The sequence below is a fragment of the Streptomyces sp. NPDC057743 genome, from assembly GCF_042798755.1.
GTDB lineage: Bacteria > Actinomycetota > Actinomycetes > Streptomycetales > Streptomycetaceae > Streptomyces.
This window is the reverse complement of record NZ_JBHVJX010000030.1, coordinates 1-54,026: the sequence shown is the minus strand read 5'-3', so window position 1 is coordinate 54,026 and position 54,026 is coordinate 1. Positions and strand designations below refer to the sequence as shown.

58 protein-coding genes (1 of these 58 running past the window's edge) are annotated in these 54,026 nt (G+C 69.8%); 27 read left to right on the top strand and 31 right to left on the bottom strand.

Annotated features, from left to right (window positions below; all coding sequences use genetic code 11):
• From ACFVFQ_RS28960 to ACFVFQ_RS28945, 4 genes are all read left to right on the top strand, one after another.
• Nucleotides 1-1,145: the 3' portion of a sensor histidine kinase gene (locus ACFVFQ_RS28960; RefSeq protein ID WP_383421478.1), read on the top strand. It extends 142 nt beyond the left edge of the window; the window shows 1,145 of its 1,287 coding nt (coding positions 143-1,287); its start codon lies off the left edge, out of view; it ends in the stop codon at nt 1,143-1,145.
• A 5-nt stretch (nt 1,146-1,150) separates the two neighbouring features.
• Nucleotides 1,151-1,816, top strand: a complete 666-nt coding sequence (locus ACFVFQ_RS28955; protein ID WP_383421475.1) for a response regulator — start codon at nt 1,151-1,153, stop codon at nt 1,814-1,816.
• Nucleotides 1,817-1,946: 130 nt separating this feature from the next.
• Nucleotides 1,947-2,336, top strand: coding sequence for a tautomerase family protein (locus ACFVFQ_RS28950; protein ID WP_383421472.1), 390 nt, complete (start codon nt 1,947-1,949; stop codon nt 2,334-2,336).
• Nucleotides 2,337-2,430: 94 nt separating this feature from the next.
• Nucleotides 2,431-3,264, top strand: a complete 834-nt coding sequence (locus ACFVFQ_RS28945) for an oxidoreductase (protein ID WP_383421469.1) — start codon at nt 2,431-2,433, stop codon at nt 3,262-3,264.
• A 142-nt stretch (nt 3,265-3,406) separates the two neighbouring features.
• Here ACFVFQ_RS28945 and ACFVFQ_RS28940 read toward each other — a convergent pair whose 3' ends face one another.
• The 3 genes from ACFVFQ_RS28940 to ACFVFQ_RS28930 form a co-directional block, all read right to left on the bottom strand.
• Complete coding sequence (locus ACFVFQ_RS28940; RefSeq protein WP_383421466.1) at nt 3,407-3,892, bottom strand: nucleoside deaminase; 486 nt, start codon at nt 3,890-3,892, stop codon at nt 3,407-3,409.
• 50 nt (nt 3,893-3,942) lie between these two features.
• A complete protein-coding gene (cynS, locus tag ACFVFQ_RS28935) occupies nt 3,943-4,425 on the bottom strand; it encodes a cyanase (RefSeq protein ID WP_383421463.1) in 483 nt (160 codons plus the stop codon).
• Nucleotides 4,426-4,503: 78 nt separating this feature from the next.
• Nucleotides 4,504-5,088: a carbonic anhydrase gene (locus ACFVFQ_RS28930; protein ID WP_383421460.1), complete on the bottom strand. Its 585-nt coding sequence runs from the start codon at nt 5,086-5,088 to the stop codon at nt 4,504-4,506.
• Nucleotides 5,089-5,229: 141 nt separating this feature from the next.
• On the opposite strand from ACFVFQ_RS28930, the gene cynR reads away from it, so the two are divergent.
• Nucleotides 5,230-6,135, top strand: a complete 906-nt coding sequence (cynR, locus tag ACFVFQ_RS28925) for a transcriptional regulator CynR (protein WP_383421457.1) — start codon at nt 5,230-5,232, stop codon at nt 6,133-6,135.
• A gap of 115 nt (nt 6,136-6,250) precedes the next feature.
• Entirely contained in the window at nt 6,251-6,706 is a 456-nt protein-coding gene (locus ACFVFQ_RS28920) for a GNAT family N-acetyltransferase (protein ID WP_383421454.1), read from the top strand.
• Here ACFVFQ_RS28920 and ACFVFQ_RS28915 read toward each other — a convergent pair.
• Entirely contained in the window at nt 6,661-7,527 is an 867-nt protein-coding gene (locus ACFVFQ_RS28915; RefSeq protein ID WP_383421451.1) for an alpha/beta fold hydrolase, read from the bottom strand. The genes ACFVFQ_RS28920 and ACFVFQ_RS28915 overlap by 46 nt on opposite strands.
• Nucleotides 7,528-7,698: 171 nt before the next feature.
• Entirely contained in the window at nt 7,699-8,715 is a 1,017-nt protein-coding gene (locus ACFVFQ_RS28910) for a GlxA family transcriptional regulator (RefSeq protein ID WP_383421448.1), read from the bottom strand.
• 190 nt (nt 8,716-8,905) lie between these two features.
• On the opposite strand from ACFVFQ_RS28910, the gene ACFVFQ_RS28905 reads away from it, so the two are divergent.
• From ACFVFQ_RS28905 to ACFVFQ_RS28890, 4 genes are all read left to right on the top strand, one after another.
• A complete protein-coding gene (locus tag ACFVFQ_RS28905; RefSeq protein ID WP_383421445.1) occupies nt 8,906-9,583 on the top strand; it encodes a DJ-1/PfpI family protein in 678 nt (225 codons plus the stop codon).
• 195 nt (nt 9,584-9,778) lie between these two features.
• Nucleotides 9,779-10,249 (top strand): hypothetical protein, encoded by a 471-nt coding sequence (locus tag ACFVFQ_RS28900; RefSeq protein ID WP_383421442.1) that lies wholly within the window; start codon nt 9,779-9,781, stop codon nt 10,247-10,249.
• Between the two features lies 1 nt (nt 10,250).
• The gene (locus tag ACFVFQ_RS28895) at nt 10,251-10,538 is read left to right on the top strand and encodes a DUF3817 domain-containing protein (RefSeq protein ID WP_383421439.1); all 288 of its coding nucleotides are present in this window, start codon (nt 10,251-10,253) and stop codon (nt 10,536-10,538) included.
• A 200-nt stretch (nt 10,539-10,738) separates the two neighbouring features.
• Nucleotides 10,739-11,536 carry a DsbA family protein gene (locus tag ACFVFQ_RS28890; RefSeq protein WP_383421436.1) on the top strand — a complete coding sequence of 266 codons (798 nt, stop codon included), beginning with the start codon at nt 10,739-10,741 and terminating at the stop codon, nt 11,534-11,536.
• An 88-nt stretch (nt 11,537-11,624) separates the two neighbouring features.
• Here ACFVFQ_RS28890 and ACFVFQ_RS28885 read toward each other — a convergent pair whose 3' ends face one another.
• The 3 genes from ACFVFQ_RS28885 to ACFVFQ_RS28875 form a co-directional block, all read right to left on the bottom strand.
• Nucleotides 11,625-13,229 carry an ABC-F family ATP-binding cassette domain-containing protein gene (locus tag ACFVFQ_RS28885; RefSeq protein WP_383421433.1) on the bottom strand — a complete coding sequence of 535 codons (1,605 nt, stop codon included), beginning with the start codon at nt 13,227-13,229 and terminating at the stop codon, nt 11,625-11,627.
• Between the two features lie 144 nt (nt 13,230-13,373).
• The gene (locus tag ACFVFQ_RS28880) at nt 13,374-14,297 is read right to left on the bottom strand and encodes an LLM class F420-dependent oxidoreductase (RefSeq protein ID WP_383421430.1); all 924 of its coding nucleotides are present in this window, start codon (nt 14,295-14,297) and stop codon (nt 13,374-13,376) included.
• Nucleotides 14,298-14,696: 399 nt separating this feature from the next.
• Nucleotides 14,697-15,203: a DinB family protein gene (locus ACFVFQ_RS28875; protein ID WP_383421427.1), complete on the bottom strand. Its 507-nt coding sequence runs from the start codon at nt 15,201-15,203 to the stop codon at nt 14,697-14,699.
• 352 nt (nt 15,204-15,555) lie between these two features.
• Here ACFVFQ_RS28875 and ACFVFQ_RS28870 point away from each other — a divergent pair, with 352 nt between their 5' ends.
• Nucleotides 15,556-16,569: a carbohydrate-binding protein gene (locus ACFVFQ_RS28870; RefSeq protein ID WP_383421424.1), complete on the top strand. Its 1,014-nt coding sequence runs from the start codon at nt 15,556-15,558 to the stop codon at nt 16,567-16,569.
• A 287-nt stretch (nt 16,570-16,856) separates the two neighbouring features.
• Here the strand turns inward: ACFVFQ_RS28870 and ACFVFQ_RS28865 are convergent, their stop codons facing one another.
• The 5 genes from ACFVFQ_RS28865 to ACFVFQ_RS28845 all read right to left on the bottom strand — a co-directional run bounded on the left by ACFVFQ_RS28865 (nt 16,857) and on the right by ACFVFQ_RS28845 (nt 18,666).
• Nucleotides 16,857-17,210 (bottom strand): hypothetical protein, encoded by a 354-nt coding sequence (locus ACFVFQ_RS28865; protein WP_383421421.1) that lies wholly within the window; start codon nt 17,208-17,210, stop codon nt 16,857-16,859.
• 100 nt (nt 17,211-17,310) lie between these two features.
• Complete coding sequence (locus tag ACFVFQ_RS28860) at nt 17,311-17,640, bottom strand: putative quinol monooxygenase (RefSeq protein ID WP_383421419.1); 330 nt, start codon at nt 17,638-17,640, stop codon at nt 17,311-17,313.
• 103 nt (nt 17,641-17,743) lie between these two features.
• Nucleotides 17,744-17,956 (bottom strand): DUF2180 family protein, encoded by a 213-nt coding sequence (locus ACFVFQ_RS28855; protein WP_383421416.1) that lies wholly within the window; start codon nt 17,954-17,956, stop codon nt 17,744-17,746.
• Nucleotides 17,956-18,102: a hypothetical protein gene (locus tag ACFVFQ_RS28850; protein ID WP_383421413.1), complete on the bottom strand. Its 147-nt coding sequence runs from the start codon at nt 18,100-18,102 to the stop codon at nt 17,956-17,958. The genes ACFVFQ_RS28855 and ACFVFQ_RS28850 overlap by 1 nt, the downstream gene beginning before the upstream one ends.
• Nucleotides 18,103-18,150: 48 nt before the next feature.
• A complete protein-coding gene (locus ACFVFQ_RS28845) occupies nt 18,151-18,666 on the bottom strand; it encodes an RpiB/LacA/LacB family sugar-phosphate isomerase (protein ID WP_383421410.1) in 516 nt (171 codons plus the stop codon).
• Nucleotides 18,667-18,968: 302 nt separating this feature from the next.
• Between ACFVFQ_RS28845 and ACFVFQ_RS28840 the strand changes: the two genes are divergently transcribed.
• Entirely contained in the window at nt 18,969-19,823 is an 855-nt protein-coding gene (locus ACFVFQ_RS28840) for a helix-turn-helix domain-containing protein (RefSeq protein WP_383421406.1), read from the top strand.
• A gap of 73 nt (nt 19,824-19,896) precedes the next feature.
• On the opposite strand, the gene ACFVFQ_RS28835 is transcribed toward ACFVFQ_RS28840, so the two are convergent.
• Nucleotides 19,897-21,069, bottom strand: coding sequence for an epoxide hydrolase family protein (locus tag ACFVFQ_RS28835; protein WP_383421403.1), 1,173 nt, complete (start codon nt 21,067-21,069; stop codon nt 19,897-19,899).
• 110 nt (nt 21,070-21,179) lie between these two features.
• On the opposite strand from ACFVFQ_RS28835, the gene ACFVFQ_RS28830 reads away from it, so the two are divergent.
• On the top strand, nt 21,180-21,755 hold the full coding sequence (locus tag ACFVFQ_RS28830; RefSeq protein WP_383421400.1) for a CGNR zinc finger domain-containing protein: 576 nt from the start codon (nt 21,180-21,182) through the stop codon (nt 21,753-21,755).
• A gap of 41 nt (nt 21,756-21,796) precedes the next feature.
• Here ACFVFQ_RS28830 and ACFVFQ_RS28825 read toward each other — a convergent pair whose 3' ends face one another.
• The 5 genes from ACFVFQ_RS28825 to ACFVFQ_RS28805 all read right to left on the bottom strand — a co-directional run bounded on the left by ACFVFQ_RS28825 (nt 21,797) and on the right by ACFVFQ_RS28805 (nt 26,563).
• On the bottom strand, nt 21,797-23,026 hold the full coding sequence (locus ACFVFQ_RS28825; protein ID WP_383421397.1) for a cytochrome P450: 1,230 nt from the start codon (nt 23,024-23,026) through the stop codon (nt 21,797-21,799).
• A gap of 116 nt (nt 23,027-23,142) precedes the next feature.
• Nucleotides 23,143-23,715 carry a GNAT family N-acetyltransferase gene (locus tag ACFVFQ_RS28820; RefSeq protein ID WP_383421394.1) on the bottom strand — a complete coding sequence of 191 codons (573 nt, stop codon included), beginning with the start codon at nt 23,713-23,715 and terminating at the stop codon, nt 23,143-23,145.
• A 106-nt stretch (nt 23,716-23,821) separates the two neighbouring features.
• The gene (locus ACFVFQ_RS28815; RefSeq protein WP_383421390.1) at nt 23,822-24,703 is read right to left on the bottom strand and encodes a trypsin-like serine peptidase; all 882 of its coding nucleotides are present in this window, start codon (nt 24,701-24,703) and stop codon (nt 23,822-23,824) included.
• A 115-nt stretch (nt 24,704-24,818) separates the two neighbouring features.
• The gene (locus ACFVFQ_RS28810) at nt 24,819-25,229 is read right to left on the bottom strand and encodes a hypothetical protein (protein WP_383421611.1); all 411 of its coding nucleotides are present in this window, start codon (nt 25,227-25,229) and stop codon (nt 24,819-24,821) included.
• A gap of 5 nt (nt 25,230-25,234) precedes the next feature.
• Nucleotides 25,235-26,563: a PP2C family protein-serine/threonine phosphatase gene (locus ACFVFQ_RS28805; protein WP_383421385.1), complete on the bottom strand. Its 1,329-nt coding sequence runs from the start codon at nt 26,561-26,563 to the stop codon at nt 25,235-25,237.
• A gap of 268 nt (nt 26,564-26,831) precedes the next feature.
• On the opposite strand from ACFVFQ_RS28805, the gene ACFVFQ_RS28800 reads away from it, so the two are divergent.
• Both ACFVFQ_RS28800 and ACFVFQ_RS28795 read left to right on the top strand, forming a co-directional pair.
• Nucleotides 26,832-27,608, top strand: a complete 777-nt coding sequence (locus ACFVFQ_RS28800) for an STAS/SEC14 domain-containing protein (RefSeq protein ID WP_383421382.1) — start codon at nt 26,832-26,834, stop codon at nt 27,606-27,608.
• Nucleotides 27,605-28,051 carry an archease gene (locus tag ACFVFQ_RS28795; RefSeq protein WP_383421379.1) on the top strand — a complete coding sequence of 149 codons (447 nt, stop codon included), beginning with the start codon at nt 27,605-27,607 and terminating at the stop codon, nt 28,049-28,051. The genes ACFVFQ_RS28800 and ACFVFQ_RS28795 overlap by 4 nt, the downstream gene beginning before the upstream one ends.
• Before the next feature lie 69 nt (nt 28,052-28,120).
• On the opposite strand, the gene ACFVFQ_RS28790 is transcribed toward ACFVFQ_RS28795, so the two are convergent.
• Entirely contained in the window at nt 28,121-29,545 is a 1,425-nt protein-coding gene (locus ACFVFQ_RS28790) for an RtcB family protein (RefSeq protein ID WP_383421376.1), read from the bottom strand.
• 329 nt (nt 29,546-29,874) lie between these two features.
• Between ACFVFQ_RS28790 and ACFVFQ_RS28785 the strand changes: the two genes are divergently transcribed.
• Nucleotides 29,875-30,738: an alpha/beta fold hydrolase gene (locus tag ACFVFQ_RS28785; RefSeq protein ID WP_383421373.1), complete on the top strand. Its 864-nt coding sequence runs from the start codon at nt 29,875-29,877 to the stop codon at nt 30,736-30,738.
• Nucleotides 30,739-30,836: 98 nt separating this feature from the next.
• Here ACFVFQ_RS28785 and ACFVFQ_RS28780 read toward each other — a convergent pair whose 3' ends face one another.
• Complete coding sequence (locus tag ACFVFQ_RS28780; protein WP_383421370.1) at nt 30,837-32,018, bottom strand: MFS transporter; 1,182 nt, start codon at nt 32,016-32,018, stop codon at nt 30,837-30,839.
• A gap of 143 nt (nt 32,019-32,161) precedes the next feature.
• Nucleotides 32,162-32,992 carry a class II aldolase/adducin family protein gene (locus tag ACFVFQ_RS28775; RefSeq protein ID WP_383421367.1) on the bottom strand — a complete coding sequence of 277 codons (831 nt, stop codon included), beginning with the start codon at nt 32,990-32,992 and terminating at the stop codon, nt 32,162-32,164.
• Nucleotides 32,993-33,215: 223 nt separating this feature from the next.
• Between ACFVFQ_RS28775 and ACFVFQ_RS28770 the strand changes: the two genes are divergently transcribed.
• Nucleotides 33,216-33,860: a TetR/AcrR family transcriptional regulator gene (locus tag ACFVFQ_RS28770; protein WP_383421364.1), complete on the top strand. Its 645-nt coding sequence runs from the start codon at nt 33,216-33,218 to the stop codon at nt 33,858-33,860.
• 124 nt (nt 33,861-33,984) lie between these two features.
• Here the strand turns inward: ACFVFQ_RS28770 and ACFVFQ_RS28765 are convergent, their stop codons facing one another.
• Together ACFVFQ_RS28765 and ACFVFQ_RS28760 are read right to left on the bottom strand one after the other, a co-directional pair.
• A complete protein-coding gene (locus ACFVFQ_RS28765; protein WP_383421361.1) occupies nt 33,985-34,842 on the bottom strand; it encodes a maleylpyruvate isomerase family mycothiol-dependent enzyme in 858 nt (285 codons plus the stop codon).
• Between the two features lie 81 nt (nt 34,843-34,923).
• Nucleotides 34,924-35,328: an ArsR/SmtB family transcription factor gene (locus ACFVFQ_RS28760; protein WP_383421358.1), complete on the bottom strand. Its 405-nt coding sequence runs from the start codon at nt 35,326-35,328 to the stop codon at nt 34,924-34,926.
• 387 nt (nt 35,329-35,715) lie between these two features.
• On the opposite strand from ACFVFQ_RS28760, the gene ACFVFQ_RS28755 reads away from it, so the two are divergent.
• The 4 genes from ACFVFQ_RS28755 (at nt 35,716) to ACFVFQ_RS28740 (ending at nt 42,264) form a co-directional block, all read left to right on the top strand.
• Nucleotides 35,716-35,895 (top strand): hypothetical protein, encoded by a 180-nt coding sequence (locus tag ACFVFQ_RS28755; protein ID WP_383421355.1) that lies wholly within the window; start codon nt 35,716-35,718, stop codon nt 35,893-35,895.
• Nucleotides 35,896-36,890: 995 nt separating this feature from the next.
• Nucleotides 36,891-38,210, top strand: a complete 1,320-nt coding sequence (locus tag ACFVFQ_RS28750) for a DUF6801 domain-containing protein (protein WP_383421352.1) — start codon at nt 36,891-36,893, stop codon at nt 38,208-38,210.
• A 260-nt stretch (nt 38,211-38,470) separates the two neighbouring features.
• Nucleotides 38,471-41,245, top strand: a complete 2,775-nt coding sequence (locus ACFVFQ_RS28745) for a hypothetical protein (protein ID WP_383421349.1) — start codon at nt 38,471-38,473, stop codon at nt 41,243-41,245.
• 290 nt (nt 41,246-41,535) lie between these two features.
• Nucleotides 41,536-42,264: an esterase/lipase family protein gene (locus ACFVFQ_RS28740; protein WP_383421346.1), complete on the top strand. Its 729-nt coding sequence runs from the start codon at nt 41,536-41,538 to the stop codon at nt 42,262-42,264.
• Here ACFVFQ_RS28740 and ACFVFQ_RS28735 read toward each other — a convergent pair whose 3' ends face one another.
• A complete protein-coding gene (locus tag ACFVFQ_RS28735; protein ID WP_383421343.1) occupies nt 42,265-43,242 on the bottom strand; it encodes an NADP-dependent oxidoreductase in 978 nt (325 codons plus the stop codon).
• 141 nt (nt 43,243-43,383) lie between these two features.
• On the opposite strand from ACFVFQ_RS28735, the gene ACFVFQ_RS28730 reads away from it, so the two are divergent.
• Nucleotides 43,384-44,406 (top strand): GlxA family transcriptional regulator, encoded by a 1,023-nt coding sequence (locus ACFVFQ_RS28730; protein ID WP_383421340.1) that lies wholly within the window; start codon nt 43,384-43,386, stop codon nt 44,404-44,406.
• A gap of 34 nt (nt 44,407-44,440) precedes the next feature.
• On the opposite strand, the gene ACFVFQ_RS28725 is transcribed toward ACFVFQ_RS28730, so the two are convergent.
• The 3 genes from ACFVFQ_RS28725 to ACFVFQ_RS28715 form a co-directional block, all read right to left on the bottom strand.
• Nucleotides 44,441-46,114, bottom strand: coding sequence for an MFS transporter (locus ACFVFQ_RS28725; protein WP_383421337.1), 1,674 nt, complete (start codon nt 46,112-46,114; stop codon nt 44,441-44,443).
• Between the two features lie 137 nt (nt 46,115-46,251).
• On the bottom strand, nt 46,252-46,596 hold the full coding sequence (locus tag ACFVFQ_RS28720) for a VOC family protein (protein WP_383421334.1): 345 nt from the start codon (nt 46,594-46,596) through the stop codon (nt 46,252-46,254).
• A 1-nt stretch (nt 46,597) separates the two neighbouring features.
• Nucleotides 46,598-46,774 (bottom strand): ribbon-helix-helix domain-containing protein, encoded by a 177-nt coding sequence (locus ACFVFQ_RS28715; RefSeq protein WP_383421331.1) that lies wholly within the window; start codon nt 46,772-46,774, stop codon nt 46,598-46,600.
• Nucleotides 46,775-46,835: 61 nt separating this feature from the next.
• On the opposite strand from ACFVFQ_RS28715, the gene ACFVFQ_RS28710 reads away from it, so the two are divergent.
• From ACFVFQ_RS28710 to ACFVFQ_RS28690, 5 genes are all read left to right on the top strand, one after another.
• On the top strand, nt 46,836-47,315 hold the full coding sequence (locus ACFVFQ_RS28710; RefSeq protein WP_383421328.1) for a cupin domain-containing protein: 480 nt from the start codon (nt 46,836-46,838) through the stop codon (nt 47,313-47,315).
• A gap of 426 nt (nt 47,316-47,741) precedes the next feature.
• On the top strand, nt 47,742-47,936 hold the full coding sequence (locus ACFVFQ_RS28705; protein WP_383421325.1) for a hypothetical protein: 195 nt from the start codon (nt 47,742-47,744) through the stop codon (nt 47,934-47,936).
• Nucleotides 47,937-47,952: 16 nt separating this feature from the next.
• On the top strand, nt 47,953-48,324 hold the full coding sequence (locus ACFVFQ_RS28700) for an ArsR/SmtB family transcription factor (protein WP_383421322.1): 372 nt from the start codon (nt 47,953-47,955) through the stop codon (nt 48,322-48,324).
• 26 nt (nt 48,325-48,350) lie between these two features.
• Nucleotides 48,351-48,566, top strand: a complete 216-nt coding sequence (locus tag ACFVFQ_RS28695; RefSeq protein ID WP_383421319.1) for a DUF6126 family protein — start codon at nt 48,351-48,353, stop codon at nt 48,564-48,566.
• Between the two features lie 112 nt (nt 48,567-48,678).
• Entirely contained in the window at nt 48,679-49,359 is a 681-nt protein-coding gene (locus tag ACFVFQ_RS28690) for a hypothetical protein (protein ID WP_383421316.1), read from the top strand.
• 47 nt (nt 49,360-49,406) lie between these two features.
• Here ACFVFQ_RS28690 and ACFVFQ_RS28685 read toward each other — a convergent pair whose 3' ends face one another.
• The 3 genes from ACFVFQ_RS28685 to ACFVFQ_RS28675 all read right to left on the bottom strand — a co-directional run bounded on the left by ACFVFQ_RS28685 (nt 49,407) and on the right by ACFVFQ_RS28675 (nt 53,796).
• Nucleotides 49,407-51,092, bottom strand: a complete 1,686-nt coding sequence (locus tag ACFVFQ_RS28685; RefSeq protein WP_383421314.1) for a hypothetical protein — start codon at nt 51,090-51,092, stop codon at nt 49,407-49,409.
• A complete protein-coding gene (locus ACFVFQ_RS28680; protein ID WP_383421312.1) occupies nt 51,092-52,117 on the bottom strand; it encodes a hypothetical protein in 1,026 nt (341 codons plus the stop codon). The genes ACFVFQ_RS28685 and ACFVFQ_RS28680 overlap by 1 nt, the downstream gene beginning before the upstream one ends.
• A 308-nt stretch (nt 52,118-52,425) precedes the next feature.
• Entirely contained in the window at nt 52,426-53,796 is a 1,371-nt protein-coding gene (locus ACFVFQ_RS28675) for a sugar porter family MFS transporter (RefSeq protein ID WP_383421309.1), read from the bottom strand.
• Nucleotides 53,797-54,026 lie beyond the last annotated feature (230 nt).

Genomic DNA, 54,026 nt, shown 5'->3' with positions numbered 1-54,026 from the left:
CGCGCTTCCTGACCCACCACCCCGGCGCCTCCAACACCTGGTGGGTGATCGGGCTGACCTCGCTGCTCGCGGTGGCCTACGTGGCCCGGCCGGCGGTGGACGGGGAGATCCCGGTGCCGTGGCGGCGTGCCTGGCTCGGCGCGTTCGTGCTGGGGTGGGTGGTCCTCGTGCTCCAGGCACCCAGCTTCGCCTGGAGCGCGGTGGCGATCGTCTACACGGCGCTGCAACTGCTGCCGACCCGGGCCGCGTTCGCGCTGGTCACCGTGTTGACCGTGCTGGTGGTGGTGGCGCAGCTACGCATCAACGGCCCCGATCCGCTGCTGATCGTGGTGCCGCCGGTGGTCGCCGGGTTGGCCGCGACGGTGTTTGTGCACATGCAGCGCCAGTCGGCCCGGCAGCGTTCGCTCATCGGGGACCTGGTCCAGACCCGGCGGGTGCTGGCGTCCAGTCAGCGGCAGGCCGGCATGCTGGCGGAGCGGGAGCGGCTGTCGCGGGAGATCCACGACACCCTCGCCCAGTCGCTGTCGAGCCAGTTGATGCTGCTCCAGGCCGCCGAGCGGCTGTGGGACGCGGATGCGGAGGCGGCCCACCGCCATATGTCCACCGCGGCGGAGATCGCCGAGCGCAATCTCGTCGAGGCGCGGCGGTTCGTCCACGACCTGGCGCCCGCGGACCTGGCAAGTGGCGGGCTGCCGGAGGCGCTACGCGCCCTGGCCCGGCGGGAGTCCGCCGCCGGGTCCGCGGCGGGATCGCCGGCCGGCGGGCCGGTCGTGCGCTTCCGGATCGACGGCGAGCCCGTCCCGTTGCCGCCGGCCGTCGAGGCGGGGCTGCTGCGGGTGGCGCAGGGTGCCGTCGCCAACGTGCGGGAGCACGCGCACGCCAGCGACGCCGTGTTGACCCTCAGCTACCTGGACGAGGACGTGGTCCTCGACATCGCCGACAACGGCCGCGGCTTCCCGCCCGACCAGGACGCGCGGCCGTCGGCGCCGCACCGGGGCCACGGACTGCGCGCCATGCAGGCCCGGTTGCGGCAGCTCGACGGCACGCTGACCGTCGAGTCCCGCCCGGGGGAAGGCACGGTCGTCTCCGCTGCCGTCCCCCTCCGGGCCGGCGCCCCGGCACCCGCCCCGGACGACGAGGAGTGACCCGCATGTCCCCCACCGCCCCCAACTCCCGCGCCGGCGCGCCGGAACGACGCGTTCGGCTGCTGCTCTGCGACGACCACGCCGTGGTCCGCGCCGGCCTGCGCGCCCTGCTCTCCGCCGAGCCGGGCATCGAGGTCGTCGGCGAGGCGGCCACCGGCGAGGAGGCGTTGGCCGTCGCCGCCAAGCAGCGGCCCGACGTGGTGTTGATGGACCTCAGCCTGGGCACCGGCATCGACGGGATCGAGGCCACCCGTCGCCTGGTCACCGAGGTGCCCGGCACCCGCGTCCTCGTGCTCACCACCTACGACACCGACGCCGACGTCACCCGGGCCATCCAGGTCGGCGCCACGGGCTATCTCCTCAAGGCCGAACGCCCCGAGCAGCTCTTCGCCGCGATCAGTGCCGCCGCGGAGGGCCGGGCGGTGCTGTCCGCGCCCGCGGCCGACCGGGTGCTGGAGCACGTCCGCAAGCCCCGTGCCGCGCTCACCGAGCGCCAGTTGGACATCCTCGGCCAGCTCGCCCGGGGCCTGGGCAACCGGGAGATCGCCCAGGCGCTGTTCATCAGCGAGGCGACCGTCAAGACCCATCTGGTCCGCATCTACGCGAAGTTGGGCGTCGAGACGCGCGCCGGCGCGGTGGCGGCGGCCAAGGAGCAGCGCCTGATTCCGTGAGCGGGGCCGCCGGCCGGGGTTGGAGTCTGCCGCCGACCGCGACTGTAACTACTAGTATGTACAGTCCTGGTGCGCACGCCGTCGGCGACGCGCACCAGGCGGACAACGCAAGCAGAAACGGGAGACCACCATGCCCTTCGTTCGCATTGACGCACTGCGGGCCGATCCCGAGCGGCTCGACGCGCTCGGTCGCGCCGTGCACGAGGCCCTGGTCGAGACGATCGGCATCCCGGCCGACGACCACTTCCAGGTCCTGGTCAGCCACGACGGGACCAACAGCACGCTGCGCCACGGGAATTACCTGGGCGTGCAGCGCGACGACGGCATCGCGTACATCGCGATCACGATGCGCGCGGGGCGCACGCCCGAGCAGAAGCAGGCGCTCTACCACCGGATCGCGGAACTGGCCCAGGCATACGCGGGGACCGAGCCGCGCAATGTGTTCGTCACCGTGACCGAGAACGCGTCGGCGGACTGGTCGCTGGGCAACGGCGAGGCGCAGTACCTGACCACGCCATAACCATCGGCTATCACCACAACTCTTGGACCGGGGCGGCGACTTGCCGGCAAGCTATGGCCGGAAACCACCGGGTCGATCAAGGGAGTGCAGCGAGATGAGCAAGGTGTGGCTGGTCACGGGGGCGAGCAGTGGCTTCGGTCGGGCGATCGTCGAGGCGGCGGTCGCCGCCGGAGATCTCGTCGTGGCGGCGGCTCGCCGCACCGCGCCGCTGGACGATCTGGTCGCGGCGCACCCGGGCCGGGTGACGGCGCTGCCGCTGGACGTCACGGACCTCGACGCCATCGAGGCCGCGGTCCAGGAGGTCGTCGAACGGCACGGCCGGATCGACGTGTTGGTCAACAACGCCGGTCGGGGGCATGTCGGCGCGGTCGAGGAGACCACCGACCGGGAGTTGCGGGACTTGATGGAGTTGCATGTGTTCGGGCCGGCCGCGCTGACCCGGGCCGTGCTCCCGCACATGCGTGCGCGCAAGTCGGGGGCCATCGTGCAGATGTCCAGCATGGGCGGCCGGTTCGCGTTCGCCGGCGTCGGGGCCTACTGCGCGACGAAGTTCGCGCTGGAGGGGCTGTCGGAGGGGCTCGCCGCCGAGGTGGCGCCGCTGGGGATCAAGGTGCTGATCGTCGAACCGGGCGCGTTCCGCACCGGGTTCGCCGGCCCGGGTGCGCTGAACCAGTCGGCGGCGCTCCCCGCCTACGAAGAGACGGTCGGCCCGGTCCGGGCGTCGCTCGCGGACAGCGACGGACAGCAGCCCGGCGACCCGGCCAAGGCTGCCGCCGCCATCCGCACCGCCCTGGACGCCGAGAACACCCCGCTGCGACTGCTGCTCGGCAGTGACGCCGCCGATGCGGTCTCCGCGCAACTGGACGGTTCCCGGGCGGAGTTCGAGGCGTGGGAGGAGCTCACCCGCTCCACCGATTTCGACGCGTAGGGATTTCACGCGTAGCGACTCTCGATGCCTGGCGATTCGATGCCTGGCGATTCGACCTCCGGCGGAGCCCCGGCGAGGCCCCGCGGGGCGGCAGCGGACTGCCGATCCACGGGGCTCCGACGTCGATCCGTCGAGCGGTAGATCAGTGGTGCTGGTGTCGGTCGCCGCCGTTGTTCTGCTGCCAGAAGCGGTAGACGTCCACTGCCGCGTCACGCGGTTCGTAGCGCATCGGCAGGCGGCGCTGCGCCCAGTCCTTGGCGAACTCGTCGTAGAAGGTGGCGAGTTCGAAGTACTTGCGGTCGTCCACATAGTGCGGCTCGTAGGCGTCGCGGGTGGTGAGGAAAACCACCTCGTCCGGCGAGCAGTAGTAGAGCGCGCCCAGGCACATCGGGCAGGGGTGGGCGAGGACGTAGATGGTGGTGCCGGTCAGGTGCTCGGTGCCCAGCTTGGTGCACGCCTCGCGGATGGCGAGGACCTCGGCGTGCGCGGTGGGGTCGTTGGTCTGGGCGACCTTGTTGGGGCTCTCGGCCAGGATCTCGCCGTCCTTGACGATGACGGTGGCGAAGGGCCGGCCGCCCTCGGTGACGTTCTGACGGGCGAGGTCGATGGTGCGTTGGACGAAGTCCATGGGAGGGGTTCCCTTCGGGGTGGGGGCGGTCGGGCGCCCGGGGTCCGGGGTCAGAAGGGCTTGGTCGGCAGGTACTTGCCGTCCAGGGTGATCACCGCGCGCTCGCCGCCCTCGGGGTCGGCGACCTTCTTCACGTCCAGCTTGAAGTTGATCGCGGAGATGATGCCGTCGCCGAACTGCTCGTGGACCAGGGCCTTGAGGGTGGTGCCGTAGACCTGGAGCATCTCGTAGAAGCGGTAGATGGTCGGGTCGGTGGGGATGCCGCCGGGGATCGAGCCGCGGGTGGGGATGGTCTGGAGCAGCATCGTCGCGTCCTCGTCGAGGCCCAGCAGGTCGGCGACAGCGCGGGCGGACCGCTCCGGCAGGGCGTGCTGGCCGAGCACGGCGGCGGTGACGAAGGCGACCGACAGTTCGGCGGCGTCGGCGATCTGCTGCCAGGTCAGATCCTTGCGGGTCTTGGCCTCGACCGCGGCGAGGGCGAGCGCCTGGCGCGCGTCGGGGTGGAACTGGGCGTGCGGGGTGGGGTTGGTCATGGGAGGGGTTTCCTTCCGGAGTGGGTGAGTTGGGGTGGGGTCGGGCGGGCGGCGCGGGTGGGGCCGCCGCCCGGCCGGTCAGGGGGTGGGGGTGACGGGGTCCACGGTGCCCGCGGCGATGTCGTAGACCCAGCCGTGGAGGCGGACCGTGTTCTCGGTGAGCGCGTGGGCGACCGAGGGGTGGGTGGCGAGGTTGGCGAGTTGCGCCCGTACGTTCTGCCGGACCAAGGAGGCCACATCCACGGCTTCGCCGGCGGCCTCGGCGCGGGCCCGTGAGGCGTCCGCGTGGTGCAGCCAGTGGGCGAGTGCCGGCGCGTCGGAGAGGTCGTGGCCCTCCGCCAGGGCGGTCATCGCGCCGCACGCCGAGTGTCCGCAGACCACGATGTCGCTGACGCCGAGCGCGGTGACGGCGTACTCGATGCTCGCCGTCACGCCGTCGCCGGAGCGGCGGCGGTAGGCCGGGACGAGGTTGCCCGCGGTGCGGATGACGAACAGCTCGCCCGGTTCGCAGGCCGTGATCAGCTCCGGGACGACGCGGGCGTCGGAGCAGCCGATGAACAGGGTGTGGGGTTGGTGGTGGGTGGCCAGGTGGCGGAACAGGTCTGCCTTGGCCGGGTAGACGTCCCGCTGGAAAAGCGTGAGGCGCTCGGCGAGGTCAGGCATGGGGCGGTCCCTTCGATCTGTGCCGACCCGTCCGTTCTGGCCGGCGAGATCCACCCTGCACGACCTGGCCCTATAGAGTCCAAGAGCAATCAGCCATGTCCGCTATAGGTCCCATCTATAGTTGCTTCTATAGTGGTGGGCATGGCCCTGGAACTGCGTCATCTGCGCTATCTGCTCGCCGTGGCGGAACACGGCAACTTCACCCGCGCCGCCGAGGACCTGCACATCTCCCAGCCGACCCTCTCCCAGCAGATCAAGCAGTTGGAGCGGACCGTGGGGGTGCAGTTGCTGGACCGCACCGGCCGTACCGTGCGGCTGACCGATGCCGGCGAGGCGTACGCGCAGCACGCCAGGCATGCGCTGCGCGACCTGGCCGCGGCCGAGCGGGCCGTCAACGACGTGCAGGACCTGTCCCGCGGTCATCTGCGCCTGGGGCTCACCCCGACGTTCACCGCCTATCTCGTCGGCCCGCTCACCGCCGAACTGCACGCCAGGCACCCCGGAGTCACGCTGGCCGTCCGGGAGATGACCCAGGACCGCATCGAGGCGGCCCTGTTGGACGACGACCTCGATCTCGGCATCGCGTTCACGGGTCCGCATCTGCCCGGGATCGAGGCGGCGGACCTGTTCACCGAGACCCTCAGTCTGGTCACCGCCGCCCCCGAGCCCGGCACCGGCCACCCACAACCACTCCCGGTGGCCGAACTGACGGACCGCCAACTCGCCCTCCTCAGCGGTGACTTCGCCACCCGTGTCCACATCGACGGCTACTTCGAGCAGCACCACGTCAACCCCCGCATCGCGGTGGAGGCCAACTCCATCCAGGCACTCACCGAGATCGTCCGACGCACCTCGCTGGCCACCGTCCTGCCCGACGCGATCACCCACGACCATCCGCACCTGGCGCCCCTCCCCCTCGCCCCCGCGCTCCCCACCCGCACGGTCGCCCTGCTCCGCCGCTCCGACGCCTACCGCAGCGCCGCCGTGCGCGCCTTCACCCGACTCGTTCGCGAACTGGTCCGCAGCCGGGGGTACACACCGGCCTGAACCGCAACTCCGCTCGCACGGAACGCACGGAACGCACGGAGGAAGTCACAACTCCAGCCAACGGCAGCCACAATGGGGCGCGCAGGCAGTACACGTACCGAAGGAGAGCACCGCCGTGCAGATCGCCGTGGACGACCTCTCCGGACCCGAGATCGCCGCTTTCCTCACCGAGCACGTCGAGCAGATGCGCGCGATCTCGCCGCCCGAGAGCAAGCACGCCCTCGACCTCGACGGCCTCCGTAGGCCCGAAGTCACCTTCTGGACGGTGCGCGACGACGACCGGCTGGTGGGGTGCGGTGCGCTCAAGCGACTGGACGCCCGGCACACCGAACTCAAGTCGATGCGCACCGACCCGGCCCGCAAGCGGAGCGGGATCGCCTCCCTGTTGTTGGAACATCTCATCGCCGAGGCCAGGTCCCTCGGCTGCACCCGGCTGAGCCTGGAGACCGGCGCGGGCGACTTCTTCCTGCCCGCCAGGAAGCTCTACGAGAAGTTCGGCTTCGCCCCCTGCGCGCCGTTCGCGGCCTACCGGCCCGATCCCCACAGTGCGTTCATGACGCGGGAGCTGTGATTCTCCGTCTGTGCCGTGAGGAACTCCCGTACTGCCGCGGCGAATTGGGTCGGGGCGTCGTCGTGTACCCAGTGGCCGCAGTGGGGGAACTCCCGCAGGGTGGTGTGCGGTCGGCGTTCGGCCATGTCCCGCGCCATCGGCGTCGGCAGGATGCCGCTGTCCAGGCCGTGCACCAGCAGCGCCGGGCAGGTGGAGCCGAGCCAGTCGGGCCACCAGTCACCGACGAGCAGCTCCTGCGACCGGACCATGTCCTCGTAGTCGAAGAGGAACCCCCAGCCGTCGGGCCGTTCGACGGCGCTCTCCAGGAAATAGCCGGCGTCCGGGATGCCGTGCGCCTCCACCTGGCGGCGCAGTTCGCCCAGCGTCGGCGCCCGGCACGGCCAGTCACGCACGTCGAGGACCGGATGCGCCACCTCGGGGCGGCGGTTGAGCGCGCCGCCCTCCTCGACGATCAGCGACCGGACGAGTTCCGGGTGGTGCGCGGCCAGCCGGAAGCCCACGACGCCGCCCATCGAGTGGCCGAGCACCGGCAGCGGCCCCAGTCCCAACTCCCCAACGAACGCGGCGGCGTCGGCGGTGTAGGCGTCGGGGGTCAGGTCGTCGTCGCGGTCGCTCTGGCCGTGGGCGCGCTGCTCCAGTGCGATCACCCGGAACTCCGGCGCCAGCGCGGCGGCCAGCCCGGCGAACTGCCGGGCCCGACCGAAGTGCCCGTGCAGGGCCAACACCGGCGCCCCCGGCCCGCCGGCATCCGCGTAGGCGAGGCGCAGGCCGCGCACGGTCATGGTCTTCACGGTCATGGGCAGGTGCTGGGCAGAGGTCATGGGGTGCCTTTCCTGTGGCGGTATGCCGCCGGACGGACGTCGAGGCCACGGGCCATCGGCCGGCCCTGGGGCCGAACTACGCTAACGGAAGCGGACGTTGGCCCTCACCGGTTTACTGCACGGGGCTTTCAGGCGGTGACGACCACGACGCCGTACGTGTGGTCGCCGTCGTCACGGGCGTGCTGCGGGCGGAGTGGTGACGGGCTCGGTTCGTCGGGCGGGCAGCCGGGGCGGGTCCGACGCCGGGCGGCCGTGGAAGGCGGCGCGGTAGGACTGCGGGGTGGTGCCGACCACCCGGCGGAACCGGTCCCGGAAGGCGGTCGGCGAGCCGAAACCGGCCTGGTGGGCGATGCGTTCGACCGCATGGTCGGTGTTCTCCAGGAGGTATTGGGCCCGGCGGACCCGGGCGCGTAGCAGCCACTGGAGCGGGGTGGTGCCGGTCTGTTCGCGGAAGCGGCGGCTGAAGGTCCGTTCACTCATGCCGGAGCGGGCGGCCATGGCCTTGAGAGTGATCTCGTGGGCGAGGTTGTCCTCGATCCAGTCGAGGACGGGCTGGAGCGTGGAGCCCTGGGGCACCGGTGGGTGCTCGTGGACGATGAACTGCGCCTGGCCGCCCTCGCGTTCGAGCGGCATGACGGACAGTCGGGCGGCGTCCGCGGCGATCGCCGAGCCGAGGTCGCGGCGGATCATGTGGAGGCAGAGGTCCAGGCTGGCGGCGGCGCCGGCCGAGGTGAGGAACTGGCCGTTGTCGACGTAGAGGACGTCGGGCTGGACCTCGATGCGCGGGTAGCGGCGGGCGAGTTCGGCGGCCGCGATCCAGTGGGTGGTGGCGCGCAGTCCGTCCAGTAGTCCCGCCTCGGCGAGGACGAAGGCGCCGACGCAGACCGAGGCGATGCGGGTGCCGGCGGCCGCCGCTTCGCGGAGCGCCCGCAGGGCCTCCGGGTGCGGTGCGCCGGCCTGTTCCGAGCAGCCGGGCACGATGACGGTGTCGGCCTCCGCCAGTGCGTCCAGTCCCCATGCGACGTTGAGGGTGAAGCCGTCGGTGCGCACCTGGGGCGTGGGGGCGCAGATCCGTGTCCGGTAGGGGCGGCGTCCGTCGGGCAGCCGGGTGCGGCCGAAGATCTCCAGGGGTGCCGCCATGTCGAACGGCACCACATGGTCCAGGGCGAGGATGGCCACGGTGTGCATGGCGACACGATAGTGGGATTCTCGCCAGTGGCCAGTCCCGTGGTGGACGGGCATCCGGGGCCGCATAGCTGCACTCCAGGGCATTGGCGAGAATCCGTGGAAAGTTGTCATTCCGGCCACTGTGGGAGGCGGGTCGATCTTTCTAGCGTGGGGCGCGCACTGCTGGTCACGACGGGAGAAGAGGCACCGCATGCTCGTCCACTCCGTACTGTTCGACGGCTTCGACCCGCTGGACGTCATCGCGCCCTACGAGGTGCTGCACTGCGCCGGCATGCTCACCGAGGGGGCCGTCCGCGTCGAGTTGGTGAGCGCCGAGGGGGCGCGGGAGGTGCCCAGTGGGTTGGCGGCGGTGTCCCTGCGCGCCACCGCGGCGCTGGATCCCGCGCGCGCCGACGTGATCGTACTGCCCGGGGCGGTGGGCGATCTGCGCGATCCGACGGGGCTGGGCGAGGCGGAGCGGGCCCGGACCATTCCGGGGATTCTGCGCCGGGCCGTCGACACCGACCTGACGCGGCTGGTCGGTGCGGCGCTGACCCGGCCGGACACGCTGGTGACGGCGGTCTGCGGCGGATCGCTGCTGCTTGCGATGGCCGGTCTCATCACGGGGCGTTCGGTCAACAGCCACGATCTGGGGCGGGAGTTGCTGACGGCCACCGGCGCCGAGCACGTCGACGCCCGGGTGGTCGACGACGGCGATCTGATCACCAGCGGCGGGGTCACCTCCGGTCTCGATCTTGCCCTCTACCTCGTCGAGCGCGAGATCGGCCCCCGGGTGGCGCGCGCCGTCGAGCGGATCTTCGCCCACGAGCGTCGCGGCACCGTCTGGTCCGCCGCCGGCGCCGCGCCCGCGCTGGCCCTCCCCTTCTGACCCGGCCCCCTTCGCCCCTCCAGGTCCCCTCGAACCATCAGCCCCCTTCGATCGACCAGCCTCCTTCGCTCGCTCGCCTCCCTTCGATCACTCACCTCCCTTCGCTCACTCAACGAGAAAGCCTCTTCCGCACATGGACCACGCGCTCCCCCGGCCCCGGGCCCTCGCCCGCTCCTCCTGGACGGTTGCCGACCGATGACCAAGATTTTGCTTTCGCTGCACGTGCTGGCCGCCATCGTCGCGGTCGGCCCGGTCACCGTGGCCGCCAGCATGTTCCCGCCCGCCGTCCGCCGCGCCCAGATGGGCGGGGGCGGGGCGGACGCGGTGGGCACCGTCCGGCTGCTGCACCGCATCTGCCGGGTGTACGCGGGCATCGGCATGGCCGTGCCGGTGTTCGGCTTCGCCACCGCCTCCGTCATGGGGGTCCTGGGCGATGCCTGGTTGATCGCCTCCATCGCCCTGACCGCGGCCGCCGCCGGCGTCCTGGTCGCCCTGGTGCTGCCCCGGCAGGAGGCCCTGCTGACCGCCGTCGACGGCGACGGGCCGACCACCGCGCCGCCCCACCGCCCCGCCCAACTGGCCATGTTCACCGGGCTGTTCAACCTGCTCTGGGCGACGGTCACGATCCTCATGATCATTCGTCCCGGCTCGACCACAGGAGCATGACGTGTCCGTTCCGAACACCCGCCGACCGCTGCGCGCCGCGGCCACCGTTGAACTGGTCTCGCTGATCATCCTGCTGACCAACCTGGCCACGCTGCACCTGCCGGCGGTCTCCTCGCTCGCCGGCCCGTTGCACGGCTGCGCCTACCTCTTCACCATCGGGGCCGTCGCCCGCGACCCACACCGCACCGGCCGGTCGGTGCTGCTCGCCTGCCTCCCCGGCGTCGGCGGTCTGCTCGCCCTGCGCCGGCTCACCAGCGACGGTACGGTCGGCGCCGCCACCGCCGTGTGACTACGGGGTGGTGGCGGCGGCCGCCCTCCGGCGCTCCGTACGGGGCCGCACCCGGACCCGGGCCCCCGGCAGCCGGCGAATGCTGCCACACTGTGCGTGCCGCAGCGGTGAACCGCGCCCCGCGGTCGCCGCTCGGGCGGCGTGGCGCGGAGCACGGCGTCGTCGGCGAGCACATCGATTGACCTGGTGAAAGGGTTCCCATGGTGGCCTCCGCAGGGCACAACAAGAACGGCAGCGAAGCGACGCGAAAGGGCCCTCGCGGCAACTGGCGCAACTACGCGGTGATCGGCGTCGGCCTCGCCGTGATCTGTGGCGCTGCGGCCTGGATCGGCCAGTACGCCCGGTCCGGCGAGGCCACCGCGTTCCAGCCGCCGTCCAATGCCGTGGGGACGGTGACCGGCGGAGACAAGCTGGCCCTTCCGGTCAAGCCGACCATTCCGGTCACCTTGACGGTGTACGAGGACCCGCGGAGCCCGGAGTCGCGGGCCTTCGCCCAGCAGTACTCCAAGACGTTCGGCCAGCTCCTCGCGTCCGGCCAGGCGCAGATCAACTACCGCCTGGTGACCGCGAGCGACCACCAGTACGGCGGTTCGGGCGCCAAGGAGGCCGCCGCCGCGGCCGCTTGCGCTCAGGACCAGGGGCGGTTCAGCCAGTTCATGGACCAGGTCTGGGCGCACCAGCCGGCTCCGCAGCAGGACGACTTCAAGAACCGCACGCTGCTGAAGAAGATGGCCAAGAAGGCCGGGAAGATCGAGCACGACGCCTTCAACCTCTGCCTGGACCGCGGCACACGACAGGGCTGGGTGACCAAGTCCCAGCAGGAATACGCCAGTTCGGGTCTCGGTCCGGTCCCGGTCGTGCAGCTCAACGGGAAGACCATCGCCAACCCCACCACCAAGCTGACCCCGAGCAAGCTGACCGCTCTGGTGACCAAGGAGGCCCAGCGGGTGGCGGCCGCGGGCCCGACGGCCTCCCCCTCGCCCAGCCCCACCTCCTGACGCAGCCCGCCCTGAGGTCCGGTCCGCGGTCGCGGACCGGACCTCGGTGCGTTGCGGGCCTGCCCGCTGGGTCAGGGCCCGGTAGCCCCTAGGCGAGCGTGGCCAACTCCCGGTACTCGTCGCTCCACAGGTCCTCGTCCGCGTCCGGCAGCAGCAGGACGCGGTCGGGGTGCAGGGCGTCCAGGGCACCCTCGTCGTGGGTGACCATCACGATCGCTCCGGGGTAGGAGTCGACGGCGGCCAGCACCTCGTCACGCGAGGCGGGGTCGAGGTTGTTGGTCGGCTCGTCCAGGAGCAGCACATTGGCTCCGGAGTGGACCAGTCCGGCCAGTGCGAGCCGGGTCTTCTCGCCGCCGGACAGGACGCCGGCGGGTTTGTCGGCGTCGTCCCCTGTGAACAGGAACGCGCCGAGCACGCGCCGGCGTTCCTGGTCGGTGAGGTGCGGGGCGGCCGCGGCCAGGTTGTCTTGGACGGTGCGGGCGCCGTCGAGGGTGTCGTGCTCCTGGGCGAAGTAGCCGAGCCGTAGCCCCTGGCCGTGCACCACCCGCCCGGTGTCCGGGGTCTCCGCGCCGGCGAGGAGGCGCAACAGGGTGGTCTTTCCGGCCCCGTTGAGGCCGAGGATCACCAGTCGGCTGCCCCGGTCGACGGCGAGGTCCACGCCGCGCAGGACCTGGTGTTCGCCGTAGGACTTGGTCAGGCTGATCGCGCCGAGCGGCATCCGGCCGCAGGGATGCGGCTCGGGCAGGCGGATGCGGGCGGTCTTCTCGGTGCGCCGGGCCGGTTCCAGGTCGGCGAGCAGGCGGTCGGCGCGGCGGGCCATGCTCCTGGCCATCGTGGCGGTCGCCGAGCGGGCCTTCATCTTCTCCGCCTGGGTGCGCAGCGCCGTGGCCTTGCGTTCGGCGTTGGCGCGCTCGCGGGTGCGGCGTCGGGCGTCCGCCTCGCGCTGGGCCAAGTACGCGGCCCAGCCGGTGTTGTGGAGGTCGATCGCGGCGCGGGTGGCGTCGAGGTGGAGGACGCGGTTGACCACGTCGGCGAGCAGGCCGGTGTCGTGGCTGATGACGACCAGGCCGCCCTGGTGGGAGCGGAGGAAGGTGCGCAGCCAGGCGAGCGAGTCCGCGTCGAGGTGGTTGGTCGGCTCGTCCAGGAGCAGCGTGCCGTGGTCGCCGGCGAAGAGGATGCGGGCCAGTTCGACGCGGCGCCGCTGGCCGCCGGAGAGTGCGCCGACGGGCCCGCCGAGGGCCCGTTCGGGCAGCCCGAGGCCGGCGGCCACCCGGGCCGCCTCGGCCTGGGCCGCATAGCCGCCGGCGGCCTGGAAGGCGGCCTCGGCGCCGGCGTAGGCGGTCATCGCCCGGTCCAGCGCGCGGCCGCCGTCGGCGTCGGCCAGCGCGGACTCGGCGGCGCTGAGCCGCTGGCGGGCGACGTCCAGGCCGCGGGCGGACAGGATCCGGTCGGTGACCGTCTGGCTCGGGTCGGCCGCGCGGGAGTCCTGGGCGAGGTGGCCGACCGGGCCGGTGCGGGTGATGGTGCCGGTCGCGGGCTTGGTGTGGCCCGCGAGCGCGGTCATCAGGGTGGTCTTGCCCGCCCCGTTGCGGCCGACCAGGCCGATCCGGTCGCCGGGCGAGACGGTGAGGGAGACGTCGGACAGCAGCAGGCGGGCACCCGCGCGCAGTTCGACATCACGAACGGTGATCATGCTTAAACGCTCCGAAAACAGCGAAGGACACACTTCTGGCGTGGAAGCGGATCCGCAGCTAGGAAATTCGGGGCGTAGACATGCGGCCACCGTAGCGGATGCCTGTTGGCTGGGGCATCCGTTATTCCGGCGGCCGCTGGGTGGTCAGCCGGCGAGTTCGCCCAGCAGCTTCCAGGTGCGGCGTCGATCGGCGTCACCGGCGACCTCCGTCCCGACGAGCACCACCTCGCTCGCTCCGGCGTCCCGGTAGCGCTGGACCTCGGCGGCGACGGTCTCCTCGTCGCCGATCACGGCCACATCGACGGCCCGTTGGGCGCCGGACAGCTCGATGACCCTCGCGTAGGAGGGGATCTGCTCGTAGAAGGCGAGGTTCTCGGTGACGGTGGCCCGTACCGCCTCGACGTCGTCGGTGACCACGCCGTGGACCATCGCCACGATGCGGGGAGCGGGACGCCCGGCGGCCTCGGCGGCCGCGGTGACGGCCGGCACGATGTGTTCGGCCAGCGCGCGGGGCCCGGCGAGGTACGGCAGGATGCCGTCCGCCAGTTCACCGCTGGCCCGCAGTGCCTTGGGGCCCATGGCGGCGACGAGTATCGGGACGCCGGACTCCGCGCCGGGCACGCGGGCCGGGATCGGGGTGTTGGCGGTGAGCAGTTCGCCGCGGAAGTCGGCGCTGCCGGTCTCGATCAACTGCCGTAGGGCGGTGATGAATTCCCGCAGGCGGGCGACGGGGCGTTCGAAGGGGATCCCGAAGCCGCCTTCGACCAACAGCTTGGTGCCGAGCGCCAGGCCGAGGTGGTAGCGGCCGTGCGTGGCCGCCTGTGCGGTCTGTGCCTGGCTGGAGACGGCCAGCGGGTGTCGTCCGAAGACGGGGATGGCGGACGTGCCCACGTGCAGTCCGGGCACCTCGCGACCGACGAGCGCGGCCAACTGGGGCGAGTCGACCCCGAGGGGCTGCCCGAACCAGGCGGATCGCAGTCCGGCGGCCGCGGCTTCCCTGGCGAGCTCCACGCTCGCGTCTATCTGGTTGGCGGGGTTGAGGGGATTGAGCGCAACTCCAACAGTCATGTCCGTGGACAACAGGGGGAGTTGGCGGATGATTCCCGGTCAGCGTGACGGGTTGATGTCGGGCGTGTGTCGTGGGGAGCCGGCGCCGTAGCGCCTCCTGCCGGCGCGGAACTCCTTCGTGGCACCCCAGTTGGCCGAGGTCGGCCGGTAGGTCGCTCGGCGCGGCTTCTTCCTCCATGGCACCGTCACGGTCGCCGCGCCCCGGCTTTGGCTCCGCCCGTGATCTCCGCCGGAACTAGGGCGCTTCTGACGGATCTCCGTGGAGGAAGGAGCGGCGTCTGGTGCGTGCGATCGCAAGGCGCCGGGATGGCTTCATAGCGGAGCTATGGGGGCATTTCGGCAACGCCGCGAGCGTGCGTGCCAGACGCCGCGACGCCGCGGAGAACCGTCAGAAGCGCCCTAGCCGCCGGTCGTGCCGTCGAGCAGCTCGCGCAGGATGTCCAGGTGGCCGTTGTGGCGGGCTGTCTCCTCGGTGAGGTGGAGGAGGATCCAGCGCAGGTCGACGTGGAGGCCGTTGCGGATGGTTCCCTCGGCCTGCTTGTCCAGGTCGTTCCCGGCGACCAGTTCGCGGTAGCGGGCGCTCTGTTCGGCGTACTCGTCGAGCAATTGCGTGAGCGGGAAGTCGAGGGCGATCCGCATCTCGCGGTCGGGGTCCTCCTCGGTCCAGGGGCCCCGGTCTTCCTCGCCGAGGAAGACCACCTGGAACCAGTAATACTCGACCCAGCGGAGATGGTTGATCAACCCGCTCATGGTCATCAGCGGTGAGCCCGGCAGGAGCGCCTTGCCGGCGTTCTCCGCGGAGACGCCAGCACACTTGGCGCGGGCGGTGTCCCGTGCGTAGTCGAGAAACGTGGTGAGCTGGGTGCGCTCGTCCCACGCGGGAGGTGTGTCGTCGATTCTGGTCATCGCGCGAAGCGTCCCCGATCACCGCGGCCGGTGTCGAGGCATTTATCGGCGGGCCCGACCTGCTCCGCTCAGCTCCTTGTCCGGCGCGTCGCTACAGCGATTCCGAGCGATTCGGCGGATGGCGTGGGGCCGTCTCTCCACGTCGGATCCCTTGACACCCGACACCCCGTCATGGACATTCCCCTAGGCCCCAGTTGGTCCAGGCCAGAGCAGGCCGGCACAGACACGCTCAGGCAAGTACAGCTGAATATCGCTGAACATCGGCAGCTCAGGTCGGCGCAGACACGTAGCGGACACGTACCAGCACGCTCGGACCAGCTCAGGGACCCCCCACACACCCCGGAGGTCAACCGTGAACAGCCCCGGACTCAGCACCGGTTCCAGAGCAAGACCTCTTCCACCCCTCGCCGCCCTGATCCTCACCGCCGTTGCCCTGATCACCCTGGTGACCGTGCCCCTGGCCGCCCCCGCCACCGCCACCACCCACCAGGCCACCGCCCGGACCACTCCGCCGCCCTCCCCCACGGCTCCCCACACCGGCGTCGTCGTCGGAGCGCGCACGCCGGCCAGCACACCCGAGCGCGCGCAAGCCGTCCGTACGTTCCTGGCCGGGCGCCGTGCCGTATCCGGCCCGGCGTGGACGCACCACCCCCGTACCCCCCACGGCCGGCCAACCACCTCGACTCCCCCGGCGGGCCAGGTCACCCACAACTGGTGGGGCGTCTTTCCCCAACCCGGTACGCATGACGGCATCATGGCCACCCACACCGTCGCCTCGTCCTACACGGTCACCGACGCGGACAACGTCACCTATGCGCCCACCACCAAGGCCCAGCACTCCTGCATGGAAGTGGTGACCGCCTACACCAACACCGGCAACGAGATCTGGGCGTGGGACTGGTGCGGGACCATCGGCCCGGCCAAGACCGTCCCCATCGACGACAGCTTCCTCAAGAACTACACCCCCGGCAACGGCGGGCCGGCCGCGTACAGCGTGCAGATGGTGCAGGACGACGCCACCGCCAACCGCTGGTCGGCCTACCTCTACAACTACCGCACCGCCGCCTGGGACCTGCTGTTCCGGCAGTCGGGGACGGACCAGAGCGGGCTGGATCACGGATGGGACATGTTCGAGATCTATGCGAGCGTCAACCCGGCTACCGGAGAGGGCTATTACTGCACGGAGGCACGGGACACCACCTTCGACAGCAGCGCCGTGCAGCTGCGCAGCAACGGTGCCTGGAAGCCGGCGAGCCCGTCCGACTCGCCGTGGACCGACGCCAACCCCGATCCCAACGCCTTCCTGTGCCCGCCGCTGAAGTTCGTCCAGGCAGGCTCCAATGATCACTGGACCGTCCACCAGTGACCCGGAAATGACACGGTAGCCCCGACGGTCCAAGGCATCCCGTCCCCATGAAGCGAAACGGGGCGCACCCAACAGTGCGCCCCCACAGATGCAGCCGCTCCGGACCAGCCAGCTCGGGCAGCGTGGTTCAGCCGGTGGCCTGCTGACCGTAGCGCGCCCTGTTCCATGCAACGCACTCGCCGAGCACGGTTCCGGACGTGACCGCGTCCACGTAGAACGCAAGGGAATGTGGGGTCAACGAGGGTTTCCTTGGGAGGGTTGGTCAGCGAGCTTCCCGTCCTAGCGGTTTAGCGGAACTCGTGGACGACCTGGATCCTGCCGACGATGTGCGCGTTGAAGTCCGCCAACTCCTCAGCCGGAACCCAGAGTTCAAGGATCGTCTGGCCGCCGGCCTGTTGGACGGGATACCGGCTCAAGAAGTCCGAGTCGACCTCGAACCGGGTGACGAACCCGGCGCCATCGTGCTTCACGTTCCAGTCCCTCGCGATCTTGATCGCGTAGTCCTCGTTGAGGACGGGATAGAAGATCGGCTGCTCGGGGAGGCGGGGCGGCCATCCGCGCCAGTCCAACTCGCGGACCAGGTCCAGCTCCTTGGGGCCGGTGGGGCGCCAAAGGGTCGTCGTTGCTTGCTGGCTGGCCATGTGGATCACTCTCTGCACTACCGGGAAGCCGCGGGTACGGCCTACCGGACAATACCGGCACCGCGCACCCGACGGCTACGCAGTTATCTTCCCGGTCAAGTCACCTCTCGCCGACCGCCATCTCGCCCAGCTCCGACCAACCACCTTGCGGAACGGCGAAGTTCACGACCCTGGGGGTCTCCACGAGATGCGGGGGCAGGGTCTGCTGGGCGGCCTTGAAGTGGGCGGACTGGACGTGCGTCGCCCCGGCCTCGTCGTCGCGGAACGCCTCGACGAGGACGTACTCGTTGGGGTTGTCCACGCTGCGGGACCAGTCGAACCACAGGCAACCGGGCTCGGCGCGGGTGGCGGCGGTGAAGTCGGCCGCGATCTGCGGCCACCGGTCGGCATGTTCGGGACGGACGAGGAACTTGGCGGTGATGAAGATCATGATGGGGTGTCCTTGTTCAGCGTTCAGCCGGGTTGATCGGCGTGGTGATGGAAGTCCGGGGCCGTGAGTGCCTGGGCGGTGTGTTGCCCAAGGCGCCCGGGGGTCAGGCGGAGACGGTTCGGTTGGCTCCCTGGCAGGCCGCGCACGTCATACGGCGGGCGGTGTCGGGCGAGGAGACTTGCCCGAGGCCCGCCAGGCGACGGACTTCGCGTTGCGCGACGATCACGTGGGCGGAGCACTGGCCGGCACCGCAGCCCTGGCACAGGGCGACCGCCACGGTTTCGCGGTCGAGTGCGGCGCAGTCGAAGCAGTGCATCAGGCGGCCGCCCCGCTGGCGGTGGTGTGGGCGACCGGCTTGTCGATGGCGAAGAAGTGCCTGCCGAGGCGTCCGAAGTCCGGGGCGTGGCGCAGGTGTTCCGGTGCGCGACCGCCGGGCAGGTAGGGGATCTTCCGGGTGGTCATGGGGAGTTGAGGTCCTTTGCGGGAGGGGGCAGGGGGGCAGGGGGCGGGTCAGGCACAGGAAGGGGTGGTCTGGCGCGGGTCGACGGCACTGGCCTTGTGCGGGTACTCGGCCTCGTAGTCGACCATCGCGTCCATGAGGGGCGCCCACTCGGAGGTGGGGTCGTAGCGCAGGCCCAGCCACTGGTCGACCAGGGCCTGGGCGTGGTGCAGGCTGACGCACATCTGGCCGAGGGCCATCACCTGGGCGTTGTTGAGCAGGACCGACCCCTCGACCTGGTAGGCGTCGTTGACGGTGACGGCGCGGATGCCGGGGACGAGGTTGGCACTGATGGCCATGCCCAGGCCGGTGCCGCAGATGAGCAGCGCGCGGTCGGCCTCGCCGTCGGCGACGATCTCGGCGGCGTCCACCGCGATGTGCGGGTAGCCGGTGTGGGTGTCGCCGGTGACGCCGACGTCCTGCACCGAGGCCACCCGCGGGTCGTTCTCCAGGAACGCCTTGAGAGAGTCCTTGTACGCCAGCCCTCGGAAGTCACTCCCGATGACTATGCGAAGCCTTTCGCTCATGTTGTGCTCCCAGGAATTTCCGCGTGTCGTTTGGCGGTGTCGCTGTCGCTTGGTGTCGGCGACGTCGGTAATGCCGGCGGTATCGGCGATCGGCATTTCCTTCGTAGCTCCCCGCCCCTCCACCCTCATTGCCCGTGGCGTAGCGGCGACGTACTCGACTTTGCGGTGATCTCAGGGCGTGGAGCAAGCCCACAAGCAGGTTCGCCTTTCCCTTCGTTACGCCTTTCCTGGGGTACGGCATTCCTGGTGATGGCGTTCCTGGGTTTGGCAGTACCACCCTTGGGTTCGGGCATAATGGAGCCATGGATCGACGGGCCGAGTTGCGTGATTTCCTGCGGTCCCGGCGGGCCCGGGTGCAGCCGCAGGACGTTGGCCTGCCGGCGGCGTCGCGCCGGCGGGTGCCGGGGTTGCGGCGCGAGGAGTTGGCGCTGCTCGCCGGGGTCAGCGTGGACTATTACGTGCGGCTGGAGCAGGGGCGCAGCGGGAATGTCTCGCCGCAGGTGCTCGATTCCGTGGCCGCCGCGCTGCGCCTGTCGGCGGCCGAACGGCAGCACCTTTACGCCCTGGTGCATGCGGAGGCCGAGGGGCCGAAACCGCCGTCACAGCAAGTCCGGCCCGGGCTTCAGCACGTATTGGAGTCGCTGGAGCACGCGCCCGCTTATGTGGTGGGGCGTCGCCTGCAGGTACTTTCCTGGAATCGTATGGCGCGCGTGCTCATCGCCGATTTTCCGCGGCTTCCCGAGGAGCAGCGAAATCTGGCCCGGCTCACGTTTCTCGACGAAACGTCCCGGCACCGTTATGTGAACTGGCAGCGTAAGGCGGACGACACGGTGGCGTTTCTCCGGGTCGACGCGGGCAGGCACCCGGACGACGAGGAGTTGGCGGACCTCATCGACGAACTGTCCACCCGTAGCGAGGACTTCCGCAGGATGTGGGCCGACCACACCATCCGGGACGAGACCCACGGCGACAAGCCCCTCTACCACCCGCTGGTCGGACCGCTGGCCCTGAAGTTCGAGACCTTCCGTATCCCCGACAGTCCGGACCAGGCGCTGACCATCTACACGGCCGCGCCCGGTTCACCGGCCCAGGAGGCGTTGCGGCGCCTGGCCGGCACGCCGGACGCGGAGAGTTGGGATCAGCCCGTGGTGCCGTGAGGGCGGGGCGGGCGTCGCCCGTGCCACCCTCAACCCGCCCTTGGCGCGTCGTCGCGCTCGGGCCCGGTCGCGTTCACCGATGAGCGGCCAGCACGGCCGCGAGGCCGTCTTGCAGATCCTTGACGAAATACTCGGGAACCTCCAACGACGGGAAGTGGCCCCCGGTTTCGGGCGACCGCCATCGGACGATCCGTCGGTACCGCTCCTGTGCCCAGGCCCGCGGGCACTTTTCGATGTCGCGGGGATACACGACGATTGCCGACGGGACGTCGACCCGAAGTTCGGGGTCGAGCGAGAGGTGGCTCTCGTAGTAGATGCGGGCCGACGATGCGCCGCTCCGCGTCAGCCAGTACAGGGTGACGTTGTCAAGAAACCTGTCCCTGGAAATCGTCTCGAACGGGCTGTCTTCGGTATCCGTCCACTCGGCGAACTTGTCCAGGATCCAGGCAAGAAGCCCGACCGGTGAATCGACGAGCGAGTAGCCGATGGTCTGCGGTCGGGCCGCCTGTAGCTTCGCGAACGCCGCGCGGTGGCTCCAGAAATCGTGGGTGTCCTCGGTCCACTTGCGCTCGGCCGCCGTCAGTCCGTCCGTGGTCAACCCGGGCGGTGCCTGCGCGGTCGTGGTGTGGATGCCGAGAACCTGCTCCGGGTACCTGCCGCCCAGGATCGTGGTGATCGGGCCTCCCCAGTCGCCGCCGTGGGCGAGGAACTTGTGGTAGCCGAGCCTTCCCATCAGCTCCACCCATGCGGCCGCGATCTTTTCGATGCCCCACCCTGTGGTGGTCGGTTTGTCGCTGTAGCCAAAACCCGGCAACGACGGGACCACGACATGGAACGCCGGCGCGTCCGCGTCTTTCGGATCTGCCAACTCGTCTACCACATCGATGAACTCAGCAATGCTGCCTGGCCAGCCGTGCGTCATGATCAGAGGAGTGGCGTCTGCGCGCGCGGACCGGCGGTGCAGGAAGTGGATTCCCAGGCCGTCAACGGTCGTGCGGAACTGGCCGATCCCGTTGAGGCGCGCTTCGAACGACCGCCAGTCGTACGCGGTGCGCCAGTAGTTCACGAGGTCCACGAGGTCGGCACGAGGAACGCCCTGGTCCCATCGACGGGGGTCGGGCGCGGCGCGATGGACCGTCTCAGCCTCCGGCAGCCGCGCCGCGGCCAGTCGCGCACGCAGCTCGTCGAGGTCGGCGTCGGTCGCGTGGGCTTCGCATGCTTGCACGTCGCTGGTCAGACGGTTCATGGGCTTGAGACCTCCTGGTCTTCGTGGAACCTGCTGGGATCTGTCGACGAACCGACTAAGAAGGTTCTAGCGTCTCTCGATGCCGGCACGCAACCGGCTAAGGTGGTTCCATGCATGCTCGGTTCCCTGACTTCCGCCTCGGCAAGGTGCTGGCGACCAGCTTCACGGCGACTCTGACGGAGCGTCATGGCGACGCGGTGGAGCGCATCCCCACACCGCAGCGACTCGTCGACTGGCTGGCGGTGAACGGCCTCGCCGTGGAGTCCTGCACCACTGCCCAGCTCGAACTCGCTTGGTTGCTGCGGGAGTCGATGCACGCCGCCGCGACGGCGGCCGCGCTCCAGGACGCTCTCCCCGCGTCCGCCGTCCGCGTCATCAATGACTGCAGCGTTCAGGGTCAGGCCGCGGCCATCCTGACGCCCGACCGTCAGCGGCGATGGCGGCTCAACTCGGCTTCCTGCGTGGAAGATGCGCTCGGCGTTATCGCCGCCGACTCGATCAGCATCCTCTCGGGCGAACGCGACGGAAAACTGGCCCTGTGCGCATCGCCAACCTGCCGAGCCGCCTTCTTCGACGCCAGCCAAAGCCGTACCCGCAAATGGTGCGACATGAACACCTGCGGGAACCGTCAGAAGAAGGCGCGCTTCAACGCCAACAAGCGCAAAAACCCCGGATCGGCACCGTAGTCGTTACCTTCGGTGCGTCCGGGCGGAACCCCACTGGGGCGTCACCTGGTGACCGGCAGGCTGCGGGGGCCGCGGACGAGGAGGCCCGGGCGGTAGGGCAGTTGGGTTGCGTCGGCGGCCAGGCACAGGTCGGGTAGCGCGTCGAAGAGGAGGGGGAGCGCGGTCGTTGCCTCCAGGCGGGCCAGGCGGGAGCCGATGCAGAAGTGTGGTCCGTGTCCGAAGGCCGCGTGTGGGGCGGGGCGTTCGGCCTCGGCGGCGGGGAGGTAGCGGGAGGGGCGGAACGCGTCGGGTTGCGGGAAGTGGTGCGGGTCGCGGTTGGCTGCGGCGAGTACGACCAGGACCGAGTCGCCGGCCGGTATGACGGCGCCGCCGAGGTTCACGGTCGCGGTTGCGCGGCGCCACGTCGCCCCTTCCAGGGGGCTGTCGTACCGCAGTGTTTCCTCCACCACAGCGGCCCAGTGGGTGTCTGGGGCGCGTTGGGCGGCCGTCAGTTCGTCGGGGTGGGTGAGCAGCAGCAGGGAGGCCGAGGCGAGGAGGTTCATCGTCGTCTCGTAGCCCGCGAAGAGCAGGAGGAAGGCCATGGCGAGCAACTCGCCGTCGTCGAGGGCGTCTTCGGCCGAGTCGTCGATCAGCACGCTGAACAGGTCGTCGCCCGGCGTGCGTCGCTTCTCGGCGATCAGCGAGCTGACGTAGGCGTGCAGCCGTACCCATGCCTCGTCGACGGCGCCCGGTGGCAGCGCGTCCGCGGGTGAGCCGACGCGGTAGGTCCATTCCCGCAGCGCTGCGCGGTCGGCCTCCGGAACGCCCAGCACCTCGCTGATCACCAGGATGGGAAGGGGAAAGGCGAAGGCATCGACGAGGTCTACGGTCTCGCCGCTGGACAGCCGATCGGCCAGGCTCGCGATGAGCCCGGTGGCGAGACGGTCGATCCGCGGGCGGAGGGCGTCGATGCGGCGCGGGGCGAAGGCGGCGGTGGTCAGGCGGCGCAGTCGGGTGTGGTCGGGGGCGTCGGTGTTGAGCATGTGCCGCGCCAGGCAGGCACGGGCGCGCTGGGCCGGCGAGTGGGGCTTGGGCCGGCCGGCGCGTGGCGACGGGACGTTGGAGAAGCAGGGGTCGGCGAGCACCGCGCGGCCGGGTTCGTAGCCGGTGACCAGCCAGGCACGTGTGCCGTTCGCCAACTCGACCCGGGCGGCCGGCCCCTGTTCGCGGAGTCGGGCGTAGTACGGAAAGGGGTCATGGGAGAAGGCGGGGTCCGCGGGATCGAGTCGCACCCGCCCATGGTCACCGAGGTTGTCCGGCAACGGCGGTGGGGGCAGGGTCAGACCTGGCGACGCGGAGCTGTGCGAACCCGACAACGTGCGGCGCGGGTGGACAGCGCCGTCGGTTGTCAGACGGCGGACGCGAGCGTCGGGTTGTCCGAGGCGTTGTGCGGTGTCTGGCGCAGGGGCTTCTCGCACCAGGCGACGTCCCAGTACGTTCCGAATTTGCGGCCGACCTCGCGGTGGATGCCGGCCGGGCGGAATCCCAGGCGCTCGTGCAGGCGCATCGATGCCTCGTTGGGCTGGGTGATCGCCGCGTAGGCGCGGTGCACGTCCTCCTCGGCCAGGGCCTCGAAGAGGGCGCGGTAGAGGAGGGTTCCCAGGCCGCGTCCGGTGTGGTGGGGAGAAAGGTAGACGCTGGTCTCCACCGAGGTCTCGAAGGCTTGCTTGGGACGCAGTGCGCTGCTGGTGATGTAGCCGAGGACGGTGTCGGCTTCGTGGGCCACCAGCAGCCGGTGCCGGCCGGTTGCGGGGTGATCGGCCAGCCATTGCCGGCGGTCCTCGATGCGGACGGGCTCGACATCGAAGGTGGCCGGGGTGCCGGTCACGTAGTGGTTGTAGATGTCGGTGAGCTGGCGGAGGTCTTCTTCAACTCCCGGCCGTATCCGTATCGCGGTGTTCGCCCTGGCGTCCTGGTGCATGTGCGTCGCTCCCTTTCCGGAGCTCGGCAGGGTACCCACCGCGTGTTACGTGCAGGTATCCGGGCGTGCCTTGGTGCGGCATCCCCCCGCCTGGTGCCCGCGCGCGTCAGCTCTCGGCGCTGACCGCCTTGTCGTAGAGGGACTTGATGGCGTCGTTGAAGTACGGGCTGTAGGAGGTGTCGTCGGTGCTGCCACCGGTCTGGTAGCCGCCGATGACGCCGATCACCTCGCCGGTGCGGGTGGTGCGGTCGAAGTTGGTGAGCCAGGGGCTGCCGCTGGTGCCGCCGCTGTATCCGGTGCAGTCCACCTTCATCTGGTTGGTCTGGAACCGCACGGTCTTGTTGGCGCACGAGATGGGGGAATCACCGCTGGCCGGATAGCCGGTGACCTTCACGAACTTGTCGTAACCGACGTTGTAGCCAAAGCGGTTGGCCCCCAGCACATCGGCGATCCGCTTTCCCTTCAGCTTGTCGACGACGACGAAGCCGACGTCGTAGGCGGGGTCGGAGGACTGCGCCCAGTGGGGGTCGACGATCATCTTGCTGATCGTCCAGACCCCGTTGGGGGCCTTCCCGTTGCGGTATCCCGGGACGAAGGCCAGGTCCGACTGGTAACTGCCGCCCTTGCCGGTGTGGATGCAGTGTGCCGCGGTGATGACGATGGTCTTCTTGGGGCTGTCCACGACGCTTCCGGTGCAGAAGTGGTCACCGGTCCCGTTGTGGCTGAACACCGCGCCGACGCGGGCGTTCACCGTCGTCGGGGGCGAGGTGTGGGAGACGCCCCGCTGATGGTGGAACGCGTGGGCGCCGAGCATCCGAGCGAGCGTCCACACATGGTGGTGCAGGGCCGAAGGCAGAGAGGTGGAAGGCGACGCGGGGGACGAGGTGGAGGAGACGGTCGTCTCGGCCACCACGCCGTTCCCGGCGCAGCCCGAAGCGGCGGCGAGTACGGCCAGAACGGCGGCCGTCACAGCGAACCTTTGGTTCATGGCGGGATCGTAGGGCACGGCCGGGGGTGGCGTGCCCCTGGCGAAGGGCAGGATGAGGTCGGGATCTCGCCAAATCGACACCAAGTGATGTGGAGTCGGCGCCGCGTGACGCCCTTCACTCCGCTTCCGGTGGCACGGGAATTGCCTGCCGCCAGCCCGCGGGGTCGATGTCCGGGAGTTGGCGGCGAAGGCGTTCCGTCGTGGCCTGGGGGTGCGCGACGGTGACGGCGAGGAGGCTGAACGGCGCGGCGGCGGCCCGCAGTTCCACGCAGACGACCGGTCTGCGGGGTCGGATGGCGACGAAGTCCCGCCCGCCGGGGTGCTCGCGGATGCCCAGGCACAGGGTTTCGGGAATCCACCGGCCGCGCCGCCGACTGCCGCGCAGCGCGCGCCACCAGTCGGGTTCGACCGCCACCCGGCGCACGGCCGTCAGCGGCACGCGCACAGTGCCATGGCGCCCGAGCACCTTCTCCCACCATGCCAGGCGGACGACGAGTTCCGTACCGGAGATCAGCAGCCCGGCCATGGTCGTCACGAGCCTGTGCGGCGGACCGGTGGGGTGTCCGGGGTGCGCAGGGCGAGGACGGCCATGTCGTCGTGGCCGTCGCTGGGGTGGTGGTCGACCAGTGCCTGGACGAGGCCGTCCAGCGGCGCTTCGGCGTGTTCGGTGGCGAGTTGGAGGAGGGCGTTGAGGTCCTGGTTGATGTGGTGGGCGGGGTGTTCGATCAGCCCGTCGGTGAAGAAGACGACGGTGGTGCGCGGGGGCAGTGGATGGGTGTGGTCGACGCGGGGGTGGGCGGGATCGACGCCGAGGGGGATGCCTGGGTCGGCGTGCAGATATGCGGCTCCGCCGTCGGGGGTGATCAGCAGCGGCGGGAGGTGGCCCGCGGTGGACCAGTGCAACTGCCAGTCGCCGCCGGCGGGTTCGATGCGGGCCAGGCAGGCGGTGGTGACCGGGTTGTCGGTGATGGCGTGGAGGGTGCGGTCGAGCCGGGTGAGGATGGCGCTCGGTGGGGTGCAGCGGTCGTACAGCAGGGCGCGCAGCATGTTGCGGGTGGCCGCCATGGCTGCCGCGGCGTGCAGGTCGTGGCCGACCACGTCGCCGATGACGATGCCGACGGCGCCGTCGGGGAGCCAGGCGGCGTCGTACCAGTCACCGCCCAGGTGGGCGGGTGCGGCGGCGGGCCGGTAGACGGCCGCGCCGGTGAACGGTGCGAGGTCGGGCAAGGTGGGCAGCAGCAGGCGTTGGAACTGCTCGGCGCTGTCGCGGACCTGCGCGAAGAGGCGGGCGTTGTCGATGGCGATGCCGGCGGCCCCCGCGAGCGCGACGACGACCTCCTCGTCGACGAGGTCGAAGGGGCGGCCGTCGCGGCGCTCGGTCAGGTACAGGTCGCCGTAGATCCGGCCGCGCACGCTGACGGCGACCCCGAGCAGGGTGCGCATGCGCGGGTGGTTGGGCGGGAAGCCGACCGCGGCCGGGTGGGAGCCCATGTCGTCGACGCGGAGCGGTTCGGGGTGGCGGATGAGATGGCCGAGCAGTCCGCGGCCGCGTGGGAACTCCAGGCCCTCCAAGGCGGTCCGTTCCTCCTCCGACAGGCCGGCGACGATGAACGCCTCCAGGTACTGGCCGGACTCGTGCAACACGCCCAACGCCCCGTAGCGGGCATCGACCAGGTCCATGGCGGTGGTGACGATCCGGTGCAGCACCGCAGGCAGTTCCAGCTCCCGGCTGATGGCCAGCACCGCGTCCAGCAGTGCCTGGAGCTGTGCCTGGGAACGGCCGCCCTCGGCATCCGGTCGCTGCCGCAGGTCGTCGGGGAGCTGCGGCTCCGGTCGCGGGAGCTGTTCGGGCGGCTGCATGCAAGCTCCGATCCACGACGGCGCCAGGGCCTGGGCCTCACGGGAGCGGAGGACGGCATCGTCCTCTTCCGCTCCCTGTTCCCATGCTGCGCGGTCACGCACCCCGGGTCGAACCGGGACGAGCACCCAACTCACCGTGGGTAGCGCACCGGTACACACAGGGCGATGCCGGCACGCGCAGCGCAGCGTCGACTTTCCGCGCGCGCGAAATAATGGGCGGTAGGGGCTGTAGGAAACGAGCTCCACCCCTCGCGGAGGGAGAAACGCCATGCTGAAGTACGCCAAGGACGCGCCCGCAGGCATCGACGTGGTGCAGGCGATCGGCACGGTGTCGAAGGGTGACTACGAGACGGTGGTGAAGCCGCTCGTGGACGAGGCCCGTAGGGAAGGGCGCCGCCTGCGCGTGCTGTGCGAGATCGGGCCGGAGTTCCGTTCGTTCACACCGGGCGCCGGTTGGGAGGACCTCAAGGTCGCCCCCGCCGCGATGCGGCTGTGCGACGGCTGCGCGGTCGTGAGCGATGCGGGCTGGATTCGGGAGACGACTCGCCTGGCGCGCTTCCTGATGCCCTGCCCCGTGCATGTCTTCGGCACGCAGGAGCGCGAGGAGGCCGTGGCGTGGTTGGCGTCGCTGCCGGCCGGCTCGGGCGTGTCCCATCGACTCCTGCCCGACTCCGGCGTGCTCCTCGTCGATATCGAACGCCCGCTGCGCGCCCAGGACTTCGAGGCCCTGGCGGCGACCGCGGACGACTGGTTGCAGACCCACGACACACTGCCTGGAGTCGTGATCCATGCGCACGGGTTCCCGGGCTGGGAGAACCTCGGCAGCCTGTTCCGCCATGTGCGCTGCGTCCGCGGTCATCACCGGCGGGTCGAGCGGATCGCGTTGGCGGTGGACGGCCAGGTCGCCGCGTTGGCGCCCCGTGTTGCCAACCACCTCGTCCAGTCCGAGGTGCGTCGCTTCGCCTACGACGACCTCGACGCCGCCCTTGCCTGGGCCGCCGGTTCCCCACGCCCCGCCGCCGAGCCTGACGCGCCACAACCATGACGGGGGCCGGCGCCTGCCCGCGAGCCGGCGGGTACCGCAGCGTTCCGCACACCGCGGACCTGCGGGTCGAGGCGTGGGGCCCGACCCGTGAGGTGTGCCTGGCCCAGGCAGTGCGAGGCGTCTGCGCGTCCTTCCTGGACCTGGCGGGCGCGGAGGGCGAGACGGGTGCGCGTCGTCGGGAGGTGAGGGTGCGGGCGGATACGGACGAGGACCTGCTGGTGGCCCTGTTGGAAGAGGTCGTCTACTGGCTCGACGCACAGAACGAGGCTCCGGTCGAGGTGGAGCTGGTGCCCGTCCGCGGCGGCCTGCGGGCCCTCCTCGCCATGACAGACATCGGGTCGCTGCCAGTCACGGGGGCCGCACCGAAAGCGGTCACGCTGCATGGGTTGGCATGCGGGGGCGGGCCGGATGGTTGGCACTGCTCGGTCACGCTCGACGTGTGACCGGGCCGCTCGTCCCGGCTACTGCTCCTCTCGCCCTGGCTACTGCTCCTGGTCCGCCCCGCCCTCACCTCACCCTTTGACGACGCCCAATGGGATCAGCCTGGCGACCAGTCGGGCCAGTCCGGCGCCTTCGGTGGCGGCGGCGACCGCGTCGACGTCCTTGTAGGCGTCGGGGGCCTCCTCGGCGAGGCCGCGCCACGACGAGGGCCGGACCGCGATGCCGCGCGACTCCAACACGCTCCGCAAGTGCTCCCCTTGGACCTCGCGAAGGGCCCGGTGCCTGCTCCACACCCGCCCCGCGCCGTGGCAGGCGGAGAAGAACGCGTCGTTGCCTGGCGTGCCGACCATGACGTACGAGGCGGTGCCCATGGTGCCGGGTACGAGAACGGGCTGGCCGGCCTCGGCGAGCGCCCCCGACAGGCCGGGGTGGCCAGCAGGCAGAGCCAGCGTGGCCCCCTTGCGGTGGACGCAGAGCCGACGCCTCGCACCGTCGACCGCATGGGTCTCGACCTTGGCCATGTTGTGGGAGACGTCGTACACCAGGTCCACGTCGACGCCGGCGGCGGTGGCGAAGGCCCGGCGCGCGGCCTGGGTGAGCAGTTGCCGGTTGGCGCGGCCGTAGTTGGCGGCCGCGGCCATCGCCCCGAGGTAGTTGCGACCGGATCGCGAGACGACGGGTGCGCAGGCCAGTTGGCGGTCCGGGATCTTGATGCCGTAAGCGCGCAGTGACTGGTCCATGACCCGGACGTGATCGGTGCACACCTGGTGGCCGAGGCCGCGGGAGCCACAGTGGATCATCACGCAGACCTGGCCGGCCCGCAGGCCGAAGGCGGCCGCGGCCCTGGCGTCGTACACCCGGTCCACTGCCTGGACTTCGAGGAAGTGGTTGCCCGAGCCCAGGCTGCCGACCTGTTGCAGTCCGCGCTCGATGGCGCGTTGGCCGACCTGGCCCGGGTCCGCGTCCGCCAGCGCCCCGCGGTCCTCGCAGCGTTCCAGGTCGCGCGGGACACCGTGGCCGCTTTCGACCGCGTACCGGGCGCCGCCGGCGAGCAGCTTCTCCATCTGTGCGCGTCCGGAGATCTTCCACAGCCCGCCGCGCCCCGCGCCCCGCGGAACGGTGTCCCCCAGGATGTCCATCAGCGTCTTCAAGTGGGGCGCCAGCTCGGCCCGTTCCATGTGCGCGGCCAGCAGCCGGACGCCGCAGGAGATGTCGAAACCCACCCCGCCCGGCGACACGACACCACCCGCATCGACGTCCGTGGCGGCGACCCCACCGATGGGAAAGCCGTACCCCCAGTGCACGTCGGGCATGGCGTACGAGGCGCGGACGATCCCGGGCAGCGTCGCCACGTTCACCACCTGTTCCAGGGCCCGGTCCCCGACGGCCTGCGGCAGCAGCTCTCGACTGGCGAAGACGACACCGGGCACGCGCATGGCGCCCTCCCGCTCGATGCGGTACCGGAACGGGCTCTCCTCCCGCACCGTGACGTCCATGTCCGCCGCCTTGTCTGTCTGTCCGTCGGTCTGCCTGCCGCCTGGCTGCCTGGCTGCCTGGCTGCCTGGCTGCCGATTGGATCAGGGCACTCTCGATGCTCCCCTTCGCTCCCCCGCTCCCATCGTCATCCCCACAGCCGTTCCGTGCTCGGCGGACGCTGCCTTCGCCGAGGAAGGGCGCACAAAGCGGAAGCATCCAAACCGGTTGCTCCGATGATCTTTCGCTGCGTACTCTCCCCGGGATATCGGAGCGAGCGGACAGCCGTTCGCGTTGCCCCTCGGCCGCATGTGTCGTCGGTGCGGCCGAGACGCAGAGAGTGAGTAAACAGATGCAGCCGACGTTCGTACTGGTTCACGGAGCCTTCGCGAACTCCTTCTCCTTCGCGCCGCTCCAGGCCGAACTCGGCCTTCTCGGGCACCGTTCGGTCGCCGTCGACCTCCCCGGCCACGGCTTCCAGGCAAGTTACTCGCGCGCGTACCAGGCACCGCAGGACCTCGAAGCGCTCGCCGCCGCGCCCGGCTCGATCAAGGGCGTCACGCTCGCCGACAACGCCAGGCACCTCATCACCGTCCTGGAACGGGCCAAGGAGAACGGCCCGGTGATCCTCGTCGCGCACAGTCGCGGCGGCATCACGGCCACCGCCGCGGCCAACGCGCGTCCGGACCTGATCGACCGCCTCGTCTACGTCTCGGCCTGGTGCCCGGTCGATCTCGACGTCAACGACTACTACGCCGAGCCGGAGATGGCCGCGTACGACGGCAGCTCGCTCGCGCCCGCGATGGTCGGGAACCCGGCCGAACTCGGCCTGCTGCGCTTCAACTTCCGCACCGCGGACCCGGACACCCTCGCGGCGTTCAAGGCGGCTTTCCTCGCCGACGGCACCGACGAGGAGTTCCTGACCTTCCTCAACACCTTCCAGCCCGACGAGAATCTGGACGGCGGTACCGCCAGCGACCGCGCACAGGCCGCGACTTGGGGCCGCATCCCGAAGACCTACGTCCGCCTGGCCGACGACGCGAGCCTGTCGCTCGCGCTCCAGGACCGGCTGATCCGCGAGGGCAACGCCCTGACGCCGGACAACCCGTACGACGTCCGCACCCTTGAAAGCAGCCACCTGAAGTGGCTGGTCGACCCGGCCCCGGCGGCCCGCGTCCTGGGCGAACTCGCCGCCCACACGGCCGAGTCGGCCTGATCGTCAGCGTGACTGGGCGGGAAGCCCGCGGTGGCAACGACCACGCGGGCCTCCCGCCCACTGACGTCGGGCGCCGGACCCGATCGGAGGTTGTCAGGTCAACCGATCCGGGCGACGCGGGTCGCGGCCACGGCCACCAGTAGTCCCAGCACGACACAGGCCGCGCAGACGAGGAACATCGCCTGGTATCCGGCTGCTTGGGCAACGAGGCCGAGGGAGCCGCTGCCGGCGGCGACGCCCGCGGTGAAGCAGGCCCCGAAGGTCGACAGCGCCGCGGCGCGCTGGCGTTCGCTGACCGAGCGCACCACGAACAGCCCCAGCACCGGGTAGATCTGCCACATGCCCACACCGATGAGTACGCCGCCGAGCACCCCCACACCGAGGACGTCCGACACCCCGATGAGCGCGAGCCCCAGGGCCTCGACGAGGAACAGGCCGATGAGCGCCACTAGTCGCGTGGCCTCCCAGCGGATCCAGGTGCCCGCTATGCGTAACACCACCACGGTCAGGGAGTACGCGGTGATCACGGCTGCTCCCCCGGTGATCCCAAGGGCGTTGAACTTCGCGACCACGAAGCTGGAGACGGCCGCGAAGCCGAACGCGGTGAAGACCAGCGCGATGCTGGGCAGCACGGTGCCGAGCAGTGTCCGGCCCCGCTCGATGCCGGTCCGCTCCGTCTTCGGGGGCAGACGCACCTCCGGTACGCACAAGGCGATGGGGATGACGAGCAGGGCGATCAGGCCGGCGATCACGAACGTGGTGGCCGTGCCCACCAGGTGGTCGAGGAGCGTACCCAGCGGTGCGCCCAGGCCGATGGCCAGATAGTTGACGGTGCCGCCCAGGCCCAGCGCCCAGCTCTGCCGGTCCTTGGCGACCAGTTGCACCGGCCAGACCCCGGTCGCGGCCAGCATCACGCCCATGCCGACGCCCACCAGCAGGCGCAGGCCGATGAGTTCGGCGATCGATCCGGCGAGCGGGTAGCAGACGGTGGCGACCGTGGTCAGCACCGCTCCGCCGATGGTCAGGGACCGGGTGCCGAGGCGGTTCATCAGCGCGCCCGACACCGGGCGGGACAGCAGCGAGGTCAGCGCATAACCGCCGATGACCGCGCCGACCTCCGCCGGGCCACCGTGCAGCCGGCCTGTGACGTAACCGGGCAGGATCGGGATGGTCAACGCGAACGGCAGATAGCCGATCCCGTTCGCCAGCGAGATCAACAGCGCGTGCCGTACAGCCCGCTTGTCGGTGGTCTCGCTCTCAGGCTCTACCTCGGTCTGCACAGGTCCACTCCCCCATGTTCGGCAACGAACCTATGCATCGTCATCAGGTTGCACAAGGTCTCGACGGTGCGGCCGCTGCCGTCGCGCTGACCCGTGCCTGGCCGGCCGGGTGGACCGGGGTGACACGCCTGGCGCAGCGCGGGTCAGTCGAACAAGTCCGGTGCGGTGTCGGTGATGTGATCCCACATCGGTTGGGCCTGGAACCAGCCGGCGAGCGGAGTGCCGAGCTGGTCGCGGGTCCGCAGGGCCGTCTCGTGGTCGATGTGCAGTGGCTTTCCGGCGGCCATCGCCAGGAGTTGGGCCTGGCAGGAGCGTTCCATGGTGACGAACCACCACACCGCCTCGGCGACGGTGTGGCCGACGGTGAGCAGTCCGTGGTTGGCGAGGATGGCGGCCTTGTGCGGACCGAGGGCGGCCCCGATGCGTCGGCCCTCCTCCAACTCGTCGGCAACGCCCCGGTAGTCGGTGTACAGGCCGTGGTCCTCGTAGAACGCGCAGGCGTCCTGGGTGAGGGGGGCGAGGGGAATGCCGAGGCTGGCGAATGCCTTGCCGTGCAGCGAGTGGGCGTGGGCGGCGGCCTGAACGTCGGGGCGGGCGGCGTGGACCTGGGAGTGGATAACGAACGCGGCCTTGTTCACCGGCCGTTCGCCGTGCAGGACGTTGCCCTCGTGGTCGACCAGGATCAGGTCCGAGACCCTGATCCGGTGGAAGCTCATGCCGAACGGGTTGACCCAGAAGCAGTCCGGGTGTTCGGGGTCGCGCACGGTGATGTGCCCGGCGACGCCCTCGGAGAATCCGAACTTCCCGAACAGGCGGAACCCGGCGGCGAGTTGCTCCTTGCGGTACTGCCGTTCGGCGTCGACGGAGTCGAAGACGGGAGGAGTGGGGAGTCCCGTTCCGTCGGGGGCGGGGCCGACCAGGCCGGTGAGGTCGGGGGCGTCCGAGGCGGAGGGGGTGGTCGTGGCTGTGCTCATGAAGTCCTCCAAGGATGTGGGGAGTTCGACGACGAGCAAAAGATACATGCATGCATCAGATACAGCAATGCATCGGATGCGTTGCTGTATCGTGGGGCGGACCCGCCGCGCGCCCACCGGAGAGCAGCACGCGGAACGCGTAGCGGGACGAGAGCGAACGAACAACGGGCCACGGCGCACACTGAAGACGGCAGCGAAGTGGAGAAGTGGAGAGAGGGTCGCGATGCCCAAGGGAGTCACCAAACGCCGGCCGCAGACCCGGGCCGCGCTGCTGCGGGCCGCGCTGGAGGTCTTCGCCGAACACGGCTTCCACGCCGCCACCATCGAGCAGATCTGCACCCGCGCCGGCTACACCCGGGGCGCGTTCTACTCCAACTTCGCCAGCAAGGAAGAGCTGTTCTTCACGCTGTTCGACGAGCACAGCGACCGTCTCGCCGCGCGACTGAGGGCGCTGGTCGACCGGATGGGCACCGACGAGCCCACGGTGGAACGCTTCGCACAGATGGTGGCCCGCAACGAGCTCGACGCCGAGGAACGCGCCTGGTATCTGGTGACCACCGAGTTCACCCTGCACGCCATCCGGACGCCGGAGGCGGCACGGAAGTTGGCCGAGCACGACGCCCGGGCCCGCGTCGCCATCGCCGAGGCGGTCACCGAGCTGGCCACCCGCCTGGGACGTCAACTCACCGTCGACGTCGACGAGTTCGCCCGCCTCCTCGTGGCGCTCCGGGAAGGCGGACAGGCCCAGAGCTACGTCGAACCCGATGTCTACCCCCCGGGCGAACTGGAGCGGCGCTTCCTCCCTGCGCTCGTGTCCACCTTCAGCGACCCGACCTCGGCCCCAGGCAGGCATGAGCGGCAGGCATGAGCGCTGACAGGGGTCGGTGGGCCCGCTGGCGGGTCTGGTGGCGCCGTTGGCCCTCGGTGGCCTGGGGCGGGATGGTCGTGGCCCGGGGGCGAGAGTCCGGGCCACCGTTGGCTGATGTGCTCCGTCAGTACACGATCGACACGATCTGGCAGGCAGCTGCGGCGAGTTGACGGTCGCCGTCGATGTGGGCGCGGGCCAGCGCAGCGGTCGGCTCGATCCCTCTCGTGCACAGTCGCCAGGCACTCTCCGCGTCCAGGGTGACGCGGGCGGCGGGCGCTCCGGCGGCGGGCTCGGCCAGGGACCAGCAACCAGCGGTGGCGGTAGCGGTCCACGTGCCGCCGGCCGGGCCCGGGATGTGGATCTGGAGCTGGGTGCCGGCGGCGGCACGGGTTTCCCGCAGGGTGTGGGGCAGGGCCCTCAGGAAGGTGTCCAGGACCACGGACAACGTGCCTGGGTCGGGGTCAGTTGCCTGACCGACGGCGTGGCGGATCTGTTGGCGATGGGCCCAGAACTCGGTCAGTTCGCGGGCGCTGTCGAGCCACACGGGGGCGGGATCGACGCCGGCCCAGGACACTCCGAGTGCGGGTTTGTCGGGTTCAACAACCTCGAAGAGGCGGGCAACTTGGGCACCGGACACGTCCAGGGCATCGATGAGCACGGCAGGACTGACCCGACGGTGGGCCTCGACCCACTCCTGGTTGATGCGGTGGATGAACGCCTCCAACGTCTCCCCCGGCGCGAAGGCGGGCTCGGCCCGGTGACCGTCGCGGTCACGGCTCAGGCGCCCGTAGCAGTCACCGAGAAGGTGTGCGGCCACATCATGCACGTCCCAGCCGGGCACGGCTTCCCTGTGCCAGTCGGCCGGCTCCAGTCCGCGCAGGGTGGCCATCAACGCCGCGTGCTCCGGGGCGAACAGCGGGCGGGCGTCGATGCGACTGCCGAGCCAGGAGTGGTGGGGAAGGTCATCGGGCGGAGGGGGCATGGCGTCAGCCTGCCAACCGTGAAACCCGGCCCGCCAACGAATATTCCGCTTGCGGACGCGTCCCAGGCACGAGCCGGGCGCTCAACGGGAGGTGGTCGCCTGCCCGTTCACGGGAGCGGCCTCGGCCCCGTCGGGCACGTCGGCCAGGCCCATCTTCAGGTGCTCGACGTGGTAGAGGGCCTGGTCCAGGAGTTCGGCGACGTGGTTGTCGTAGAGCGCGTACACCACCGAACGGCCCTTGCGGGTGCCGACCACGAGTCCGAGGTTGCGCAGCAGGCGCAGTTGGTGGGAGCAGGCGGACTGCTCCATGCCGACCTCCGCGGCGAGTTCGGTGGCGGCGAGCGGGCCCTCGCGCAGCCGGGCGAGGATCAGCAGGCGGGACGGGGTGGCCAGTGCCTGCAACGTGGTGGCCACCCTCGTGGCGCTGGCCGCGTCCAGACGCGCGCGCGGGACGCTGCTGCGAGGGGTTGCCGCTCCGTGGCCCATGGGTTCATCGTACGCCACCATGATTACATGAATCATTGTTCATTCGTCTCGTTGCGCTGATCGCGCGGACCGGGGCCGCGGTCGAGGGAACCTCCACAGCCAAGGTGGCCGCCCGAGCATGCGCCCGCTCCGTCGAAGGCCAGGGGGCGGGGCGGGTGTTGACCGTGGGCCAGGCGAGCGCGGAGCGGCGAGCGTCTTATTTCAGCCACATATCCGACTACAGAGGCGATAGCGGCATAAGGTCTGCGGTGCGCACTGAGCGCGTGTCCATACGTTTCCCTCCCTTATCGTCAGGATGTGTCCCTCCGTGATACGTGTCCGAGCCCGCCGCCGTGCTTCCCTGTCCGCCGCAGCAGTCGCGGCCACGGCACTGCTCGTCCTCACCGGTTGCCAGCCCAGCGCCAGCGGCGGGGACCAGGCGGACCCGTCGCCGTCCACTTCGCTCTCGCCCTCGGCGTCGGTCTCGGAGTCGCCCTCGGATTCACCCTCCCCCTCCCCCAGCCCGTCGACCGCGTCCCCGACGCCCTCGGCCACGACCGCTTCCCCGACACCGGCGGCAGCGGCTAACCCCCCTGAGGGGAAGGGGAGTTCCGGCCACGGGTCGGGGTCCGGCTCGTCGTCCCATGCGGGATCGCGATCCGGCGGCGGATCGTCTTCGTCGTCCTCGTCCGGTTCCGCTGCCGGCGCCCCCGACACCGCGGGCGTCATCCTCTCCCCGTCCGGGAACTACTACCAGCGCGGCCAGTTCTGCAAGAAGGCCCACCTGGGCCTCACCACGCGCGACGCGCACGGCGGTCGGCTGCACTGCGCCATGCAGAGCGGCCGCCCGCACTGGCAGTAAGCACGCCCACCCCACGGCGAGTTCGAGCACATCGCGGGGAGCGGCTGGCTCGGGCCCTGGCGGCGCACGTGGCGCCGCCGCATCGGGCCGGCCCGCTCTCCGACCCCTTTACACCCAGCCCCGCAGCAATCGCGCTGCGGGGCCGCCTCAACGTACGGGTCGGCCGCGGCCTGTAGGCGACCTGCGGTCAACTCCCGGTCCCTGATCGTCAATTCGGCCGGTGACGCCCGTTGACCCTGCGCGACAACAGCCATGACATCCGGAATTCTGTGGGGTTTTCGCGCGTGACTGGCCTGCATCTTCGCCATTTTCCGCAACTCGGCAGGCAGTTGCGCGCGCCGCGACGACTGAAACACATGTGGCGTAAGTGGAACAAGGGACGCACGAACACCGGCAGACGCAGATGAACTGTCCTTGATGTTCAGTCAGCGATGCCAGCCAGCCGCGGAGGATATTCCCGAAAGACGCCCCCAACAAGGTGTGTTGGGGGACGCCTGAGCGATGCGCTAAGTTCCTCACGCAACCAGGAGAGCCTGGGCCGCGTCTTTCAAGTAACGCCGCGTACCCCGCCGAGCGAAATAGTCCGGGCGCCATTGATCCGGCACGGGGCACGTGACATGAGTAGCACGCTGAGCTTCAGGGAATGAGAGTCGTTCCAAAATCGCACACCCGAACAATGGACGGGGGCTAACTCATGAGCATCAGGTGTGGCAGGCCAAGGATGAGGATCATCCTTGCGGTCGCCACCGCTACGGCAACAGCAAGCGGGTTGGTGGGCATTATCGGAGCCGGTTCGGCTTCCGCGCAACCACTCTCCCGCACATTCGGCTATACCTGCGCGGCTGGCATGCTTGGCAATCAGCCGTTCACAGTGGAGATCGACTCGGACGCCCCGCGTTCGTTCACGGTCGGCGCACCCCGCAAGACCATCGCCGTCAACGCGGTGGCGACGGTGAGTGCCGGTTTCACCCAGTGGCTCGCCCAGGCCCACATGAAGACTCTCGGGGGCACTGTGCAAGCGACGGCCCATGTGGCCGCGCCACAGGACGACTTCGACGTCACGGTCCCCTTCCACGTGGCCACGACCAGCGTCCCGGCATCGGGGCCCTTCAAGGTCAGGGCAACCGCCAGCCCGACCACGCGCACCTTCAACCATCCTGGCAAGGGGACGGTCACCGCCGGCGGCCTCACCCTTGCCCTTCTCGCAAAGAACGCGGCAGGAACCGTGGCACTGGCGGGCAACGCCGCGTGCACCCTGAACCCCGACCAGAGCAACTTCGTGACGTCCTTCGACGTCACGAAGCCGGTGCCGGCGCCCCCCACTCCTCCGGGCTCTTCGACCGGACCGGGGCCGGGGGCCTCCGCCGCTCCGCGGCCGGCGACCGGATCGGCGGGTGCTGCCGTGCCAAAGCCGGCGCCGTCGGCGGGCGCCGGCCACGCAACGCACAGCCCGGCCACGCCCAGCAACCCGGGCGCTAGCCCTTCCCACGCTCCCAGCGCCCCGCCGGTGACGCACCCCAGCCACACGACGCCGAGGTCGACCGCACCCGCGGTCGTCGTCAAGACCTCGACCGGCGGGCGGAACACCAGGGATCTCGTCCTCCTGGCCGTGGGCGTACTGGTCGCGATGGCCGCCTCCTTCGGGCTCGGCGCGCTGCTCAAGAATCGCCGCCACACCAGTGGCGACGGAGCGGCTCGGCGATCCATCGACCCGAAGCAGGGCCTGCTCATCGAAGGCGTCAAGACCCATAGCACCGACGTCAGTTACCCCGAGAAGGGTTTGCATGCTGCCGTCCCCCAGCGTCGAGGCCATGACGGTGGGACGGCAGCACACGGCCACACCGGCAGGCGGGTCACCGAGGGTCAAAATCTCCTACTGGGGCGTCATGTTCCGCGCCAGGCCAGTCATCGGGGCGTCGGAGCGCGGAACCACGGTGGCACCGATCCGCACACCCAGCTCCCGGGCTCGTCACAAGGCGAAGGCATCGATGTCGTGGCCGACGAGCAGTCCCACGACGCCGCATACGTTCGGCAGGGGTAGCAGACAAGGGAACGAACAACCACCGTCCGCGTAACGGAGATTCAGGCAAGGGGGCAGGCACCCGCCCACGGGTGCCTGCCCGCCGCGGCGGGGCGGGACGGCCGCACGGAAAGCCGGCCATCCGCTATCCGCTATCCACTATCCACGCGAAGGGAGAGGTCTGTGATGGCTGAGATCGACGCTTTGCCTGGCGAGATCGTGCCCGCGGTCGAAGCGGCAGCGGGTACGTACGGCGACGGCGCGACGCGCGTCCTGTACCGGTGAGCGTCGCGCCAAATCCGCAGGTGCCGGGACCCGCCGCGTTTACTGCCGGCCAGTCGGACGGCGCCGGGTCGACCACGATAAAGAACGTCACGGGCGTTGTCAGTCTCGGTAACGACAACGTCATTGTGTACATCGACAAAAGGTCGTCCGCCGAGGGCGCATTGACCGAGTTGGCCAAGAAACTCGTAGATGCCGTGCGCGCCCAACGCAGCTCCGTTGACAGACAGCTGGCCGACGAAGCCGATCTGCTCGCGCATGATGTCCGTGGGCGCCTCCAGTACGAGGCGGAACAACTGGGCTTAGAGGACCGCGAGTTGCCCGTGCGCTGGAAGCCGGTGCGGGAGAAAACGCCCTACCCCGAGGACCTCCGGAATGCCCGGGCCGAGGAAACGCCTACCCGCTCGCACCCCACTGCCGGCCAAGAGGCCGCGCTCACGGCCACCCTTGAACAGGCGCAGTCCCACTGGCTGATGGTGCTGGGGCGGGCGGGCTCGGGAAAGAGCGCCCTGGCCCTGCGTTTTGCACTGGCCCGCCTCAAGGCACGCGCCCACGGAGCACCGGTGCCGGTGATCTTCAGCATCGGATCATGGAATCCCACCATCCCGCTGCGGGATTGGTTGATCGCCCGGCTGGAGCGGGAACACACCTATCTCACCACGGCGAGCCCGAGCGGTGAGACGTGGGCCGCCGCGCTGGTGGGTGCCGACTACGTGCTACCGATCCTGGACGGGTTCGACGAGATCGCCACCGGTTTGCGCAAACTCGCGCTGAGGGAACTCAACAAATGCGGCTTGCCGATGCTGGTGACCAGTCGCCACGCCGAATTCGAAGCCGCCAGGAAAGAAACCAACGTCGAGCCCTCCGCCGCCGCTATCGAATTGATCGACCTCAAACTGGACGACGCCATCAACTATCTGCAGGCGGCCACCGGAACACCTCTGCCTGCCAGTGAGGATGCCACCCCCAGGACCGGGTGGGCTTACGTCCTGGGTGAGTTGCACTACCGTAGCCACGAACCAGACGTCGCCAATCTCGCGGCCGTGCTGACCACCTCCTTGATGGTCACCCTCGCCCGATTCGTCTACGAATCCAAACTTGACCCGTCGGACCTGTTGAAACCCGAGAAGTTCGGCACCCGAGAGGCCCTTGAGAATCACCTCTTGGACGCCTTCATCACTACCGCCTACGAGCGCGTGCTCCGCGACAAGCCCGTCGATACCGACAATCCAGAAGGGTTGGAAGAGCGGAGCCGCAGAGTCGAACGCGCCCGGCACTGGCTCGGCTACCTCGCCGCACATCTGACGGAACTCAAAACACCCGACATCGAATGGTGGCGGCTGGGGACCACCGTGCGACTGCGCTGGCTGATGCTGCGGGTCGGCGTCACGGTCTGGATCGCGTCCGGTCTCGTGACCGGGCTCTCTAACGGGTCCGTGGGCGGGCTCGTGCTCGGGCCCTCGTACGGGCTCAGGACAGCGGCCATCACCGGTCCGCTGGATGGGCTCGGGATCGGTCTCGCCTTCGGGCTCATGCACGGGTTCGTCACGAAGATGAAGGTCGGCGGCCCGAAGTTCGAACCGTCGCTGATGGAGATCAGGCTTCGTGGCTGGACGAAGAACGGAACCGTGGAAAGACTGCGGGAGAGCTTCCGCCCCAGGGTCAAGGGCGGGCTCGCCGGTGGTCTCCTGTTCGGACTCCTGTGGGCGCTCGGAAGTGCCACTTTTTCGGCCCTCGTGGGATACCCCGGGGACCTGATCGCGCTGGCTGCGGGGGAGACGCTCGCGGCGGGGATCGGCCTGGGGCTCGCGATGGGGTTCATCGCCGCGCTCGGGGCCGGGTTCGAGACCGTCATCCCGCGAGAGCAACGCGCCCACCCGTCGGTCCTGTTGAACACGAACCGCGCCACCGTGCTCAAGCAGACCCTCACCATCGGGTTCGTGGTCGGGTCCGGGTACGGGATCTTTTTCGGGCTCGTGACCACCGCCCTGGGGGGACTTGGGGCCGGGCTGGCGGCCGGATGCGTGATCGCACTCGGGATCGGCACCATGACCGCCTGGGGGCGTTGGGTGGTCCTGGCCCGGATCTGGTTGCCCCTGTCGGGATGGTTGCCGAGGGACCTGGACGCGTTCCTCCGGGACGCCTGCAAGCGGGAGGTCCTGCGCCAGGTCGGCACGGTCTACCAGTTCCGTCACGCCAAGCTCCGGGACCATCTGTGCGCCACCACCAACACCCCGCCCGAGCGCATCCTGTACCGCACCAGCAGCCTGGACCGGCTGTTCAACGTCGTCGACGCCGATGGTGACGGCCATGTCGGCGGCGCCGACTACCGGCGGATCGTCGAGCGCTACCGCACCGCCTACGAACTCGCCGCGGACGCCCCCGAGGTGGAGGCTCTGACGTCCTTCTACAAGGAGTACTGGGCCGGTCTCCAGCGCCACGCGAAGACCGACGACCGCCTGTCCCGCAAACAGCACCGCGCCGCCGCCGTCGCCACTACCACGGACCCGGCCCTACAGGAGCCGGTCGCGGCCTTCGGGGCGGCGGTGTTCCAGGTCATCGACGCGGACCACGACGGCTACGTCGGAGAGCAGGAGCTGACGCGGTACCTGGCAATGTGGGACCTGGCCAGAGACGCCTCGCGCGTGCTGGACCAGCTGGACACCGACGGCGACGGCCGCCTCAGCAAGGACGATCTGACCCGCGCGATCCACGCGTACTTCTACTCCCCCGACCGGGACGGCACGGGCGGCGTGTTCTTCGGCGTCGGGTAACTCCCGCTCTACAGAGCCCCGTTGGCCGGCAGCTCCGCGCCTCTCGGCCGTTCACTCGCCAATCCCCGGTAGGGTTTCGCCGCCGGGAGCGCGCCCAGCGATCGCGCACATCACGTCGCACCGTTTCTTGTGCACCCAGCAGGCGCCCCTCATCATGTGGTGCGTCCAGACCGACCGAGCGCGTTCCGGAGGCGGAGGCCGCCATGTCAATGCCGGACATTTTGAACGGTGGGGGAACGTCGGGTAGTTGGGGAGCGGGCAGGTTCTCAGGCCGTCGCATCCTGCTGTTCGTGGCATCGTCCGCGCTGGCCGCCACCGCGCTCGCCGGTGCACCCGCGCAGGCGGCGGCTCCCCCCAATCCCGTCATCTTCATTCACGGCCGTAATGCCGACCCGGGAGCCTGGAACACCATGCGGGCGGACTTCGCCCGGAACGGGTACCCGGAGGACCGGCTGTTCGCCTGGTCGTACGACACCTCGAAGTCGACGAACGAGGTGCTCAGCGGCCAACTCCAAAGCTATGTCCACACGGTGCTGGAGCAGACGGGTGCCAGGAAGGTGGATCTCGTCGCCCACAGTCTCGGCAGTCTTCCGACCCGTTGGTACGTCAAGTTCGGCGACGGGCGGGCCAGGGTGGCGCACTGGGTCTCCCTGGCCGGCCCCAACCACGGCACCGACCTTGCCTGGCTGTGCTCGGCATGGGACCAGGGCTGCCGGGACATGACCCCCGATTCGTATGTCGTCACGCACCTCAACTCCGGTACCGCGACGCCCGGTCCGGTGAAGTACGCAACGTGGTGGTCACCGTGTGACGAGCAGATCTCCCCGCACAGCAGCACCCCGCTCGACGGTGCCCTCAACACCCGCACCGCCTGCCTGAAACACAACGACTTCCTCGGGGACGTCACCGTGTCGCAGCAAGTGCGCGCCTTCCTCAGCGGTGGCGGCGTGCGCCAGCCGGACGGTGTGAAGCCTGCGGATGGTGTGCACCACGGGGACCGTGTGCACCAAGTGGGCTGACTACGTCGTCAGAACGATCTTGCCCCTGGCGTGGCCGGTCTCACCGAGTTCGTGGGCCCTGCACGCCTCCGTCAGCGGGAACACCGCCGCGATCTCGACCCGGAGTTGACCGCTCTCGACCAGGTTGGCGATCTCCCGCAGACCCGCGTGGTCGGGCTCGGCGCACAGGAAGACGGCGTGCACCCCGGCCGCGCGGGCCTGTTCGGCGGGGAAGGTCTTGTCCGGCGGAACGATGGTGACCAGCGTCCCGCCCGGGCGCAGCGTGCGCAGGGAACGTTCCCCGTAGGAGCCGCCCACCGCGTCGAGCACGGCGTCCACGTCGCGGACGGTCTCGGCGAAGTCCTCGCGGGTGTAGTCGATGAGTTCGTCGACTCCCAGACGGCGCAGGAACGCATGCTTGCCGCGGCTCGCCGTGCCGATCACGTGGGCACCCCGTGCCTTGGCGATCTGTACGGCGAGGTGGCCGACCCCGCCCGCCGCGGCGTGGATCAGGACCCGTTTGCCCGGGCCGACGTCCGCGGTGTCCACCAACGCTTGCCAGGCAGTCAGCGCCGCGAGGGGGATTCCCGCGGCCTGGACGTGGTCCACGTTGGCCGGGCGGCGGGCGAAGTGTCGGGCCGGGGCGGCGACGTAGTCGGCGTAGGTGCCGGCCAGTTGGGGGCAGCGTGGCATGCCGAACACCTCGTCGCCGGGTCGGAAGAGGGTGACGCCGGGGCCGACCGCCTCGACCACTCCGGAAACGTCGAAACCGAGGGGGAAGGGTGGCTTGGCCCCGCTGTGGAAGGTGGTGCGCCCCTCGGTCTTCCAGGCGGTCGGATTGACGCCCGCTGCACATACCTGCACCAGAATCTCGGTGGCCGCCGGTTCGGGCCGCACGGTTCCGACGACCCTGAGGGCCTCCGGACCGCCGGCACGATCCTGGACGACGGCCCGCATCATGAAGCGGTCAGTACGGGTAGGGTGCGTGATCTGCAACATGGTTGGTCGTCTTTCGTGTTCGGCCTTCGGGGTTGGATGTGTGCGTGTGGATCGGTGGTGTCTGGGGGCGCTGGACCAGTTTGGCGCCTGGTCAAGTACCGACGTAGTGACCTGATGGTCAGGGTCTGAAAGAATCGGGCCATGCATCGTGTCGGCGTACTGGCCCTGGACGGCGTGCTCCCCTTCGAACTCGCCATCACCTCCCGGATCTTCGGTGCCGCCCGCGACGCGGCGGGCGAACCTCTGTACTCGGTGACGACATGCAGCCTGGACGGCGGCCCCGTACGGACCGACGCGGACTACGAGTTGACCGTCGGCCACGATGCCGGCGTGCTGTCCGCCGTCGACACCGTCGTCATCGCGCCCACGCACCGGCTCGGCCCGGTCAAGGAGGACGGGCGACTGCCGGACGCCTTGCGGGCGGCCCTTGACGCCGTGCGGTGCGGCACCCGCATCGTGGCCATCTGCACCAGCACCTACGTCCTGGCCGCGGCCGGCCTGCTCGACGGCCGCCCGGCCACCACGCACTGGCGCGAGGCCGAGCGGCTGCAACGGATGTTCCCGCGCGTCCGGGTCGATCCCGATGTGCTGTTCGTCGACGACGGCGATGTGTTGACCTCGGCGGGCGCGGCCGCCGGAATCGACCTGTGCCTGCACCTCGTCCGGCGGGACCACGGGTGTGAGGTCGCCAACGAGGTGGCCCGCAGCTGTGTCGTTCCGCCGTGGCGCGAAGGCGGTCAGGCCCAGTACGTCCGGCGCCCGGTCCCCTCCCCCACCACCAGCGGCACCGCGCCCACCCGTGCCTGGGTCCTGGAACGGCTCGCGGAACCGGTCTCCCTCGCCGAGATGGCCGCCCACGCCCGGGTCAGTGTGCGCACCTTCACCCGGCACTTCCGGGACGAGGTCGGCACCAGTCCCGGCCAGTGGCTGATCCAACAACGGGTGGAGCGGGCCCGTCAGTTGCTGGAGACCACCGACTGGCCGATCGACCGCATCGCCGACAGCGCCGGTTTCGGCACCGGAACGTCCCTACGGCAACACCTCCAGGCCGCCCTCGGCGTCTCCCCTCAGGCGTACCGGCGCACGTTCCACACCGCGCCGGCCGACAGCACCGCCGCAGCGGACCGCGGCAAGCCCGCACCGCACATGGACCCGGCCGCCTGAACTGCCGCCCGCGTTGGCGGGGTTGGCGAGGTCATCAGTGGTTGTCGGGCTGTGGCGTTGGGGTCGGCTGGTTGCGCAAGGGGGCTTGTCCTGCCGGTGCGTTGGCTTCTCGGGGGTCCGCGTCGGGCCGTCGAGGGCGTACCAAGAAGCACGACAGGGCGCCCACCGCGATCACGATGAGGGGCAGGGCGAGGGTCGGGCGCATCGCCTGCGCGACCCCGTGTTCGAACGTGGCCGTGACCGCCTGCTGGAGCTGGTGGGCCAGGCCCGTTGGCGTGCCCTGCGGTGGAGGGGCCATCGCGGCGTTCCGTCCGACGCCGAGTTCCTGTCCGCTCGCGGTCGCGTTGTGGAAGCCGGCCAGGAACTGACTGCGGACGTCGGTCGGGAGGCCGGCGGCCCGCCGTGCCGCTTCGTCGTGGAGCGAGCCGGCCAGTCGGTTCTGCAGTACGGCGCCGACTGCGGCGCTGCCGAGCACCGTTCCGATCTGGCGGATCGTGTTCAGCACTCCGGAGGCCGCCCCCGCCATCGCGGGCTCGACGTGGTACATGGCGACCGTGACCATCGGGCCGAAGACGCAGCCGATGCCGATCCCGGCCGTGATCAGTGCGGGTTGGAACTCCCACCAGACGCGGCCGACTTGGAGGGTCCCGGCGAGCCAGGCCATGCCTGCGGCGAAGAGTGCCAGCCCGGCCATCAGGACGTACTTGCCGCCGATCCGGTCCGCCAACCGGCCCGCGACGGGTGACAGCAACGCCGACACCACCATCGCCGGCGCCATCACCAGGCCGGCCGCGAGGGCGCTGAAGTGCAGCACCGACTGTAGATAGATCATCACCGGCAGGAACAGTCCGATCATCCCGACCTGGACGGTTGCGGACGCGAAGCTCATGACGGAGTAGTTGCGGTCGCGGAAGAGCGCGAAGGGCAGCAGCGGTTCGGCGTGTTGCCGGTTGCGCTGGTGGATCAGGAACAGCACCAGCAGTGCGACGGCCGCGCCCAACAGCGCCCGGATACCGGCGTTCCAGTCATAGCGTTGCCCCTCGGTGAGTGCGAAGGCCAGGCATGCGAGCGTCGCCGCGGCGAGTACGACGCCGGTGAGGTCCAGCTTGCGGCGGTTGCCGTGCCGGACGTCCGGCACGAGCGCGAGGGTCATCGCCAACACGAGCGCGCCGATCGGGACGTTGACGAGGAAGATCCACCGCCAGCCCGCCGTGCTGACCAGCAGTCCGCCGAGGGTCGGCCCGGCGATGGTGGCCACGCCCGCGACCCCGCCCCAGACACCGAGCGCGGCGCCCCGGCGCTCGGCCGGGAACGTGCCGATGATGAGCGTCATCGTCTGCGGCATCAACGCCGCCGCGCCCAGCCCCTGCACCGCCCGGGTGACGATGAGTTGGACCGGATCCTGCGAGAGCGCGCACAGCACGGACGCCACGGTGAACAGCGCGACGCCCCCGATGAACATGGCGCGCGGCCCGCGCACGTCGCCCAGCCGACCGAACGTGATCAGCAGCGCGGCGAGCACGAGGATGTAGACGTTGATCACCCACAACATCTCGTCGAGCGACGCGTGCAGGTCGCCGATCATGCTGGGAATGGCGACGTTGACCGCCGTCAAGTCCAACAACGTCATGAAGAACCCCAGGCTGAGCGTCAGCAGCACCGCCCAGGGATTACCGCGCCAGCCACGCAACTGCCTCTGCATTCCCATGTGTTCCCGTTCCCCTCCGTTGGCTCCGGGTGTCGCTCCCACTGCCGCCATGGCGCTCGGCTCGGCTGCCGTCGCAGGCAGGGGCGGTGCGCCAGCACCGACGGCGCACCGCCCCTGCCGCACGCACAACGGCGTCGTCAGCCCTTCCCGGGGGCCTGCAGGCTCCACAGCCGCCCGTCGGGGTCCCGGACGGTCATCTCCCGGGTCCCGTAGTGGGTGTCCTCGAACGGCGTGACCACGTCCACGACGGGGTCGGGGCGGAACGCCGCTTCGTCGGGCACCTTCAGTGCCACCTGCATGCCGGGCTCCCGGCCCTCGGGAACCTCGACCACGACGAGATAGGGACCGTCTCCGTTGCGGAGCACGCCGGAGCCGTCGCCGGCCGACGTCTCCAACTCGTAGCCCAGTTCCTGGAAGAACTTCGCGGTCCTCCCCCAGTTGTGGGTCTCCAGGAAGATCGCTTCGATGCCTTCGGTCGCCATGTCATGACTCCTTTCCGGAAGATTTCTGCTGTCCCTGCGGCTCGTCGAGATAGGCGCGCAACGCCTCGGCGACCAGTGCCGACAGCGACATGCCCGTCTCGATCGCGTGGTGCTTGAGCTGCCTGATCAGCTCCACCGGCAGATACACGTTGAACTGTTTGACTTCCGTGTCGCCCATGGGCAGATGTTAGCTCCCTAGATTGCTAGCATGCTAGTCCATCGCTCGGAGAGGGGCACTCATGTCTGTCTTTGCGACCACAGTCACCCCACACGAACCGGTCCTCGTGCGCGCCGCCGAGGCCGAGCAACTACCCGAGATCGGCCACTGCTTACTGTCCGACGCCAGCGCCAGCAACGGCGCGCTCAGCGCCCACCGCATCCAGCTCGCCCGCGGCGCCGACGGCGCAGTCCCGCACCGACACCACCACTCCTCGGAACTGTTCTTCATCATCGACGGGACGCTCCAGGCACTGGTGGGAGCGGAGATCGTCACCGCCGGCTCCGGCGACCTCCTGATCGTCCCTCCGCACTGTGATCACGCCTTCCGCGCGGCCCCGACGGACACCGCCGACGCACTGATCGTGATCACCCCCGGCATCGAGCGCTTCGACTACCTGCGGCAGGTCGCCAGGATCCACCGGGGCGAAGCCAGCCGCGAGGGCCTGCTCGCCGACCAGCAGCGCTACGACACTCACTTCGTCGCCAGCCCCGCCTGGTAGGGCGAGGCGATCATCGTCGACCTCGATCGCGGCCACGGGCACGGGCGACGCGTTGACGCGGGCGTGCCCTACGCGGCGGCCCGTCGTTGGTGGCGGTGAAGGCGTCCGCATCGTCCCCGGCGCCCGGCTCCGCTGTCGTAGCGGGCGCCGGGGCGCTGCGGGCCTTCCCGGCCCCAAGCGCCGCTGGTTCGCTACGTCCTCGGCGTGGCGCTTGGGGCCGCCCGCTGCCCGCCGCCCGGGCCGGGGCCACCGCCTGGCACTGTCCGGCGACGCTCGCCCGCCATCGAGCAAGGGCCGCAGCTCACCCTCTCCCCCGCGGGAAGCCCCCCGCTGGTGTCCCGCACGGGCATCGGACCCTAGACTTGCAGAGTTCTTCAATTCGTTAGTTTCCTCAGAGGTCAATGACGTCGTGGTGTGGAGGTCCGGGTGGGCGACTTTGCCGAAGCGGTGCGGGAGCGGGTGCACCGAGCACGGGACGCGGTCGCGGCGGCACACGAGGCCGGGGACGTCTACGCCGTGACCGAGGCCAAGGAGGAGCTGGACGACGCGCTGCGGATGGCGCGCGACCTCGGCGTGGATCCCGGTGTCGAGCCGGAAGACGACCACGAGGACCCCGCATGAAGGGAGGCGGCACTTCGTGAACAGGACGCAGGTGCCCCTGTACCAGGCGAAGGCGGAGTTCTTCCGGATGCTGGGGCATCCGGTCCGGATCCGGGTGCTGGAGCTGCTCCAGGACGGGCCGAAGCCGGTCCGGGAGCTGCTGGCCGACATCGAGGTGGAGCCGTCGAGCCTGTCGCAGCAGCTCGCGGTGTTGCGCCGAGCGGGGATCGTGACCGCCACGCGAGGCGGGTCGACGGTGGTGTACGAGCTGGCCGGCGGCGATGTGGCCGAGCTACTGCGGGCCGCGCGCCGGATCCTGGTGGAACTGCTGGCCGGGCGGGAGGACCTGCTGACGCAGTTGCGCGAGTCGGGTCAACCGATTCCGACTCCGCTCCCCCCTTCCCCCTGACCCCCGACGCACCCAGGAGCGCAACCATGCTCGACGAGCAGACCAACGACCAGCCCCACAAGCAGGCCCACGAGCAAGTCACCGAACTGCCCCCGCGCGAAGCATCCTTCGGCGGCGGGATGTCCGAGCGACACAAGGAACGGGGCGCGTCCTGGCGGGTGTTCATCTACATCGCCGGCAGCCATCTCCTGCTGGCCTTCATGGCGCTCCTCTTCTACCTCGGCAGCCACGCCGGCAAGTAGGCGTCGCACCGCTCGGGACGACAACCATCGGCCGGGTTGTTGGTGATGTGCCTGTGATAGCGTCGCTCCCTTCTCCGGAGCTCCCGGACGGAGTCCTGTCAGGCACCACCCCATGAACGACCCACAGCAGCAACTCCACGACGCGCTCGATGCTTTGGACGCCGCCTTCACCCCACGTGCCGAGCTGCCAACTTCCGTGGATGGCTGCACCTACTGCTACGGCGCAGCGGATCTCGAAGCCCTGGCCGGTCCGGTGGGCCGGATACCGGACGAACTGGTCCGCCACGTCGCGCACGAGGGGCCTGACCACTGGGCCGATTTCCCCGGCCTGTACCGCAAGTTGGCGCCCCGGATCACCCGCCTTCTCGTCGCTGACCAGCTCATCAACGACATGACCGCCTCTCGGTTCCTTGCCGCCGGCTGGCGCGACTGGAGCGGGGCGGAGTGCACGGCGCTGGAGAGCGTGTGGCACGCCTGGTGGCGGTCGATCCTGCACAGCTACCCGAGCGCCGGAAGCGTCACGGACGTGCTGGAGACGCTCGGAGCCCTCAACGGCAGCCTCGCCCCCTGGCTGAGCACCTGGGCCCAAACCCGCACCGAGGCAGCGGACTTGCACCTCAACGACGCGCTCGACTGGTGGCTGTACGGAAGCGAACTCGCCGACCTCCGCTTCGGCTTCTACGACGAGGTGCACGCCACGCCGGAACTGCTGCCGTGGCTGCTCTCCTTGGAGGACGACCGCATCGGCGCGACCCAACTGAGGGAAGTCGAGCGCATCGCCTATGGCTACTAGGCCGTATGCCGAAAGCGGACCTCGGACATAGGGACCCCCGTTTCGGATCACTGCAGCATCGCGGCTTCGACCTCTTGGCAGGTGTGGTACATCGCGATGTTGCCTTCGGGGCCGGTCGAGGCTTCGAGGGCGGCGTTGAGCGCGGCCTTGGCCTTCGCCTGGATGCCCGCGGCTTCGGCCTTGTCGGCGGAACTACCCATGACACTCTCCTCGATGTAGGTCCGGGCCCTTTCGGCTGCCTGGTATGCGCTGTACGCCCTGGCAGCGTAGGCGTTGACTGCACTGGGGAAGGTCTCGGGCAGCGAGGGATTCGGGCCCGTAGGCGCGTTCAGGGCCAGCACTTGCGAGGCGGCGAGGAAACCCTCGTGGGTTGCCCTGACGTAGGCGAAACGGTCGACGGTGGCGCGCCGCGCTGCGTAGACGCGTTCGGCGGCACGGTCGTTCAGTCGGTTGTACTGGGCTGCAGTCGCGGGGGGTTCCGTCGTCAGCGGATTGCTGTCCGTGGAGGCCATGCCCTTTCCGGTGATACGGGCGGCGGCACCGAAGGGGGAGGAACCGCCGCTTTGGATCTTCTTGTACTTGTCGACGATGACGCCCAGGTGGTGCTGGGCGACAAAGAGGGCGGCCTCGTGATCGACGGTGTAGGCGAAGTAGCGGCGTGCTTCCGTCTCTACATCTGCCGCATAGGTGAGTGGCCAGTAGTCGAAAACGTTGGCGTTGTCGCTGATCTTGCCAGCCTTGAATTCGACGACGTTATCGCCGGGATCGTTCTTCCACTCGCAGTTGCACTTTTCCGTTCCGCAGTCCCCGGACTTCACGATGTCCTTGGCGTCGCGCGTGGGCACGGTCGCCCGCTTCGTGTCTGAGATGCAACTGACGACGCGCGTCTCAAGGTAGCTGTGTTGGTAGACCGGATCAGGCCAACCCTTCCATTTGTACACGTCGTACGCATGCTCGGTCGGGGGCTGGATTCCGTTCAGGCGGTCGGCGATCTGGCTGGCAATGGTGCGGATCGTGGCCGCGATGTGGTCGTGGTAGTCGCTGCCGTGGACGACGATGTTGCTGATCCATTGGGCGTCGGCCCCGGGGCCCTGCCACATGACACGCATGAGCTCCAGCTGCATGTGGAGAGCAGCGCCGGTGGAGAAGAGACCCAGGGTGAGGATCGACGAGGCGGGGGTGGTGCCCAGGTCCGACTTGAGCTGTTGCAGCCCGGGAAGAAACCTGGTCGTTCCTTGGCACGCGGCGTCCACGGCTACTTGCAGGTCGGTCTTCCTCTTGCCGAACGCCTGCCAGTCGAGGGTCTTCTTGAACTCGTCGATCTCGTGCCTGCTTGCTTTGATCTTGAGGAGGAGGACGTTGATGTCGGCGAGGGACTTCGCCATCTCATTGCGCACCGACTGCCAGGCGATCTGGTTGACCAAAACCTTGTCCAGCGCGGCGAGTTGCCTGGCCATGGTGTCGGCGATGTTCTCCCTGCTGGGCGGGAACAGCAGCCTCAACCCGACGGAGATTCCGCCGGCCACTCCGCTGAGGATCATGCCGGGCATACCACCGGCGATGGCCACCGTCGCCAGCAGCGACAACACGCTCTCCGCTGCCTGGAGGTCCCGCTGAGTCTCGGGGTCCGTGTCAACCGGGAGGGACGGCATCTGGGTCCCTTCGGGTGCGGAGGCTGTTGTGGACGTATCGGCCTCGGGTGTCCGGTCGGCGGAGTCGGGGATTTCGTTCATCACGCGCCTCCGGCAGGGGGCTTGAGTTGCTGCTTCCACTGCCAGTAGATCTGGCTGAACGCCAGGTGTGCGACATCGGCGGCGATCTTGCGCGGCAGCGGCGACTTGGTGCCGGTGCCGTATCCGTCGTAGGTGTAGCCGGTCAGTGTCGCGAAGAACTGATCCCACGCGGTAGTGGAGTCCGCATCATTCGCCGCCGGGGCTACAGGTGGATCGGATGGGCTCTCGACGGTCGCGGCCGTGGCGGGGACCTTCGGTTTCGCGACCGTGACAAAATCCTCCGCGAGCTGCATGATCAGTTTGTACTTGAGGTCCCCGGATGCCCACGTCCAAGGCGGGGAGACCGGTTCGGACATGCCAGCAATCGCGTTCATTTCGAAGACCATTTGCTGAACTGACGGGTTCCACTTATCGCAGTAGTGCTGCACCCGCGCCCAGAACTTCTTGTCATCCTCCTTCCACCACAGCTTCAGCTGATTCCGGATCATCTCCTTCTGCTCAGGGGTCAGTTCCTCGTCGGACGAGTCCGTCTTGCCGTTGACCTCGTTCGCCTGCTTCTTGACCATCAGATAGAAGCTCAACGCCGAGAGGAGGGTGGATGCGGCAGTGAAGAAGGCCGGGAGCGCAAAGTCCCAGAACTTCACTCGGCGGAGGAGCGTCGGCTTCTTCGACTCCTCCTTCAGGGCTTCTCTGCCGGCCTCCCGGCTCTGCTCAAGGGAGCTGCCGGCCCCCGCGCCCCGGTCGAACGCCTCCTGAGAACGGGGAAGCGGCCCGGCGGGGGTTCGTGACATCACGTCCATCTCCACGATGACATCCGCGATGCCCTGCGTCCCCGTGCTCAGCGACATCACCTGCCGGGCGGTCTCCGCGGCCTGCTCACGGATCGGGGCGTCCTCTTCGGTGCCGACCGTCTGTTCAATCCGCTCAAGCGTCTCGTCATCGTTCTCACCGGACCTCTGGTCCTCGGGACTCGGGTCGTCGTCCCCTTGCTCTACTGGTACTTCCTCGGTTGGCCCCTCAGGCATGACGCCTCCTCCGCTCTTCGCGCACGGGGCATCACCGTGCCAACGATGCGGTGCCCCAGTGGATGGCAGCCAGCCTCCCCGCAGACACGCGAACTCCGGTCGCACCACGCGGTCCTGGCCAGGCGCACGGAAGCGTCGGGCCAGGCGCACGAAAATGGCTATGTGCGCTCGTCCATCCGACGGGCGCCTGGCCGGAGACGACTTCGCAGTGCGCCATCACGGACGGTCCTCGACGCAGGCCCCTGCCGGTCGGTGTCAGCCCGCTGTCCGGGCTGCATGGGCGGACCGCCGTTCGTCGCGGGTCTGTTTCAGTTGCGTACCGTCGGCGTGAACTGTCCTGTCTGGAGGGCGATTTCCTCCAGGCTTCGGCCGCGTGTCTCGGGCATCGAGCGGCCGAAACCCACGATGGCCACGAGGGTGAGGGCGCAGTAGAGCAGGAACGTCCCCTGGAAGGAGAAGTGGTCGACCAGGGGGACGAAGGTCAGGGCGACGATGGTGTCGGCAGCCCAGAGCGCGGTCGTGGCCAGGCTCATGGCGCGGCCGCGCACCTGCTGGGGGAAGATCTCGGAGATGTACACCCAGAACACCGGGGCGGGGCCCACCGCGCCGGCGGCGATGAAGACGCACATCAGGACGACGGTGACCGGGCTGCCTTGGTGACCGGTGAAGGAGGCGAGCGAGATGCCCGCGCCGCTCACGGCCATGAGCGCCAGTCCGCCGAGGAACAGCGCGCGTCGGCCCAGCCGGTCCAGTGCGGCCATGGCGACGAAGGTCATCAGCAGGTTCACGACACCGATGATCACGCTGCCCAGGACGGAGCTGCGGATGCCGAGTCCGCCGGAGGACAGGATGCGCGGCGCGTAGTAGATCGCGGTGTTGAGACCGCTGAGATGGACGGTGAAGGCCATCAGGGCGGTCATCCAGATGAAACGGGTGCTGGACGGGTTCGCTGAGCCGCGCGCCGCTCGCTGTGCGGGCGGCGGGGTCAACTGGCGGCGCAGCGCGTCCAGATCGTCGGTCAGTCCGGTGGCGGCCGCTGCCGCGCGGGCCCGGACCTCGTCGCCCCGGGCGAGCAGCCAGCGCGGCGACTCGGGCACGAAGAGGGTGCCCACGGCCATGATCACCGTCGGGAGCAGCGCGGCGGCCAGCATCAGCCGCCACTGGCCGCCGCCGCTGAAGGCGTATCCCACGGCGAACGCGGCCAGGATGCCGACGGTGACCATGAGTTGGTTGAGCGTCACGAGGAAGCCCCGGCGCTGTTGCGGGGCGATCTCGGCGATGTAGAGGGGGACGACGAACGACAGCGAGCCGAGGCCGAATCCGACCAGCACGCGTCCGGCGAGCAGTGGGTAGATGCCTGGCGCCAGCATGGAGACCACGCTGCCCACGGCGTAGAGGACGGTCATCGCCAGGATCAGGGGCTTGCGGCCGTAGCGGTCCGCGAGCCGGCCGCTGGCGGACACCATGATCGTGGCGCCCAGCAGGGCGCTCGCCACCAGCGCGCCCTCCTGCCAGTCGTTCAGCGTGAAGTCGCGGTCGATGTAGAGCAGCGCTCCCGAGACGACGGCCGTGCCGTAGCCGAACAGCACGCCGCCGAGCGCCGCGACGAGGGAGACCAGTAACACCCCCCGACCGCCGCGGGTGGTACGGGGTGCCTTTCCCCGGGGGTCCAACTCCATGATGGTGTACCGCTCCCTCTTGCTTGTCCGGTGCGACTCGGCCGACTGGTCGGTTGGCAACACGCCTTGTTCTAGCAGGTGTTGGACTGACTTGGTGACGCGGCATCAGGGGTGGGCGGCTCGGGTGCGGGTGTTGCGGTGTGGGTGAAGGCGGTGCCGGTCATGCCGGCGGTGAGTGTGGTGCCGTCGGCGGGGTCGATCAGGAGGAAGGAGCCGGTGCGGCGGGAGTC

Bases quoted from the DNA above. Each gene is read 5' to 3' on its own strand.
- ACFVFQ_RS28685 (WP_383421314.1), bottom strand. From the start codon at position 51,092: ATGAACGAAATCCCCGACTCCGCCGACCGGACACCCGAGGCCGATACG.
- ACFVFQ_RS28835 (WP_383421403.1), bottom strand. From the start codon at position 21,069: ATGAACCGTCTGACCAGCGACGTGCAAGCATGCGAAGCCCACGCGACC.
- cynS (WP_383421463.1), bottom strand. From the start codon at position 4,425: ATGACCAACCCCACCCCGCACGCCCAGTTCCACCCCGACGCGCGCCAG.
- ACFVFQ_RS28850 (WP_383421413.1), bottom strand. From the start codon at position 18,102: ATGACCACCCGGAAGATCCCCTACCTGCCCGGCGGTCGCGCACCGGAA.
- ACFVFQ_RS28880 (WP_383421430.1), bottom strand. From the start codon at position 14,297: ATGACTGTTGGAGTTGCGCTCAATCCCCTCAACCCCGCCAACCAGATA.
- ACFVFQ_RS28945 (WP_383421469.1), top strand. From the start codon at position 2,431: ATGAGCAAGGTGTGGCTGGTCACGGGGGCGAGCAGTGGCTTCGGTCGG.
- ACFVFQ_RS28750 (WP_383421352.1), top strand. From the start codon at position 36,891: ATGAGGATCATCCTTGCGGTCGCCACCGCTACGGCAACAGCAAGCGGG.
- ACFVFQ_RS28830 (WP_383421400.1), top strand. From the start codon at position 21,180: ATGCATGCTCGGTTCCCTGACTTCCGCCTCGGCAAGGTGCTGGCGACC.
- ACFVFQ_RS28710 (WP_383421328.1), top strand. From the start codon at position 46,836: ATGTCTGTCTTTGCGACCACAGTCACCCCACACGAACCGGTCCTCGTG.
- ACFVFQ_RS28790 (WP_383421376.1), bottom strand. From the start codon at position 29,545: ATGGACGTCACGGTGCGGGAGGAGAGCCCGTTCCGGTACCGCATCGAG.
- ACFVFQ_RS28760 (WP_383421358.1), bottom strand. From the start codon at position 35,328: ATGGGCCACGGAGCGGCAACCCCTCGCAGCAGCGTCCCGCGCGCGCGT.
- ACFVFQ_RS28800 (WP_383421382.1), top strand. From the start codon at position 26,832: ATGCTGAAGTACGCCAAGGACGCGCCCGCAGGCATCGACGTGGTGCAG.
- ACFVFQ_RS28810 (WP_383421611.1), bottom strand. From the start codon at position 25,229: ATGGCCGGGCTGCTGATCTCCGGTACGGAACTCGTCGTCCGCCTGGCA.
- ACFVFQ_RS28720 (WP_383421334.1), bottom strand. From the start codon at position 46,596: ATGGCGACCGAAGGCATCGAAGCGATCTTCCTGGAGACCCACAACTGG.
- ACFVFQ_RS28770 (WP_383421364.1), top strand. From the start codon at position 33,216: ATGCCCAAGGGAGTCACCAAACGCCGGCCGCAGACCCGGGCCGCGCTG.
- ACFVFQ_RS28695 (WP_383421319.1), top strand. From the start codon at position 48,351: ATGCTCGACGAGCAGACCAACGACCAGCCCCACAAGCAGGCCCACGAG.
- cynR (WP_383421457.1), top strand. From the start codon at position 5,230: ATGGCCCTGGAACTGCGTCATCTGCGCTATCTGCTCGCCGTGGCGGAA.
- ACFVFQ_RS28950 (WP_383421472.1), top strand. From the start codon at position 1,947: ATGCCCTTCGTTCGCATTGACGCACTGCGGGCCGATCCCGAGCGGCTC.
- ACFVFQ_RS28840 (WP_383421406.1), top strand. From the start codon at position 18,969: ATGGATCGACGGGCCGAGTTGCGTGATTTCCTGCGGTCCCGGCGGGCC.
- ACFVFQ_RS28820 (WP_383421394.1), bottom strand. From the start codon at position 23,715: ATGCACCAGGACGCCAGGGCGAACACCGCGATACGGATACGGCCGGGA.
- ACFVFQ_RS28725 (WP_383421337.1), bottom strand. From the start codon at position 46,114: ATGGGAATGCAGAGGCAGTTGCGTGGCTGGCGCGGTAATCCCTGGGCG.
- ACFVFQ_RS28775 (WP_383421367.1), bottom strand. From the start codon at position 32,992: ATGAGCACAGCCACGACCACCCCCTCCGCCTCGGACGCCCCCGACCTC.
- ACFVFQ_RS28715 (WP_383421331.1), bottom strand. From the start codon at position 46,774: ATGGGCGACACGGAAGTCAAACAGTTCAACGTGTATCTGCCGGTGGAG.
- ACFVFQ_RS28765 (WP_383421361.1), bottom strand. From the start codon at position 34,842: ATGCCCCCTCCGCCCGATGACCTTCCCCACCACTCCTGGCTCGGCAGT.
- ACFVFQ_RS28690 (WP_383421316.1), top strand. From the start codon at position 48,679: ATGAACGACCCACAGCAGCAACTCCACGACGCGCTCGATGCTTTGGAC.
- ACFVFQ_RS28910 (WP_383421448.1), bottom strand. From the start codon at position 8,715: ATGCACACCGTGGCCATCCTCGCCCTGGACCATGTGGTGCCGTTCGAC.
- ACFVFQ_RS28675 (WP_383421309.1), bottom strand. From the start codon at position 53,796: ATGGAGTTGGACCCCCGGGGAAAGGCACCCCGTACCACCCGCGGCGGT.
- ACFVFQ_RS28890 (WP_383421436.1), top strand. From the start codon at position 10,739: ATGGTGGCCTCCGCAGGGCACAACAAGAACGGCAGCGAAGCGACGCGA.
- ACFVFQ_RS28845 (WP_383421410.1), bottom strand. From the start codon at position 18,666: ATGAGCGAAAGGCTTCGCATAGTCATCGGGAGTGACTTCCGAGGGCTG.
- ACFVFQ_RS28735 (WP_383421343.1), bottom strand. From the start codon at position 43,242: ATGTTGCAGATCACGCACCCTACCCGTACTGACCGCTTCATGATGCGG.
- ACFVFQ_RS28785 (WP_383421373.1), top strand. From the start codon at position 29,875: ATGCAGCCGACGTTCGTACTGGTTCACGGAGCCTTCGCGAACTCCTTC.
- ACFVFQ_RS28730 (WP_383421340.1), top strand. From the start codon at position 43,384: ATGCATCGTGTCGGCGTACTGGCCCTGGACGGCGTGCTCCCCTTCGAA.
- ACFVFQ_RS28815 (WP_383421390.1), bottom strand. From the start codon at position 24,703: ATGAACCAAAGGTTCGCTGTGACGGCCGCCGTTCTGGCCGTACTCGCC.
- ACFVFQ_RS28955 (WP_383421475.1), top strand. From the start codon at position 1,151: ATGTCCCCCACCGCCCCCAACTCCCGCGCCGGCGCGCCGGAACGACGC.
- ACFVFQ_RS28940 (WP_383421466.1), bottom strand. From the start codon at position 3,892: ATGGACTTCGTCCAACGCACCATCGACCTCGCCCGTCAGAACGTCACC.
- ACFVFQ_RS28900 (WP_383421442.1), top strand. From the start codon at position 9,779: ATGACCAAGATTTTGCTTTCGCTGCACGTGCTGGCCGCCATCGTCGCG.
- ACFVFQ_RS28865 (WP_383421421.1), bottom strand. From the start codon at position 17,210: ATGGCCAGCCAGCAAGCAACGACGACCCTTTGGCGCCCCACCGGCCCC.
- ACFVFQ_RS28795 (WP_383421379.1), top strand. From the start codon at position 27,605: ATGACGGGGGCCGGCGCCTGCCCGCGAGCCGGCGGGTACCGCAGCGTT.
- ACFVFQ_RS28915 (WP_383421451.1), bottom strand. From the start codon at position 7,527: ATGACCTCTGCCCAGCACCTGCCCATGACCGTGAAGACCATGACCGTG.
- ACFVFQ_RS28905 (WP_383421445.1), top strand. From the start codon at position 8,906: ATGCTCGTCCACTCCGTACTGTTCGACGGCTTCGACCCGCTGGACGTC.
- ACFVFQ_RS28855 (WP_383421416.1), bottom strand. From the start codon at position 17,956: ATGCACTGCTTCGACTGCGCCGCACTCGACCGCGAAACCGTGGCGGTC.
- ACFVFQ_RS28930 (WP_383421460.1), bottom strand. From the start codon at position 5,088: ATGCCTGACCTCGCCGAGCGCCTCACGCTTTTCCAGCGGGACGTCTAC.
- ACFVFQ_RS28805 (WP_383421385.1), bottom strand. From the start codon at position 26,563: ATGCAGCCGCCCGAACAGCTCCCGCGACCGGAGCCGCAGCTCCCCGAC.
- ACFVFQ_RS28860 (WP_383421419.1), bottom strand. From the start codon at position 17,640: ATGATCTTCATCACCGCCAAGTTCCTCGTCCGTCCCGAACATGCCGAC.
- ACFVFQ_RS28680 (WP_383421312.1), bottom strand. From the start codon at position 52,117: ATGCCTGAGGGGCCAACCGAGGAAGTACCAGTAGAGCAAGGGGACGAC.
- ACFVFQ_RS28885 (WP_383421433.1), bottom strand. From the start codon at position 13,229: ATGATCACCGTTCGTGATGTCGAACTGCGCGCGGGTGCCCGCCTGCTG.
- ACFVFQ_RS28875 (WP_383421427.1), bottom strand. From the start codon at position 15,203: ATGACCAGAATCGACGACACACCTCCCGCGTGGGACGAGCGCACCCAG.